Genomic DNA, 56,364 nt, shown 5'->3' on the forward strand with positions numbered 1-56,364 from the left:
AGCCCAGGTCAGTGACCACGGAATCGAGCTTGGCCAGCAAAGTCATGTCGGTGCCAACATAGCTGCCACCCAGACCCAGCTGAGGGATCACGTTGCCCGTGAGCTGCAGCGAGATGAACACGGCAGGCACGGTGTAGGCCAGGATCAGCACGATGTACTGCGCCACCTGGGTGTAGGTGATGCCCTTCATGCCGCCGAACACGGCGTAGGCGAACACGATGGCCATACCGACGTAAATGCCGGTGTCGCTGGACACGCCCAGGAAGCGCGAGAAGGCAATGCCCACACCGGTCATCTGACCAATGATGTAGGTGAGCGACGCCACCAGCAGGCACATCACGGCAATGGTGCTGGCGCTCTTGGAGTAGAAGCGATCACCGATGAACTGCGGCACCGTGAACTTGCCGAACTTGCGCAGGTACGGAGCCAGCAGCATGGCCAGCAGCACGTAGCCGCCGGTCCAGCCCATCAGGAACAGGCCACCGCCATAGCCCATGTTGGCGATCAGACCAGCCATGGAGATGAAGGACGCCGCGCTCATCCAGTCGGCGGCCGTGGCCATGCCGTTGGTGATGGGGTGCACGCTGCCGCCGGCCGCGTAGAACTCGCTGGTGGAACCCGCGCGGGCCCACACCGCGATGCCGATGTAGAGCGCGAAGCTCAGACCGACAAAGATATAGATGGTTGTTTGAAGATCCATGATTTCAGCCCTCAGTCTTCATGCACGTCGAACTGACGATCGATGTCGCCCATCTTCTTCGCGTAATAAAAAATCAGCGCAATGAAGATGTAGATAGAGCCCTGGTGAGCAAACCAGAACCCGAGCGGATAACCGCCCAACTTGATGTTATTGAGCACGTCGACAAACAGGATCCCCGCGCCGAACGACACCACAAACCAGACGATCAGAATCTTGGTTAGCAGGCCGAGCGTGGCTTTCCAGTAGGCGTGACTGCTTTTGTCTTCCTTCATGAATTCCCCTCGTGTATGAGTACAGAACACAGCACCTAGGCACTGCCCCCGCGCATTCCGCAGGCTGGGCCATCGGATTGCGTAAGCGACTGTGTCCACGCTTGCTTACAGCTAACTGATGAAAACGCCCAAACTGCCGTGCGAAGGACGACTCAAGGGAAAACACCGATCAGAGATGTTGCGCGCATCTGAAACGGCCTAGTGAAAGTCCCAATGGCATAAAAAGGGGATGCGGAAACACTCTGTCACCAATTCACTTTTCGCTGAAAGATTGCGCCCCACACCCCATGGCAGATGTTCCCTCCAACCTGACCGCCGCCATTTACGCCAAGACCGCCCAGGGCCAACAAGAAATTCAGTCCCGCTCGCTGGGGCTGACACCTCTTGCACGGCGCATTCTGGTGCTGGTGGACGGCAAGCGCAGCGGCCAGGACCTGAGTACCTTTGCTCCCGGCGGCGAGATCAGCGCCCAGCTCAACGAATTGCTCAGCCGTGACTGCATCGAGGCGGTGGGCGTGGCGCAGCCAGCCGCCAGCCCTGCGGCTGCCCCCGCCAAACCGCACGCCCCCGACGAGATTGACCTTTCGGGCCTGCCCCCCGCCGAATCGCGCAGCGCCAAAGAGCTGGACATGGCGCGCAATTTCATGACCAACACGGTCAACAACATCTTTGGCCACCACAACCGCATTTCGCTGTTGGAAGCCATCCACGGCTGCAAAAGCAGCAGCGAGTTGCGCCACGTTTATGTGGCCTGGGCCCAGGCGCTGGAAACCAACGCCACCGGCAAGAAGCGCCTGCCCGAGTTGCGCGAAAAGCTGTTCGCGGTGCTTTGATTTCTTATCCCAATTGCGCGTATGCCGTGTCGGTCGAAGGTGCGGCGCGTTGGGGAATGTTTGCGCTGTGCCGTCCCACTGCCGCAGCGCAGCCAGCAGGCGCACGCCTGCTGCCATACTGGAGCCGAGGCGGATTTAATTTTTGCACAAATGAGGCGCTAGTGCCCGTGTAGAAAGCGCTTAATGCTATTTATTTAATAGCAATAGCTTCCACGCTTCAGGCGAACGGCAGTTCATGCACGCACCACGCCATCACGCCGTCACTCCAATGCGGGCCCCAAACGGCAACGGCCGCAAGGCCGTGGTGCAAACGTGATGTTCGGCGGTGCGCGCTCTGTAGCCTGCACCGCCCCCGCGTATTGTGAGGGGGCGGCGGGCAGCAGAGCCGCGTTCAGCAGCCCATGGGACGGTTGGGGCGCATGGGCACGATGCCCGTCACACGCAGCGTGGCAGCAGAGCCATCGGTGGCGGTGAGCGTCTTGCCTGTCAGACGCACCTGGTCACTCTCGCGCACCACCGCAGTGTCGGTGTCGTCGCTGCTGGCGTATTCCTTGCCGTCAAAAGTCAGGAACGCCTGGTAGAGCTTGGTGACATCGGGACGGTAGCGAATGTCGCCAAACGCGGTGGCGGAAGAGCCCACCTTGTTGGCACCGTCAAAGCGGAAAGCGCACAGCTCTGGCACCGAGCCAATGGGGTTTTGTTTGCTCACATCGGTGAGGTTGAGCGCACCGTTGCCGTACACGCCATTGAGGCCGCTGACGGTGGCGTTGGTGACCGTCAGCACACCTGGCTCGTTGCTGGGGGTTGGGTCGTCGTCATTGCCGCCACCGCAGGCGACCAGCAGAACAGAGGCGGCCGCAATAGCGGTACAGGTCTTGAGAAGATGGAAAGCGTTCATGGTGATGGGCGTCCGTAGCTGTGGATGGAAAGTGGGGGGCCGATCCCCTGCAACCCATCGTAGGAAGCCCACCCCGCGCGGCGCGTGCGCCATGTTCCGCGCTGTGCGTAGGACAGGGGCCGACAGCTGCGTACGCACACCACCGGGCTGGCACCCCGCCCCTCCCTTCAGGCGCGCGGGCCATCACACTGCAAGGGCACCTCAGCGCGCCAGCACCGCCGCCAGCGCCTTGCCTGTATGGGTGCCTGCCGCCACCACGTCTTCAGGTGTGGCTGCGGCCACGATGCGCCCGCCTGCGTTGCCGCCCTCGGGGCCCAGGTCCAGAATCCAGTCGGCCTCGGCGATCACATCCAGGTCGTGCTCGATCACGATCACGCTGTGACCACCATCGACCAAGCGGTGCAGCACGCGGATGAGCTTGTCCACATCGGCCATGTGCAGGCCCACGGTGGGCTCCATCTACCACGCACAACGGGAGGGATCCATCACGCCGCGCTTCCCGACGCCAAGCCCTCAGCGGGGCGCCTCTCCGCGTGGAGCAATGCCAACAACGACTGGGCAAGCCCTCCACTCGCGGGGAGTTTCTGCCTGACCCATGCCGCTCGCTCCGCACGGGTCAGTCTATCTGGATGCGCTTGCAGCGCACCAAGCGCCATTGGCAATTGTTCAGTCGGACAGGCGTAAAACAATTCCGACCAGGCTTCTGCGGTGAGCGCTTCTGCGTGTTGCAGCAAATCACCGGCACGGGGGGCATTCCACCTCCATATCCAGTTGGCAGCAGCCCCGCGCAGCAACAACTTATGTTCCAAGAGTTGCTCCAATTCATCCGCAATAGTTGGGCCAAAGCGCCGCAAGAATGCGAACTCTTCTCCGAAAGGAATGGTTTTCCATTGCTCGTTCAACGACAGCAACAACGGCCCCCGCCATGACGGAGGCAGGGTCTGCGGGAACGAGGCTAGATACACGCGACCGGCAACGTCCAAGCAATCAATGGCCCAGGGAATGGGCAATGACTCCAGCAGCCAGCGGCGCACACGCCACGAGTGCCTGCTCCAAGACTCAACACCTGTTTTTTCTGCCGCCTCCCACCCCAGGTAGGAGGGCCATAGCCGCTTCGCAGCCTCCTGCGCCATGGCCTTGCCAAACTTATCGACCAAGGCTTCATCAATCCAACCGATATTGTCGAAATGGAGCAACTCATCCCACCATGAAGGTTGCGCCTGCCAGCCGCCGTGCGCGGCCTTGACCAGATACGCCATCTTCAAGACGCGCGGCACGTCAGGAGGCGGGGCATCCAGATCCTTGACCCATTCCTCTGCGATCTGGAAAAACAATTGCCACCATCGAGGCAACTGCTCGACATCTTTGTCAGGCCAGAGCGAAGTCAACCACCCAGGCGGCTGCGGCAAAACAGCGTCCCATCCAGGAAAGAGCCAACTGGCACCAGAGGCCAAACGAGGCGTTGGCATCAAACTCCAGGCCCAGCAGGCAGATATCCACTCCAGTTGGTCCTTTTCAGAATCCATCGATCGCGACCATGGAACGGGCAAACTCCACTCAACCTCATCCATGTCCAACCGGGCCAGCACGCTCCGCGCCAAAGGCACGAACGCATCCACACTGGAGGTGATTTCACCCTTGGCAATACGGCGACCAACCGCATAAAAAACCGCCTCCGATGCACCGATGGCCGCCACGCCAAGAGCTTCAAGTTCCGTATCGCGGCTGGCCAGCACTTGAAGGGCTTTCAACGGGAGAGCATCCAGGGCCGCATCCACCAAGCGACAGCGCTCCGCATCAAAACAAGCCCACGCCCAATTCGACAAGGGCGCATCCACCATATCTGCCAACAATTGGTCGCGAACCAGCAGGTTCGCCAATGAACGATGCTGAAATTCGTACGTACCAGCCACCGGCTTCAACAGCCCACCTTGAAGCAAAAACTGTGGATTTGCCCCCTGTAATCGTTGACTTAGTGCATCTGCAGCCTTCTTCCTTTGCGCGGCAGTTTTACCCTGCACGATCGGAGTCAAGTCGTCGTCACCCAACACGACCGGCCCGAGCGGCATCAGCGCAGCCCACGCATCGAGAGACAGTGCGCCATTCCAAGCAACATGACTACAGCGCCACCTTGCCAGACAAAGCTCTGCAAGTCGAGCACCAATGAACGCAGGTTGACTGTGCTGCAAGGCAGCCACCAACGTGTGTCCCGCCTGTGCGTCGTCCTCATTTGGGAGCTTCTTCTCGCCCTCGAAGCCCAGACAGAGGGAGAGCAGGTCGGACACCGTGTGAAACCATTCCTCCTGGGGATCAAACCGAGCCAGCCAGGCTTGCACGCCAGTTGCCGAATAAAGCGAGTCCTTCCCAGCTTTGTCAAAGTGGCGTTCCAACCATGCCAAAAAGCGTACTCGCCAATCAGGAAAGCGCTTCCACACCCAGCGGTGGACCTTGCTCCACAAGCCACCACCAGCAGTAGACAGATCGAATGCAATGCGTTCGCGCCCCTGAAGGCTAGCCCGCTCCCAACTCAGATATCCATGGCCACCCATTTCTGGGCGCGTGGGTAGCGCATAGGGTGCGATCACCAGCAGACCCACCCCCTCCGGGCGCAGCGCCAGTGCAGTGAAGTCGGCGTCGGCATTAGCGCCCATTCCGCTGACCGCCACGACCAGGGGCTTGGTCGATGCGAGGCGGCCAGAAACATCGTCCAGCGTCTGCGCAAACACTAGCTCGTAATGGCCCGCTGCCTCCAAGGTTTTTGCCAGCAAATGCCGCTCAAGGTCATCCGCCACGCACAGCCAGTTCAACTCGCAGGGCGGGCGGCGCCACCCAGGCGATGGTGCAAACCACTCTTCCAACGAATGGGCCGAAGACGGCCTATCTTCGGTCAGGACGGGCTTTTCCGATCCCAGTTGCCACTTGCCGTCTCGCCGCAAATCCAGGGAAGGCATTCCGGGGAATGCTGGAAATTCGATGACATGGGCAGCAGCCCTGGGGCCAGCCAGGCCCAGATCCAACAGTTCAAGGTCCAACAACTGCACAAGGCACGCTGCGTGCTCGGGCCTCTTCCGCCACCAAACGGCGTCACCGCTGTCGAGCTTGCCCAGCAGCGTCGCGAGTGTGCGCGCCCCCGGCGGCCAATCGACGGACGCATACCTTTCTTGTAGTTGCTTTGCGATCCCTGGCAAACCGCCAAATTCTTTGCATTTTTCGCAGCCGCGTAGGGGGCCGGGCTGGCGTGGTGCTCTGGCCATGTGTTCACTCCTAAACAACGTTTAGCAGGCGCAAACCATAGCTCAAATTTTCTGTAATTGCATCTATTAATGCATCGATGCATAACAAATGCAACTTGAATTGCTATTCCATACCAACCGTGACTCAATCCACTCCATCGAACTACAACCCGTTCGAGATTGCAGGTGCGGCGCTCGTGACCTGCAAGCCCTACCAGAGCCATTAGAGGAGTTTGAACATGCATAACTTTTTGGAAAACGCACCCAGCAAGACAGGCGGCAAGTCGGGCGGCGGCCGTGGGAACAACCCACCACGCAATGGCATGAGCGCCTCCGCAGGCTGGCCCAGCAAAACCGGAGAGCCCTCTGGTGGCGGGCGCGACAACGCCCCCGCACGCAAGTAAGCCCACAAGCCACACGCCCCGCAGCACCTCGCTGCGAGATGCCATCCCCACCATTCTTTGCGTCCATGAAACTCACCATCCGCACCAGCATCGCCGTGCTTGCAGTCGCCCTTCTGGGAGCCTGCGCATCCACCGGCCCCCAATATCGAAACGTTGGCAAATTCAATGAGGGTCTGGCCCCCGTTCAGACGCAATCCGGCAAGTGGGGATTCATCAACCAGCGCCAGCAATGGGTGATACCACCCCGCTTTGACGAGGCCAAGGAATTCCAGGACGGCCGGGCCGCCGCCAGGCAAGGCGGCAAATGGGGCTTCATCAACCGGCAGGGCCATTGGCAATGAGGTACTGCAGCGCCCCGGAAATAAACAACATCGTCGCCCAGCTCGTGCGCGAGGGATGGCGATTCCGCAGGGGGACAAAGCACGGCAAGCTGCAACCCCCTACAGGCCAATGCACGCTCACCGTGCCACGCACGCCCAGCGACCGCCGGGCCTGGATGAACTTCAGGCGCGATGTGCGACACATCGCCGCGAAGGCCCTGGTATGTCAAAACCACCCAAAGGAGTCAACGTGAGAATCAAACCTGCTGACAACGCATCGAATCAAACTAACCCCAATATAGACAGCAAAGGCACCAATTTGCAGTACGACCAAGTTCATGGGAATCGGGGAAAACAACTCAACCCCAACCAGCATGGAACATACGCGGAAGATGAGGACATCGATCAAGGCGATGTTTACTGGTATGACAGTAACGGTGACTGACGCTCTTTAGCAATCAAGCCGAGTCGCAAGCGGCGGGCGCACATCAATGAAGCCACTCAGCGCGCCAGCACCGCCGCCAGCGCCTTGCCTGTATGGGTGCCTGCCGCCACCACGTCTTCGGGTGTGGCTGCGGCCACGATGCGCCCGCCTGCGTTGCCGCCCTCGGGGCCCAGGTCCAGAATCCAGTCGGCCTCAGCGATCACATCCAGGTCGTGCTCGATCACGATCACGCTGTGGCCGCCATCGACCAGGCGGTGCAGCACGCGGATGAGCTTGTCCACGTCGGCCATGTGCAGCCCCACGGTGGGCTCGTCCAGCACATACAGCGTGTGCGGCACCTTCTGGCCCCGGCGGCCGACCTCGTCGCGCACCTTGGTCAGCTCGGTCACGAGCTTGATGCGCTGCGCCTCGCCACCGCTCAATGTGGGCGAGGGCTGGCCCAGCGTGAGATAGCCCAGGCCCACGTCCTGCAAGAGCTGCAGCGGATGCGCAATGCTGGGCATGGTGGCAAAGAAGCCCACTGCCTCATCCACTTCCATCTGCAGCACGTCGCCAATGCTCTTGCCACGCCAGGTGACGGCCAGTGTTTCGGGGTTGAAGCGCGCGCCGTGGCAGGTTTCGCAGGGCACCTTCACGTCGGGCAAGAAGCTCATCTCGATGGTGCGCACGCCTGCACCTTCGCAGCCGGGGCAGCGGCCTTCGCCGGTGTTGAAGCTGAAGCGCCCGGCGGCATAGCCACGGGCCTTGGCCTCCAGCGTTTCAGCGAACAGCTTGCGGATGGTGTCCCAGAAGCCGATGTAGGTGGCAGGGCACGAACGCGGCGTTTTGCCAATCGGCGTCTGGTCCACTTCGAGCACGCGGTCGATGCTCTCAAAGCCCGACAGGCCCGTGCAACCGACCAGTGGCGGCGCCTTGCCCGCGTCCATGGCATCGCGCCCGGCTTTGGTACTGCGCTGCTGCACCCAGGCCTGCACGTTGGCCAGTAACACATCACGCGCCAGGGTGGACTTGCCAGAGCCACTCACGCCCGTCACCGCCACCAGGCGGTGCAGCGGCACAGTGGCCGTCACGTTCTGCAGGTTGTGCAGCTGCGCGCCGTGCACCGTGAGCCAGCGCATGGCGGCACGTTCCTTGGCCTCGGTCAGCGCGTCTGCAGCCAGCGATGCAGCCTGGGCCGCGCGCTTCTTGACGGCAGCGCTCTGCCGGCCGGTGGGTGCGGCCGCCTCGGCCTGGGCAAAGGCCGCCGTGACCTCGGCGCTCACTTCGCCGGGCGCCATGCTGCGGCGCAGCTGCAGCGGGTGCTTCATGGCGTGCAGCAGGTAGCGGCCGGTTTGCGAATCTTCTGCGCCCGTGATGTCGGCCACGCTGCCTTGCGCCACCAGGCGCCCGCCGCGCTTGCCGGCGCTCGGGCCGATGTCGATGATGTGGTCAGCGCGGCGGATGGTGTCTTCGTCATGCTCCACCACCACCAGCGTGTTGCCCTTGTCGCCGAGCTTGTGCAGGGCGTTCAGCAAAATCTGGTTGTCGCGCGCATGCAGGCCAATGGTGGGCTCGTCGAGCACGTAACAAACACCCTGCAGGTTGCTGCCCAGCTGCGCGGCCAGGCGAATGCGCTGCGCCTCGCCACCACTGAGCGTGGGCGCGCCCCGGTCCAGCGTGAGGTAGCCCAGGCCCACTTCTTCCAAAAATTCGAGGCGGCTCTGGATCTCGGGCACGAGGTCGCGGGCGATGTCGCTTTCACGTTGAGTCATGCGCTGGGGCATGCCGTCCGCTCCGCGCAGGGTCTCGATCCAGCGGCGCACGTCCGTCACCGACAGCGCGGCGATATCGGTGATGCCGACGCCGGCAAACTTCACGGCGCGGGCCGTGTCGTTCAGGCGCGTGCCCTGGCACGTGGGGCAAGCAGTGTCGGCCAGGTCTTCCACCTCGGGCTCGGCAAAGGTCTGCTCGCGGCCTTTTTCCCTTCCTTTTTCATTGCTGTCCTGCACCGAGTCGTCAAACACCTTGCGCTGGTCGCGGGTGAGCTTGACGCCGGTGCCCACGCAGTCGGGGCACCAGCCGTGTTTGCTGTTGTAGCTGAACAGACGCGGGTCCAGCTCGGCATAGCTGGTGGCGCACACCGGGCAGGCACGCTTGGTGGAGAAAGCCTGCAGATGCCCAATGCCTGCCGTGGGCAAGCCGCCTTCCATGGCCGCAGCCAGCGTGCCAATGCTGCTGAGCACATGCACCACGCCTTTGCCGTGGGTGAGGGCGTCGGCCAGCGCAGTGCGCAGCGCGGCCTCGTTCTCTGGCGACACATCCAGGCTGGCCACGGGCAGCTCGATGGTGTGCTCCTTGAAGCGGTCGATGCGAGGGAAGTTGGTGGTGGGCAAAAAGTTGCCGTCCACGCGCAGGTGGGTGTGACCACGCGGGCGGGCCCAGTCGGCCAGCTCGGTGTACACGCCCTTGCGGTTCATCACCAGCGGCGCAAGCAGCCCGATGTGCTGGCCCCGAAACTGCGTGAGCAGCTGGGCGGCGATGCTCTCGGGCGTTTGCGGCTGCACCGCCGCACCGTCTTTCACGCAATACTGCGTGCCCAGCTTGACGTACAGCAGACGCAAAAAGTGCCACACCTCGGTGGTCGTACCCACGGTGGACTTGCGCCCGCCGCGCGAGAGGCGCTGCTCGATGGCCACGGTGGGCGGGATGCCGTACACCGCATCCACCTCGGGCCGGCCTGCGGGCTGCACGATGGATCGCGCGTAGGCGTTGAGCGATTCAAGGTAACGGCGCTGGCCTTCGTTGAACAGGATGTCGAACGCCAGCGTGGACTTGCCCGAGCCGCTGACGCCCGTCACCACATTGAACTTGCCACGCGGAATGTCCACGCTCAGGTTTTGGAGGTTGTGTTCCTTCGCGTTGACGATTTGTATAGCGTTTTTGGCCTCTAGCGCTTTACCATCAAGCGCCACTAGCTCTTTTTTTCGTAGCACGGCGGCTTTTTCGTGTGCCGAATGGCCACCGATGCCCAGCGTGAGTTCATAGTCGCGCAGCGCCTTTCCGGTGTGCGAGGTGGCGTGCTGGCGCACATCCTCCGGCGTCCCTTCGGCCACGATGAGGCCGCCCGCATAACCTCCCTCGGGCCCCAGGTCGATGAGCCAGTCGCTCGCGCGGATCACATCAAGGTTGTGCTCGATGACGATGAGCGAGTGCCCTGCGTCGATGAGCTTGCGCAGCGCGCGCATCAACTTGGCAATGTCGTCAAAGTGCAGGCCGGTGGTGGGCTCGTCAAACAAGAACAGCGTGCCTTTGCGGGCGACGGACTGGCGCGATTTGGATGCGCTGCGCGCGGCCTCAGCCAGAAAGCCTGCAAGCTTGAGGCGCTGCGCCTCGCCACCTGACAGCGTGGGCACGGGCTGGCCCAGCGCCACATATTCGAGCCCCACATCCACGATGGGCTGCAGCGCACGGATCACATCGCGGTCATTGGCAAACAGGTCGGCCGCCTCGGCCACCGTGAGGGCCAGCACATCGGCCACGTTCAACACCCGGCCGCCGCGCTCGATGGTGACTTCCAGAATCTCGGGGCGGTAGCGCTTGCCATCGCAATCGGGGCAACGCAGGTACACGTCCGACAAAAACTGCATCTCCACATGCTCGAAGCCCGAGCCGCCGCAGGTGGGGCAGCGCCCGTCGCCGCTGTTGAAGCTGAACTTGCTGGCGGTGTAGCTGCGCTGGCGCGACAGCGGCGCCACGGCATACAGCTCGCGAATGCTGTCCCACGCGCCCACATAGCTCACGGGGTTGGAGCGTGCCGTCTTGCCAATCGGCGACTGGTCTACAAACACCACGTCCGACAAATGGTCGGCACCCAGCATGCGGTCGTGCGCGCCCGGCGCATCGGTGGCCTTGCCAAAGTGGCGCAGCAGTGCGGGGGCCAGCACATCCTGAATCAGGCTGGACTTGCCCGAGCCGCTGACGCCAGTGACGGTGACCAGGCGCTGCAGCGGGAACTCCACCGACACGTTCTGCAGGTTGTGCTCGCGCGCGCCTTCGAGGATGAGGCGTGGCGTCGCTTCCGTCACCATGCGCTTGAAGCCAAAGCCCACATGCTTGCGCCCGCTGAGATAGGCCCCGGTGAGCGTGTCGGCCTTGCGCAGATCGGCCGTTGTGCCATCAAAGACGATCTGCCCGCCGAGGCGGCCGGGGCCGGGGCCCATGTCGATCATGCGGTCGGCCGCCAGCATCACGGCCGGGTCGTGCTCCACCACCACCAGCGTGTTGCCCGCATCGCGCAGGCGCAGCATGGCCTCGGTGATGCGGTGCATGTCGCGCGGGTGCAGGCCGATGCTGGGCTCGTCCAGCACGAACAGCGTGTTGACCAGGCTGGTGCCCAACGCGGTGGTGAGGTTGATGCGCTGCACCTCGCCGCCGCTCAGCGTGCGGCTTTGGCGGTCGAGCGTGAGGTAGCCAATGCCCACGTCACACAGGTACTTGAGGCGAGTGGTGATTTCTTCGTGCAGCAGTCGAAGCGCTTGTGCTTCACCAGTTTTCGCTTGCGCATCACCCTTGGCGTTGTCGCCCACCGGCAGCTGCATGCGCGCAAAGAACTGGCGCAGGCGGTCGATGGGCAGCAGCATCAGGTCGTGCAAGCACAGGCCGGGCAGCGCTTCGAGCTGCTCGCGCGACCATTGCACGCCCTCGGGCATGAAGCGCTTGCCGGGCTCCAGAGCGGCATCGGCATCTTCATTGCGGCCAATGCGCCACAGCAGGCTTTCGGTCTTGAGCCGCGCGCCCGCGCAGGTGGGGCATGGCGTGTAGCTGCGGTACTTGGACAAGAGCACGCGGATGTGCATCTTGTAGGCCTTGCTTTCCAGGTACTCAAAAAAACGCTTGATGCCGTACCACTGCTGGTTCCACTTGCCGTTCCAGTTGGGCGAGCCGTTGATGACCCACTTTTTGTGCTCGTCGGTCAGCTTGTTCCAGGGCGTGTCGCGCGGGATGCCCGCGGCCTCGGCGTGGCGCATGAGGTCGTCCTGCGCCTCTTTCCACGCGGGGGTCTGAATGGTCTTGACGGCGCCTGCGCGCAGCGTGAGCTTGTCGTTGGGGATGACGAGGCCGTAGTCCACCCCGATCACGCGGCCAAAGCCCCGGCAGCTGTCGCACGCGCCCACGGCGGAGTTGAACGAGAAGGCCGACGGAATGGGGTCGCTGTAGCGCAGGTCGCTGTCGGGGCAGTGCAGGCCGGTGGAGAAGCGCCACAGCTCGGGCTCGCCCTCCTCCATCAACCGGTAGACATTCAAACGCCCCGAGCCGCGCTTGAGCGCCACCTCAATGGCCTCGATCGCGCGCGCCTTCTCGGCATTGCCCAAACGGAAGCGGTCGGCCACCACATCGAGCACCTTGCGCGGCCCGGTGGGCGTGCCCACTTCGCGCTCGGCCTGCACCTTGGTAAAGCCGCTGGCTGACAGCCATTGCTCGACCTGCTCTGCGCTGGTGTTGGCAGGCAGCTCGACCGGGAAGGTCAGCACGATGCGCGGGTTGACCTCGGCCCCCACGCTCCCCACTGCGTGTGGTTCGCTGTCCCCCAGGGGGGCGCTCGCCGCCTTGGGGCGGCCCGGCGCCGGCTCGATGCCGCAGCGCTGCTGCAGCTCCGCATAAATGGTCTCCGGCGTGTCGTGCCGCACGGGCTGTGCCGTCTGCCTGTCAAACAACTGGCCCGCTCGGGCGAACAGCAGCTTCAGATGGTCGTTCAGCTCCGTCATCGTGCCCACCGTGGAGCGGCTGGAGCGCACGGGGTTGGTCTGGTCGATGGCAATGGCCGGGGGCACGCCCTCGACCTTGTCCACGGCAGGTTTGTCCATGCGGTCCAGAAACTGGCGCGCATAGGCGCTGAAGGTTTCCACGTAGCGACGCTGGCCTTCGGCATACAGCGTGTCAAAAACCAGGCTCGACTTGCCCGAGCCACTGGGGCCCGTGACCACCGTGAGTTCGCCGGTGCGGATGTCCAGATCCAGGTTCTTGAGGTTGTGCTGGCGTGCGCCGCGGATTCGGATCAGTCCCTGGGTCATGGAAGCAGTCTTTCGGGTGTGAGGCGGAACATTCTAGGGACCAACCGCGGCGGGCGCGCAACACGGCACAGTATCCCCGGCACCGCTGTGGTGCTTATGCTGCATTGCGGCATTCCACAGGGCACGGTGACGGTCAAAAGATGGCCTTAAGGCCGGTTCACCGTATAGACTGAAAATCAACTTAGAGAGGGGACTCCGATAAATCAATGGACCAAGCTCTGCGCCAGTGCTGCACTGGCCACACTGATCTGCACCAGCCACGCACAGATCCTGATCGGACAGACCGCCGGATATTCCGGCCAGGTCGCGGCGGGCGTCAAGGAAACTGCGGACGGTGCAATGCTGTACCTCGACGCGGTCAACGCGAAGGGTGGCGTGAACGGACAGAAAATTGAACTCGTCTCGCTGGACGACAAGTTCGACCCCAAACTCGCCGGTGAAAACGCCCGCAAGCTGATTGAAGAGCAAAACGTGCTCGCAATGTTTCTGACCCGCGGCACCCCTCACACAGAAGCCATGATCCCGCTGCTGGAGAAGAACGGAGTGGCGCTCATCGGCCCATCCACCGGCGCCATGGTGCTGCACCAGCCCGTGCGCAAATACATCTTCAACGTGCGCGCCACCTATCAGCGCGAGGCGGAAAAGGCCATGACCCACCTGGCATCCATGGGTATGACACGCATCGCGGTGGTGTATTCCGACGACAGTTTTGGTGCAGACGGCATCATCGGCGCCCAAAAAGGCCTGACCGCCAGCAAGCTCACCCCGGTTGTGCTGGAGAAGTTCAACCGTACCAAACCCGACTTTGCTCCCATTGCGGTCAAACTGGCCAGCGCCAACGCCCAGGCGGTGCTGATGGTGGCATCGGGCGCGGCGGTGGTGGATGCCGGCAATGCGTTTCGGGCAGCCGGGTCGGCCGCACAGATCGTCACGCTTTCCAACAATGCCTCCACAGGGTTCATCAAGAGCCTGGGCGCCAATGCGCGAGGGATGATCGTGACCCAGGTCTACCCCAACGAACGTGCCATGACCTACGCCATGGTGAAGGAAGCACTCGACCTGGCCAAAGCCAAGGGTCTCAGTGAGGTCAGCCCAGCCATGCTGGAAGGGTTTGCTGCCGCCAAAGTGCTGGTTGAAGGCCTCAAGCGCGCGGGCCCCAAGCCCACCCGGGAAAAAGTCCACGCCGCGCTGGAGAGCCTGCGCAAGTTTGACCTCGGTGGCCTTGAAATCAGCTACGGGCCCGACGACCATTCCGGGCTGGATTTTGCCGATCTCGCCATGATTGGCACAGACGGCAGGTTCCGCCGCTAACCGCACGGGGGGGGCTCATCTGCCCTTCAGGTATGAGTTGCTGAGGAAGCACAAAGGGCGCATGCATGCGGCCTTTGCGTTTCCTCATTACCTGGTTCTGCTCTCCGGCCTAAACTCGGACCACTGGATAGATAGGTACACGCATGAAAAAATGGAAACCCTTGTTGGCAGCTTGTGCACTGGCGGCAGGATTGGCTGGTCACAGCATGGCGCAGATCGTCGTTGGACAAACGGTGGGCGTCACGGGCTCTGCGGCCATCACCGTCAAAGAATCCATGCAGGGTGCGTCGCTGTACCTGGATTTCGTGAACGCCCAAGGAGGCGTGGGTGGCCAGAAAATTGAACTGGTGGTGCTGGACGACAAGTTCGACACCAAGCTGACGCTGGAAAACGCCCGCACCCTCATCGAGAAACACGGCGCCATTGCGCTCTTCATGACACGGGGAACCCCACACACCCAGGGCATCGTGCCGCTGCTCGACGAAGCCGGCGTGGTGCTGGTGGGCCCATCCACCGGCGCAATGGCCTTGCACAAGCCGGTGAGCCGCCACGTTTTCAATGTTCGCGCGCCCTACCAGCTCGAGGTGGAAAAAGCCATTACGCACCTCAACACACTGGGAGTTCAGCGCATCGGCGTCATTCACGTCGATGACAGCTTTGGGGCGGACGCCCTGGATGGTGCCCTGAACGGTTTCAAGGCCCAGGGCACCCAGGCCCTTTTCATTGAAAAATTTGATCGCAGCAAGCCTGATTTCAGCGCCATTGCCCCGCGTGCCGCCAAGCTGCTTCCACAAGCCGTGATCTTCATCGGCACGGGCGCCGCAGTGGTGGACGGAATCAAGGCCTTGCGCACGGCTGGTGTGTCCGGCCAGATCGTGACCCTGTCCAACAACGCCTCTGGCGGCTTCACCAAGGCCCTGGGAGATCAAGCGCGGGGCGTCGTGGTCACCCAGGCGTTTCCATCCGAGCGTTCCCTCAACTACCCCGTTATCAAGGAAGCCATGAATCTGGCCAAGGCAAAGGGCATTGACGAACTGACGCCAGCCATGGTCGAGGGCTTCATCAACGCCAAGGTGCTGGTCGAAGGCCTGCGCCGGGCAAGCCCCAAGCCAGACCGCGCCCGCATGCTGGCGGCAATGGAGGGAATGCGAAAGTTCGACCTGGGCGGCCTGGAGTTGTCTTACAGCGCCACCGACCACAGTGGACTCGCGTTCACCGACCTGTCCATCGTGGGATCGGACGGGCGCTTCAAGCGCTGAAAAGCAACTAACCCAAGCGGCGATCACTGGGCTGGGGGTATCCGAGGTGATCTGGCCCCGGGAATGCGCTCATGACGCGCCGATGGTTGGTTTGACTCCGGCCAGGTTAGCTTTCTGACCACGATGTCTTCAGAAGTCAGACGCAACTGCAGAAATAGCTGCGTTACTTTCGCTTTCGACTGGAGACTGCCCCTCTGCGCTCCGGTGAAAAATGGCCTCTTGAGCCACACAGGAAGCTGCCGTGACCCCCTGACCGCCATATTCCACCAACCAGCGCTCCGCTCGCTGCAGATACCCATCGACAACACAGCTCTGCGAGCAAGCGCACACCAATGAAAAAGGCCTTGCATCCAAAGATGCAAGGCCTTCACAGATTCCGTTTCGTCAGCTGGCAAAGCCAGCTGCCGATCGGGAATTAGAAGTTGTGGCGAACGCCCACAGCCACGGAGCTGAAGTCCACACCGTTAGCGCCAGTCATATAGCCAGCGTTGGAGCTGTTGTTCACCTTGGTGTAGTAACCGTACACCTTGGTGCGCTTGCTCAGGTTGTAGTTGTAGCCCAGGGTGAATTGGGTGGCATCGCTGTCGTTGACGTTCTTGTACTCACCTGCACGGCCAACGTTCACGTGGAACTCGGATGCACCCATGTTGTAGGCACCAACCAAGCGGATATTGTCACGCGAACCACCGTTCAGGACATAGGCGTTCTTGTCACGCTGGTAGTAACCGCCCACGGTGAAAGCACCGACGGTGTACAGGGCACGCAGACCAACCTGGTTGACGTCACCTTGCTTGCTGTAGCCAGCGCCCAGAGCCAAAGCACCCAGGTTGTAGTTAGCAGCCAGGTCGAAGGCATTCTTGCCGCCAACGGCTTGTTCGTGCATGCTCACGGCGGCTTCCAGCGTCAGGTTGCCCAAAGCAGGAGCGCGGTAAGCGATCTTGTTGGCATCGGGCATCACGTAGGCGTAGAACGCGTCCGACGACGAGCCGGTGTTGTGGTTGTGCAGGCTCACGTAGTCAGCCGTTGCATAGTAGGACTCGGCAAAGAAATTGCCCAGACGAACCATACCGAAGTTGCCAGACAGGTTCACTTCGCTTTGACGGCCGAAGAACGTCGAAGCCGCTGCGCCGGTGTCCGAATTGAAACCGCTTTCCAGCTGGAAACCAGCCTTCAGGCCGCCGCCCAGGTCTTCCGTGCCCTTGAAGCCGAAACGGGAAGAGTTGTTGAACAGGCCGGTGGTGGACACGTCGCCCACCTTTTGGCGTTCCACCGTGGTGTTAACGCGGCCGTACAGCGTGACGCTGCTTTGGGCCATTGCTGCGGTGGAGCCGGCAACAGCCAGGACAGCCAGAACAACGCGGGTCATTTTTTGCATGAGAATTCCTTTGAAACTAGTTGCCATCGATAGAAGAGGCGCACAGGTGGCTTCAGATTTTGACTGGGCCACCCAAAATGCTATGGGGCCTCGATCTTATTGCGCGTCACGTTTAAACGCACTATTTGCTGAAAGTTTGATGACACGAGTGATGCACTCCTGCAACACTCGTGCTTGCGGCGGGGTGGCCACTGCCCAACGACGGCTCTTGGGCGCATGAACGGCAAGCCGACAGAAGTGCTCCAGAATGGTGCAAGAAGCCTGTTTTGCGAGCACATCGCGCTCTCACAGGTGGGCGGATGCACCGAACGATGGCAGTTGTTGATCAGTCGTTGCCGTAGATGTCGACATCCTTGGTTTCACGAATGAACAAGGTGCCGATCACCGCCGTGACGCCCGCGATGATGATGGGATACCAGAGGCCGTTGTACATGTTGCCGGTCTGCGCCACGATGGCAAACGCCATGGTGGGGAGCAAGCCACCAAACCAGCCATTGCCAATGTGATACGGCAAGCTCATGGATGTGTAGCGTATGCGCGTGGGGAACATTTCCACCAGCATGGCAGCAATGGGGCCATACACCATGGTCACCAGAATCACCAGGTAGGTCAGGATGACAACCAGCATCACCTTGTTCATCTTGGCGGGGTCGGCATGGGCGGGATAACCTTCGGCCTTCAACGTTTCGGCCACGGCCTTCTTGAACGCTGCGTCCTTGGCCCGGGCCTCGTCGGCCGGGATGCCCCTGGATGCATAGCTGGCGATGGTGGTTTCACCTACCTTGATCACGGCCGGCGTGCCCGCGGGGGCTGCTTCGTTGTCATAGCTCACCGACCTGGCGGCCAGCACCTGCTTGGCGACATCGCAAGAGCTGGTGAACTTCGCCGTGCCCGTGGGGTTGAACTGGAAGGAACACTCGGCGGGGTCGGCCAGCACCACCACCTTGTTCCTGGCCTGTGCGGCGGCCAGATCCGGATTGGCCGCCTCGGTCAGCGCCTTGAACGCGGGGAAATACGTCAAAACAGCCAGCACACAGCCCAGCATGATGATCGGCTTGCGCCCGATCCTGTCTGACAACGTGCCGAAGACCACGAAAAACGGTGTGCCGATCAGCAGTGCCGCGGCGATCAGCAGGTTGGCTGTGACGGCATCTACCTTGAGCTGCTGCGTCAGAAAGAACAGCGCATAGAACTGCCCGGTGTACCAGACCACGGCTTGGCCGGCGGTCAGGCCGATCAGGGCCAGGATCACGATCTTCAGGTTCTTCCACTGGCCAAAAGATTCGGACAGGGGCGCCCTGGATGTCTTGCCTTCGGCCTTCATTTTCTGAAAGGCGGGCGATTCCGACAACGACAGCCGGATCCACACCGAGACGCCCAGCAGCAGGATGGACACCAGAAACGGAATGCGCCAGCCCCAGTCGCCAAATTCGGCTTCGCCCATGAGCGTGCGGGTGCCCAGAATCACCACCAACGACAGAAACAGGCCCAGCGTTGCCGTGGTCTGAATCCAGGAGGTATAGGCACCGCGTGCACCGTGCGGCGCATGTTCGGCCACGTAGGTGGCGGCGCCGCCATATTCACCGCCCAGCGCCAGGCCCTGCAACATGCGCAGCGCAATCAGGATCACCGGCGCAGCCACGCCGATGCTGGCGTAGGTGGGCAGGATGCCCACGATGAAAGTGGACAAACCCATGATCAGGATAGTGACCAGAAAAGTGTATTTGCGCCCGATCATGTCGCCCAGCCGGCCAAACACCAGTGCGCCAAAAGGCCGCACGATGAAGCCGGCGGCAAAGGCCAGCAGCGCAAAGATGAACGCCGACCCCGCATCCAGTCCGCTGAAGAACTGCTTGGCAATGATGGCGGCAAGCGAGCCATAAAGATAAAAGTCGTACCACTCGAACACGGTGCCGAGCGACGAAGCGAAGATCACATTCTTCTCTTGGGCAGACATGGGCCGCGGTGCGGGATGCTGGGTTGCCATGGTTGTCTCCTGTTCTTTTTTTATGTGAACTTGCAGGCACCGCAAGAATATTTTTGGGGCGACTATCCTTTGCGCCACTGACACCGCTCTGACGCATTTTTTTGCAGCAATTGCTGCAGAGCCTGCGCGAGTTTGCGCAGCGTCAACGGCTGTCTGTGCTCCGCATGTTTCAAGTCAATCAACACGCGGTAACAAATCAGCCCCACCGCCCTCTCACGGCCGCTGCGGTGCTCCTATCTCTGCAGCAATATCGCGGCAAAGCCCCGCGGCGTAAGCACTTGGTCAGTGCGCGTTCGCACAATCGAGACATGCGGTGCGGCATGCCGCCCCATACGACGATTGAATACACCACCTAGAGGAGAGACAGCCATGAGCGACCCGATGGTCCAGAAAATACAAAGCCATCCGAAGTACCTGGAGTTGCGCACCAAGCGCAATCGCCTGGGCATTTTCCTGACGGCACTGATGCTGATCGTTTACTACGGCTACATCGCGCTGATTGCCTTCGACAAGAAGTTCCTGGCCCAGCCCATTGGCACGGGTGTGACCACATTGGGCATCCCCATCGGCATGGGCGTGATCATTTTCACGATCGTGATCACCGCCATTTATGTGCGCCGCGCCAACGGCGAATTTGACACCCTGACCAAAGAAATCCTGAAGGACGCAGCGCAATGAACGCCATGGAAAAACGCGGGGTCAGCCTGCTGACGCTGATTGCCCTGCTCGCAGCGGGTGCCGCCCACGCGGCCGGGGCCGACCTGGGCCAATCGGCCAAACAGGCCACCAACTGGACGGCCATCATCATGTTTGGCGTCTTTGTCGCCGGCACGCTGTGGATTACCAAGTGGGCTGCGGCCAAAACCAAGTCCGCCTCCGATTTCTACACCGCTGGCGGCGGCATCACCGGATTTCAGAACGGTCTGGCGATTGCAGGCGACTACATGTCGGCGGCTTCGTTTCTGGGTATTTCAGCGGCCGTGATGGCATCGGGCTACGACGGCCTGATCTACTCCATCGGCTTCCTGGTGGGCTGGCCCATCATCACCTTCCTGATGGCCGAGCGCCTGCGCAACCTGGGCAAGTTCACCTTTGCCGACGTGGCCGGCTACCGCTTTCAGCAAGGCCCCATCCGTGCGTTTGCCGCTTCGGGCACGCTGGTGGTGGTGGCTTTCTACCTGATCGCACAGATGGTTGGTGCAGGCCAGCTCATCAAGCTGCTGTTTGGCCTGGAATACTGGATGGCCGTGGTCATCGTGGGCGCGTTGATGATGGTTTACGTGCTGTTTGGCGGCATGACTGCCACGACCTGGGTGCAGATCATCAAGGCCGTGATGCTTTTGGCGGGCGTGACCTTCATGGCCTTCATGGTGCTGGCGCAGTTCGGCTTCAGCCCCGAGGCGCTTTTTGCCAAGGGCGTTGAAGTGCGCACTGCCATTGCCGCCAACACCGGCAAAACACCCGAACAGGCCGCCCGCGCGGGCCTGGGCATCATGGGCCCTGGTGGCTTCATCAAGGACCCCATCTCGGCCATCTCTTTTGGCATGGCATTGATGTTCGGCACCGCCGGACTGCCGCACATCCTGATGCGCTTTTTCACGGTGCCCGATGCCAAGCAGGCACGCAAATCGGTGTTGTGGGCCACCACCTGGATCGGTTACTTCTATGTGCTGATCTTCATCATTGGCTTTGGCGCCATCACCCTGGTGCTCACCAACCCCGAGTTCGCAGACGTGGTCAAGGGCGTCATCCACGGCGGCGCGGGCACGGCCAACATGGCGGCCGTGCTGGTGGCCAAGTCGGTGGGCGGCAACATCTTCTATGGCTTCATCTCGGCGGTGGCGTTTGCCACCATCCTGGCCGTGGTGGCGGGCCTGACGCTCTCGGGCGCCTCGGCCGTGTCGCACGACCTGTATGCCACGGTGTTCAAAAAGGGCAAGGCCGACAGCGCCTCGGAGCTGAAGGTCTCGCGCATCACCACGCTGGCCCTGGGCCTGATTGCCGTGGTGCTGGGCATTGCCTTTGAAAAGCAGAACATCGCGTTCATGGTGTCGCTGGCATTTGCCATTGCGGCCTCGGCCAACTTCCCGGTGCTGTTCATGTCGGTGCTTTGGAAGGACTGCACCACGCGCGGCGCTGTCATTGGCGGCTTCATGGGTCTGATCTCCTCGGTGGGCCTGACCATCGTGTCGCCCTCGGTGTGGGAAGCCACGCTGGGCAATCCCGTCGGCTCGGCGCTGTTCCCCTACACCTCGCCGGCGCTGTTCTCCATGACCATCGGCTTCGTGGGCATCTGGCTCTTCTCGATCACCGACAAGAGCGCCAACGCCGCACGCGAGCGCGCCGCCTTCCCGGCGCAGCAGGTGCGTTCGGAAACCGGCTTCGGTGCCGCAGGGGCTTCGGGCCACTGACCCGGCGCGGTACAGCGCCCACCTGCAGCGCAGCGGCACCACCGCGGTGCTGCCCCCCTCAAGCCGGGCCCCAGGGTCCGGCTTTTTTCATGCCCGTGTTCAGATAAGCGCTGTAACAATTGCTATTAATAAAATAGCTTGTTGCGCTTTACAGATAAGGGCTAGAGGTCATTTTTGCTTAAACTTTGCCAACATGAAAATGGCAGCCCCGCCATCAGCCTGCGCCGTGCAACTGGCGCAGTTTGACGAAGGCCAGCGCCGCCATGACGGCGTCGTTGAGTGCGTCATGCGCTTCGCGCCGGGGAAGGCCCAGGTCGTCCATCAGGGTGGCAAAGCGCAGGTCGATGTCGGCGTTGGCGTGCTGCTGGTAGGGCGGGAGCTGCCGGAACTTGTGCTCGTAATACATCGCCGAGACTTCAATGGCGGGCTGCGGCAGGCCCATGCCCAGCATGGGCCACAGTGCCCGATTGAGCATGGCCACATCGAATTCGAGGTAGTAGCCCACCAGCGGGCGGCTGCCAATGAAGCGCAGCAGCTGGCCCAGTGCCTCTTCAATCGGCAACCCCTGGGCCACGTCTGTGCTGCGCAGGCGGTGGATGCGCACGCTGTCGGCCGGCACGCTCTTGTCGGGGCGCACCAACAGCTCCAGCCGCTCGCTGGTGAGAATGCGGTTGCCCACGATGCGCACCGCACCAATGGCGATGATTTCGTCGCTGCGCACGTTCAGGCCCGTGGTCTCGCAGTCCAGCGCCACCCATTCATCGGGCGGTGGGGGTTCCAGCACAAAGGCGTAAGCCGGGTCGGTCAGGCGGTGCAGCAGCCATTGGCGCCGCAACTGCGCCAGCCAGCCGCGCGGGCCGGTGACGGTTTTCACAACAGATCCAGCCGCAGGCGCTGGTGCAGCAGCGCCTTGAAACGCTTGACCACCGCGAGTGCATCCTTGAGCAGGTCGCGCTCTAGGCTGCTCAGGCGCTCGGGATCGACGTTGCCGGTGACCTGCCGGCCGGTGTCGAGCTCGGCCAGGCCCGCCTGCAGGCGCAGGCCCATCAGGAAGTGCAGGCTCTGCACGAGTTCATCGCCCAGCGCAGCATCCAGCACGCCGCCCTCCACCAGTGCAGCAATGCGCTCGGCGGTGCCCGTGGCGGCCACGCGCCGGGCCAGGGCCAGGCTGCGCACGCCGTGAACGATGGGAAAGATGCCTGCCTTTTTCAGGCTGATGGCACGGCCTTCGTCGCCCAGGCCAAACAGGCGGCTCCACCAACCGGCAGGGCCGCCAAAGTTGTCCACCGCAGAGGCGAATCGCGCCAGCACAACGTCGTTGTCGATGGCTTGCGCCGCGACACTCTCGCGCACGACGGCCAGCAGCGCGGCATCGCCCGCCACCGCGTGCGCATCCAGAAAAATGGCCAGCTGCATGAGGCTGTCGCCCACGGGCTGCATCAGCCACTGGCGCACGCGCTGGCTCAAGGTGCTGACCGTGCCGCGCCAGTCGGGGTTGCTGACCATGATGCGGCCGGGGCATTCGGGGTAGCCAAAGCTCGCCAGCACCTCCGAAAAGCGCTGGCAAATGGCTTCCAGGTCGGGCGGCGGCACATAACCGTCGCGCAGCACCAGGCCGTTGTCCTGGTCGGTCTTGAGCAACTGCTCGCCGCGCCCTTCGCTGCCCATGACGAACAGGCAGCTGTTGTCCACCAGATCGGCGGGCGCCACCATGTGCCAGGCGCGCTCGAACAGCCGGGCGTTGAGCTGCTGCACCAGCTTGGCCATGAGGCCGATGCGCGTGCCCCCGCGGTGCAGCGCTGAGATCAGCCGCGTGATCTGCGCCGCCGCCTGCGCCAGTGCGGGCAGGTCCTGGGCATGTTCGATCTGCACTGTGATGAGGTGCGAGTGGTTGGCCAGAAAGCTGAACAGGTCGAGCGCTTCGAGGATGCCACGCACCTGGCCGTTGTCCTCTACCACCACCAGCCGGTGCACGCGCTGGCGCAGCAGCAGCGCCATGGCATCGCCCAGTTGGTCGGATGGGCGCACGGTGACCACCGGGCCGCTGGCCAGCTCGCCCACGGCCAGCTGGTCCAGCGGGCGGCCATCGAGGATGGCGCGCTGCAGGCTGGTGTTGGTGAAGATGCCCAGCCCGCCGCCAGGCACGTTGTTCAGCCCCGTGACCAGCACATTGGTGGTGCGCTGCGCCTGGAACAGGCGCACCACCGAAACAATGTCGGTACCTGCATCGACCGTGTGCGCCGGGCGCAGGTACGCCTGGTCTACGCGCGCCAGGGTGAGCGACTGCAGCTCGTGCTGGTCGGCGCGCTGCGCGAGCGCACTGAGTTTTTGGCCCAGGTCAGAAAAAAGCAGTGCGCCAAAGGTGGTGTTGCGCGCGATGAGTTCATTGACCGCCTCGCGGGCGAGCTGGTAGGCCACCACCTCCTCGGCGGCCACAAAGCGGCTGCCCACGCGCCCGGTCATCAGGCCGCAGCCGTCAAAGCAATCGTCCGGCCCGTACGTGGCCAGCACCTCGTCGCCCTCGGTCTGCGTGACATAGCCCTTGATGATGACAAACAGGTGGGTGGGCACCACCCCCACGTCCAGCACCACGGCACCTTCCGGGAAATAGGCAATGTCCACGCTGGCGCGCACCAGACGCTGCTCGTCCGGGGTCAGGCAGTCAAACGGCGAGGCGGCGAAGTTGAAGGCATTGGGCATGGTGGGGCGATGGAAGAGCCGCTAACGGGACTCAGACCCCGCCATTCAACCGGGCAGGCCTTGCGCCACGCTTGCAGCAGCGTCCCAGTCGTGCCCGAACCAGGTGTCGCCTTCCAGACAGGCGCGCAGCATGGGCAGGCTGTCGAAGCCCCAGAAAACCTTGCCATCGACCTCGAAGGCGGGCACACCAAACACGCCGCGCGCGGCGGCCGCATCGGTGTTGCTGCGCAGCAGCGCCTTGGCGCGTGCGCCATCGGCGTCGTCGGGTTGCAGCTGCGCCTCCAGCGCGGCGGCCAGGTCGGTGAGGCGCTGTGCATCCAGGGCATCGTGACCGCCCTGCCACACATGGCGCAGCAGCGTGCCCGCGACAAAGCGGTTGACGCTGCCGTCACGGCTGCAGGCCAGGGCCTGGCGCAACAGCGGCAGCGGGCTGAACGGGTGGCGCGCCGGCATCTGCAGGCCTACGCCCAGCGAATGGCCCAGCCAGGAGACATGGCGATAGGTCCAGTCACGCTTCGGAGCAATGCCCGCCGGCCCCGGGTTGCCATGCTGCTTGAGCAGCGCGCCCAGCAGCACCGGACGGTATTCCACGCTGTAGCTCAGGCCCTCCAGCACCTCGGGCAGGCGCTCGAAGGCGAGCCAGGCGTAGGGCGAAACGACGTCGAGGTAGAACGTGATGTGCTTCATGTCGGATCCTTGGCAACGGCTTCAGGGGGAAATGGCATTCCAGCACGCTGCGCCAGCCGCGCCCAGATGGCCAGGCGCTCGGCGCTGTCGGCCAGCGCCCAGGCGCGAATCTCGGGGATGGTGCGAAAGCACCCTTCGCAGCGGCTGCGGTCTTCGGTCATGCGGCACACCGAGATGCAGGGCGAGGGTATCACCTCGTCAGAATCTGCATCAAAATAGCCCGCAGCGCTTAACAGCTGTGCGCGAGCAGCTATTGCTTCTGTAGCACTCATACCGCCACCGCCTCTTGCACCACATCCACCACGGGGGCCCCGGTCAAGCGCTGCAGGTCGCCCGGGTGCAACGGAAACACGCCACGCGGGTGCCCGGCCGCCGCCCACACCACGTCAAAGCGCAGCAGGTCGCGGTCGATCAGCGTGACCGGTTTCGTGGCATGCGCAATGGGCGCAACACCGCCAATCGAGAAGCCTGTGCGCTCCTTCACAAACCCGGCGTCGGCACGGCCGATCTTGCCCACATGGGCCTCGACCTTCTTTTCGTCCACGCGCCGGTCGCCCGAGGTGATGACGAGCACGGCCACGTCGTCTGCCTTGCGCCGAAAGATGATGCTCTTGGCAATCTGCCCTAGCGCCACGCCCAGCGCATCGGCCGCCTGCTGCGCGGTGCGCGCGGCGTCGTCGAGCATGCGCGGCATGTGCACATGGCCCTGCGCCTGCAGCGCTGCCACCACGCGCTGCACACCTTCGGGCAGGCCCTGAAGTTCGGCTCCACACATATCCGTCACCCCGCGCGCTTGTTGAGCACGGCCACGGCCACACGCGAGTTGGGTTTGCGGCCCAGGTAGTCGCTGATGTAGGCGCCTGCATCCACGAGCTTGTCGAGATCGATGCCGGTTTCAATGCCCATGCCATGCAGCATGAAGACCACGTCTTCGGTGGCCACGTTGCCGGTGGCACCCTTGGCGTAAGGGCAGCCGCCCAGACCTGCCACGGAAGCCTGGAAGTTCCACACCCCCAGTTCCAGCGCGGCCAGCGTGTTGGACAACGCCTGGCCGTAGGTGTCGTGAAAATGGCCCGAGATCGCGTCGATGCCGAAATGCTGCAGCGTGGCCTCGATGGCGCGCTGCACCTTGCGCGGCGTGCCCACGCCAATGGTGTCGGCCACGTCCACGCGCTGCACGCCAATGCCCTTCATCAACCCTGCCAGGTAAGCCACCTGCTGCGGTGCAATCTCGCCCTCGTAGGGGCAGCCCACGGTGCAGCTCATGGCGCCGCGCACGGCAATGCCAGCGGCCAAGGCTGCTTCGACCACGGGTGCAAAGCGTTCGATGCTTTCCGCAATGGAGCAGTTGATGTTTTTCTGGCTGAAGGCCTCGCTGGCCGATCCGAACACCACGATCTCGTCGGGCTTATCGAGCACCGCCGCCTCATAACCTTTGAGATTGGGCGTCAACACCGAATACGCCACGCCCGCCTGGCGCGCGACGCCTTCCATGACCTCGTGGTTATCGGCCATCTGTGGCACCCACTTTGGAGACACGTAGCTGGTGACCTCGATCTCTTTCAGGCCCGCCTGCTGCAAGCGGTGCACCAGCTCGATCTTGACGGCGGCAGGCACGGGGGTCTTTTCGTTTTGCAGGCCATCGCGGGGGCCAACGTCGATGAGGTGAACGCGGGAGGGAATGCTCATGGGGGCTACCAGATGAAGAGGTCAGGAAAATTTCTCATTGTCCAGCGAGTACTGGGCCAGGGCCACCTCATATCGTGCCAGACCATTCTCCGGACGCGCCATCAGCGGCCCACAGTGCCCGAGCTTTGTACTTCCTGCCGCAGCAGGGCCACCATCTCCTGCGCCGCCAGCGACAGGGGTCGCCCGCGCAGAGTGATCAGCCCGATGGGCCGGTGCAGCACAGGCGCCTTGAGTGGACGCGTGACCACCTCGGGCCTGCGCACGACCTGGGCAGCCAGCTCGGGCAACGCACTCACGCCCAACCCCGCCGCCACCATGGCCGCGATGGTGGCCAGGTGTTCCACCTCGTAGCGCGGCGCAAAGCGAATGCGGTGGGTCAGCAAGGCCTCTTCTGCATATTGCCGCACGCTGGTACCTGCGGGCATGGAAATGTGCGGCAGCTCGGCCACATCCGCCCAGGCGATGGCACTGCGCGCCCGTGCCAGCAGGTGCGTGCGTCCCATCAACAGCACAAAGCGGTCGGACACCAGCGGGGTGTAGTCCAGGTCTGCATAGGCGGGGTTGGCGGCCGTGAGGGCAAAGTCGACCCGCCCGGCGCGCACCATGTCAAACGCCGGGCCGGCCAGGCTGTCAAACAGCTCCAGCTGCACGCCCGGATGCTGCGCAGCAAACCGGGCAAACGCGCGCGGTACGGCCCCGGCTGCCAACGACGGCAGCGCCGCCAGCGCAATGCGGCCCACCTGCAGTTGCGCTACCTCCTGCACGCGGCGCACGGTCTCCTCCATCTGGTGGCGCAAAAATCGGGTTTGCTCGGCAAACACCTCGCCCGCCAGCGTGAGCTGCACGGTGCGCGTGGTGCGCTCAAACAGCCGCACGTCCAGCATTTCCTCCAGCCGCGCCACCGTGCCCGACACCGCCGACTGCGACAGGTGCACCTGCAGGGCCGTGCGCCGAAAGCTCAGCGTCTCGGCCAGCGACAAGAACACATCCACCTCGCGGGCGGACCAATTAATCTTCATGGCCGATCAGTCTATCGAAAAAGACGGCTAGACCGCGCAATGCAGGCCACCTAGACTGAATTGAAATGCAAGCACATCGCTTGAGCAGCTTGACAACGACAAGGAGACACGATGGACAACAGTTCGCCGCGTAACGCGCGCACCGTGGTGGTGGGCGGAGGCACCATGGGGGCCGATGTAGCCGTGGTCCTGGCCCGGGGCGGCGCGCAGGTCACGGTGGTGGACCCCCACGCCGCACGCCGCGACCACGTGTTGCCCCACATTGCGCAAGAGCTGGCCGCCGCGGGCCAGGCCACCCATGCCGGCCCGGTGCAGGTGTGCGCCAGCCTGCAGGACGTGGACTGGAGCGGCGTGGTGCTGGTGGTCGAATGCATCACCGAGCGACTGGCCGCCAAGCAAAAGTTGTTTGCCGAGCTGGAAGCTGTGGCGCCCCTCAACGCCGTACTGGCCAGCAACAGCTCAGGCTTTCCCATCAGCGCCATCGCCCACGGCCTGGCCACGGCACAGCGCATGCTGGGCTTGCACTTCTTCATGCCCGCGCACCTGGTGCCGCTGGTGGAGGTGGTGCTGGGCGAGCGCAGCGACCCGGCGCTGGGCACCTGGCTACACGCCTTCATGCGCGGCTGCGGCAGCGTGCCGGTGCTGGTCAAGAAGGACAAGCCGGGCTTTCTGGCCAACCGCATGCAACACGCCTTGTCGCGCGAGGCGTTTGCGCTTATCGACGAAGGCATTGCCTCCCCCGAGGACGTGGACGCCGCCGTGCGCTTTGGTTTTGGCTTCCGCTTTCTGGCGGCCGGGCCGGTGCTGCAGCGCGACCACGCGGGTATCGAGGTGCATACCGCTGCCGCAGCCACCATGTACCCCACGCTGTCGAACACCGACGTACCCGCCCAGGCCCTGCGCGACAAGGTGGCCCAGGGCACCCTGGGCATGAAGACGGGCAAGGGCTTTTTTGACTGGCCCGATGACCGCAAGCAAGCCGAACGCGCGCGCTACGACGCGCTGCTGCGCCAGGGCCTGGCCCTGCTGGCCAGCGAGTTGCCCACCATTGAGCCCCCCACCGATACCTCATCGACAGACACCCCATCGACCACCGGAGCCCGCTCATGAGTGCATCGCCCACCACCCACAACCAATGGACCGACCCGCTGATCGTGACCGTGGCGCCCAACGGTGCCTACAAACAGCCCGCCGACCACCCGGCCGTACCCATCACGCCAGCCACGCTGGCCACCACGGCCAAGTCCTGCCTGGACGCAGGAGCCGCGATGCTGCACATGCACATCCGCGATGCGCAGGGCCGCCATAGCCTCGATGTGGAGGGCTACCGCGAGGCCCAGCGCGTGGTACGCCAGGCCGTAGGCGATGCCATGGTGATCCAGATCACCAGCGAGGCCGCAGGCGTCTACCAGGCACCGGCGCAGATCGCCATGGTCGAAGCCCTGCAACCCGAGGCCGTGTCCATCGGCCTGCGCGAAATCGACAAGCCCGAGATTGGCGAGGCAGGTCTGCAGCGCTTTTTTGCCGACCTGGCGCAGCGCCACACCATGGTGCAGGTCATCCTGTACGACGTGCCCGACCTGCGCCGCTGGCAGGCGCTGCGCGCCAGTGGCGTAGTGCCCGACGCCGCCTGGTTCCTGCTGTTTGTGCTGGGCCGCTACAGCGCGGGGCAGACCTCCAGTCCGCGCGACTTGCTGCCGTTCCTGGCCGCCCACGAAGGCCCAGAGCCCTGGGCCGTGTGCGCCTTTGGTGCTGCAGAAAACACCTGCATCACTGCTGCCACGCTGTTTGGCGGCCACGCGCGCGTCGGCTTTGAAAACAACCTGCTGTGCAAGGACGGCAGCGTGGCCCCCGACAACACCGCGCTGGTACGCCAGGCCGTCGAAGCAGCCGCCGCGCTGGGCCGCCCGCTGGCAACAGCCGCTGACATCCGGCAGCGCTTTGGCGCAGGCTGAGCGGCACCGCCGCGCAACAGACCACATCTATTGACATCAACCCGCAGCAGACGGGCCTTATCCATCCCCACAGGAGACAGACATGCACCACCGCCACCTTCCCTCATCGATGCCTCGCACCACCCGGCGCGCCGTGCTGCACGCGGCACTTGCCGTACCCCTGGCCCTGGGCATCGCAGGTCAGGCCGCTGCACAAACAGCGGCCACCGCCTTCCCCAGCAAAACCATCCGCTTTGTGGTGCCCTACCCACCCGGTGGCCCCACCGACCTGATGGCCCGCATGTTGCAGCCCGAGCTGCAAAGCCGCCTGGGCGTGACCGTGGTGGTGGACAACAAGGGCGGGGCCGGTGGCAATACCGGGAGCGCCGAAGTGGCCAAGCAGGCACCGGCCGACGGCCACACGCTGCTGCTGGCCGCCAGCGGCCCGATGGCAGTCAACCCATCGCTGTACGCCAGCATGCCGTTCAACCCGCTGACCGATCTGGCGCCGGTGATCCAGCTGTCGGCATTCCCGCTGGTACTTGAAGTTCACCCCTCGCTGGGCGTCAAGACACTGGCCGAGTTCCTGGCCATGGCCAAGGCCGGCAAGCCGGTGCTGAGCTACGCGTCCGCCGGCAACGGCACGCCACAGCACCTGGCGGGCGAACTGTTCAACACCACGGCAGGCGTGAAGATGGGGCACATCCCCTACCGGGGAGCGGGCCCCGCGCTCAACGACCTGATCGGCGGGCAGGTGAACGTGATGTTCGACATCGTTGGCAGCTCGCTGCCCCACATCCAGGCGGGCAAACTCATACCGCTGGCCGTCACATCGGGCGAACGCGCCAAGGTGCTGCCCAACGTGCCCACCATGGCCGAGGCCGGCATTGCGGGTTACCAGATCACGGGCTGGCACGGCATTGCGGTGCGCGCTGGCACACCCCAGGCCACCATCGACAAGCTCAACGCCACGGTCAACGCCATCTTCAAGGAGCCCGCATTCCGCGCCAAGTGGGAGGCCATCGGCACCCCCGTGGTGGCGGGCAGCGCAGCCGACTTTGGCGCGCTGATCAAGGCCGATGCACAGCGCCTGGGCAAGCTCGTGCGTGATGCTGGCGTAACAGTGGATTGACCGCCACGCGGCGAGCTGGCGCGGCTCAGTAGCCGCGCGCGGGGTTCACTACACCCGCCACGGCCTCGCCCCGCTGTAGCGCGACCATCTTGCGCGCGATCTGGGCAATACTCTCTTCGCGCAGCGTACGCGCCGAGGTATGGGGCGTGATGGTGATGCGCGGGTGGTTCCAGAACGCGTGGCCCGCGGGCAGCGGCTCGGTACGAAACACATCGAGCGTGGCACCGGCCACATGGCCGCTGTCGATAGCTGCGAGCAGGTCTTCGTCCACCAGATGCGCGCCGCGCGCTACGTTGATCACGTACGCGCCGGTCTGCAGGCGGCTCAGCGCGTCCTTGTTGATCACGTCGGTCGTGTCAGGCGTGAGGGGCAGCAGGTTGACCAGCACACGGCTGGCGCCCAGAAAGTCGTTGAACTGCTCCGCACCCGTGAAGGCGCGCACGCCATCAATGGCCTTGGGGCTGCGACTCCAGCCGTTGACGGGAAAATCAAACTGCGCCAGGGCCTTGGCCACGCGCTCGCCCAGCACGCCCAGCCCCATCACGCCCACGGCAAAGTCCTGGCGCAGGCGCGGCTTGCGGTAGGCCCATTGGCCCGCACGCATGCTGGCCTCGTATTGGTCGAACTCCCGAAAATGGCGGATGACGGCGTGGCACACGTATTCGGCCATCTGCACGGCCATGCCCGCATCGTCCAGGCGCACCACGCGGGCACCCTGCGGCAGGCGGCGCTGCAGCAGCGCATCCACGCCCGCGCCAATGTTGAACAAGGCCTTGATGCCCTGCTGCTCATCCATGAACTGCTGGGGCGGTGCCCAGACGACGGCGTAATCGGCGACCGGGGCGCCGGGCTCCCACACAGAAAGCTCAGCGCCGGGCAGCGCAGCGGACAGCCCCTGGAGCCAGGGCTCGGCCTTGGTATCGGTACAACAAAAGGTGATTTTCATGGCGCCCGAGGTTAACGCCATTGCGACGCGCGCGCAGCAAGGCAAGGCGTGCACCCTTTGCCGCACCCGGTCATGTTCAGGCCTTGTCGGCAACAACCAGTTTGAGCAGCTCGGCCCCTTCGGTGACCTGGTCGCCAGGCGCGTACAGCAGCTCTTGCACCACGCCGTCGGCCGGGGCGGCGATGGTGTGCTCCATCTTCATGGCTTCCATCACCGCCAGGGGCTGGCCCTTGGTCACGGCGTCACCCGCCTTCACGGCAAACGACACCACCTTGCCCGGCATGGGCGCGGTGAGGCGCCCGCCCTCGGCCGCTGCCTCGCCCGAGTGGGCCAGCAGGTCGATGGCGGTGATCTGCGTGGCACCCAGCGGGGTAAACACATGGTCCACCTCGCCCTGTGCATACACAGCGGCGCGCGTGCGCTGGCCGGCAAACTGCAACTCGATGCCCTGCGCCACAGCGTTGAACACCAACGGGCCGGCCACGGCGGCATCGCCCTCGCCTACCGCCAGGTGCAGGCTGCCGCCGCGCTCGTAGGTCAGCAGCGCCTTGGCATGTTCATCGCCAAATTCAAACTCGAAGCGGCGCTGCACCACGCCATGCGTGTGAAAACCGTCGCGGCGGCTGAAGGGGTCCACGCCCTCGCTGGCGCGTTCGTTCAGCAGCGTTTGCGCTACGGCCGCCGCAGCGGCCAGCGGCAGGCCCACGGGTTCCTGGTGGAACAGCACGGCCTGCTCACGCTGAATGAGGGCGGTATCGAGCTCGGCCTGGGCAAACGAATCGGTGCGGGCAACGCGGCGCAGGAACTGCACGTTGGTCGCCAGGCCCACGATGTGGGTCTGCGCCAGGGCTTCATCGAGCCGCGCCAGGGCTTGCTCGCGCGTGTCGCCATGCACGATGAGCTTGGCCACCATGGAGTCGTAGAACGGGCTGATCGCATCGCCCTGGCGCACGCCGGAATCGACGCGGACCGCACCCCGCTCGAAGGTCACGCACTCAGGCAGCACGTACACATTGAGCGCGCCGGTGGCGGGCAGGAAGTTGTTGTCGGGGTTCTCGGCGCAAATGCGTGCCTCGATGGCGTGGCCGTGGATGCGCAGGTCTTCCTGCTTCAGTGGCAGTGGCTCGCCCGAGGCCACACGCAGCTGCCACTCCACCAGGTCGAGGCCCGTGATGGCTTCGGTCACGGGGTGTTCCACCTGCAGGCGGGTGTTCATCTCCATGAAGTAGAACTTCATCTGCTCGGGTGCGTCGTAGCCGCCGGGCTGCTCCACGATGAACTCCACCGTGCCTGCGCCCACGTAGTTCACGGCGCGGGCTGCGGCCACGGCGGCCTCGCCCATGCGGGCGCGCAGCTCGGGCGTCATGCCGGGGGCGGGGGCTTCTTCCAGCACCTTTTGGTGGCGGCGCTGCACCGAGCAGTCGCGCTCGAACAGGTACACGCAGTTGCCGTGCGTGTCGCCAAACACCTGGATCTCGATATGGCGGGGGCGCTGCACATATTTCTCGACCAGCACCGCATCGTCGCCAAAGCTGTTGATGGCCTCGCGCTTGCACGATTCGAGTGCTGCGGCAAAGTCCTCGCTCTTGTCCACCGCGCGCATGCCCTTGCCACCACCACCCGCGCTGGCCTTGATGAGCACCGGGTAGCCAATGCGGTCGGCCTCGCGCTGCAGCAGCGCGGGGTCCTGGTCGGCACCGTGGTAGCCGGGCACCAGGGGCACCTGGGCCTGCTCCATCAGGCGCTTGGACTCGGCTTTGAGCCCCATGGCGTTGATGGCGCTGGCGGGTGGGCCGATGAAGACCAGGCCCGCGTCGGCACAGGCCTGGGCGAAGTCTTCGTTCTCGCTCAGAAAGCCGTAGCCCGGGTGGATGGCCTGCGCGCCCGTGGCTTTGGCGGCGTCGATGATGCGTTCCCAGCGCAGATAGCTGTCCTTGGGTGCACTGCCGCCGATGTGCACAGCCTCGTCGCACACGGCCACATGCTTGGCACTGGCGTCAGCATCGGAATACACGGCGACGGTCTTCACGCCCAAGCACTTGGCCGTGGCTGCTACACGGCAGGCGATCTCCCCGCGATTGGCAATCAGAATCTTTTTGAACATTTAGGCCACCTTGGCAGAACCAGAAAAGAAAGAGGAAAGGCGCCGCACCACGGCGCGCAGAAACTTGAACAGCACCACCAGCAGCAGTACCGACACGATCACCATCACCACCAGGGCGATGCCAAAGGCCACGGGGTACTGCGTGGCCAGCCACACCACTGCCACGACCAGGCCGTCCTCAAAGAACGACAGGCCCCAGTTGGAGAAAGGCTCGGGCGAGGTGTTCACGGCGGCGCGCGTGGTCATCTTGGTTGCCAGCGCCGTGGCCGAGAGCGAGCCACCCAACAGCCCTGCCGCAATTGCCATCGTGGCGTTGTCGGCGCCAAAGACGCCGAAGGCCAGCGCGGCACCTGCGGGCACGCGGATGAAGGCGTGCACTGCATCCCAGGCACTGTCCAGCCAGGGCACCTTGTCGGCAAAAAACTCCACCATCAGCATGAAGCCGCTGACCATCAGCACCACAGGGTGCTGCAGCATGGCCAGGCCGGGCGGCAAGGGCATCCACCCCAGCACACCCATCATGCCGACCAGAAACACCACGGCATACAACCGAAAGCCGCTGGCCCAGCCCAGCGCGGCGGCCAGCGCCAGCAGGCTGGGCATGTCGAGCTGCGCGGTGGCACGCGCCGCACCCTCAGCCACACTGCGCGCCGCGCCCGCGTCCACATGCAGCCCCACGGTGTGAAGCCACTGGACGATGGCGAGCCAGAGTTGGTCCATGGTTGTTCAGGCGTATCGCTGAGGGCTCAGACCAGCAACCACGCGGGTTTGCGCTTTTGCAGGAAAGACTGCACGCCTTCCTTGCCCTCATCGCTCGCGCGGATGTCGGCAATGCCCTGCACCGTGGCGGCAATCAGGCCTGCATTGATCTCGCGCTCGGCCACATCCATGACGAGCTTCTTGCAGGCGCGCACGGCGTTGGGGCTGGCGCTGGTGAGGGCCTTGAGCAGTTCGTCCACCTTGGCGTCGAGTTGGTCGGTCGCCACCACCTCGTGCACAAAACCGATGCGCAGCGCATCAAACGCACCAAAACGCTCGGCCGTGAGGAAATAACGGTGCGCCGCCCGTGCGCCCATGGCGCGGATCACATAGGGGCTGATGGTGGCGGGGATGAGGCCGAGCTTCACCTCGCTGAGGCAAAACCCCGCCGTGTCCACCGCCACCGCCATGTCGCAGGCGGCCACCAGGCCCATACCGCCTGCGTACACATCGCCCTGCACGCGGGCTATTGTTGGTTTGGGGCATTCGTAGATCACGCGCAGCATCTCGGCCAGCTTGGCGGCATCGGCGACGTTTTCATCGCGCGTGTAGTCGGCCATGCGGCGCATCCAGTTGAGGTTCGCGCCTGCGCAGAACGCGGGCCCCTCGGCCGCCAGCACCACGGCGCGCACATCGGCACGGGCACCCACCTCGGTGAAGGCCGCCGTGATTTCGGCAATGACCTCGTCGCTGAAGGCATTGCGCACCTCGGGCTGGGTCAGGGTGATGGTGGCGCGGGGGCCTTCGTAGCGGATGGAAAGGGCTGCCATGGTCTTCCTCACATGCGGAACAGGCCGAACTTAGTGTCTTCAATCGGCGCGTTGCGCGTGGCCGCCAGGCCCAGCGCCAGCACGCGGCGGGTGTCGGCGGGGTCGATCACGCCGTCGTCCCACAGGCGCGCGGTGGCGTAGTAGGGGTGGCCCTGGTCTTCGTACTGGCGGCGGATGGGGGCCTTGAAGGCTTCTTCGTCCTCCATGCTCCACTGGCCACCCTTGGCCTCGATGCCGTCGCGCTTGACGGTGGCCAGCACCTCGGCGGCCTGGTCGCCGCCCATCACGCTGATGCGCGCGTTGGGCCACATCCACAAAAAGCGGGGGCTGTACGCGCGGCCGCACATGCCGTAGTTGCCCGCGCCAAAGCTGCCGCCGATGATGATGGTGAACTTGGGCACGCTGGCCGTGGCCACGGCCGTGACCATCTTGGCGCCGTTGCGCGCGATGCCTTCGTTTTCGTACTTGCGGCCCACCATGAAGCCGGTGATGTTCTGCAGGAACACGAGCGGAATCTTGCGCTGGCAGCACAGCTCGATGAAGTGCGCCCCCTTCAAGGCCGACTCGCTGAACAAAATGCCGTTGTTGGCGATGATGCCGACCATCATGCCCTCGATGCGCGCAAAGCCGGTGACCAGCGTGGTGCCGTAGCGCGCCTTGAACTCGTCGAATTCGCTGCCATCGACGATGCGGGCAATGATCTCGCGCACATCAAAGGGCTTGCGCGTGTCCACAGGGATCACGCCGTACAGTTCTTCTGCTGCAAATTGAGGAGCTACCGGCGCTTGATCTGCGGGCGTTGGAGCCTTGTTTTTATTCAAATTTCGCACTGCATTGCGCGCCAGTTGCAGGGCGTGCATGTCGTTTTGCGCCAGGTGGTCGGCCACGCCCGACAGGCGCGTGTGCACGTCGCCGCCGCCCAGGTCTTCGGCCGTGACGACCTCGCCCGTCGCAGCTTTGACCAGCGGCGGGCCACCCAAAAAGATGGTGCCCTGGTTCTTCACGATGATGGATTCGTCGCTCATCGCCGGCACATAGGCGCCGCCCGCCGTGCAGCTGCCCATGACCACGGCGATCTGCGAGATGCCCAGTGCGCTCATGTTGGCCTGGTTGAAGAAGATGCGGCCAAAGTGGTCGCGATCAGGAAACACCTCGTCCTGGTTGGGCAGGTTGGCGCCGCCCGAGTCCACCAGGTAAATGCACGGCAGGTGGTTTTGCTGCGCCACTTCCTGGGCGCGCAGGTGTTTTTTGACGGTGAGGGGGTAGTAGGTGCCGCCCTTCACGGTGGCGTCGTTGCACACGATCATGCAGTCCACTCCGCTCACGCGCCCGATGCCTGCAATCAGGCCCGCGCCGGGGGCGTCGTTGTTGTACATGTTCAGTGCGGCCAGCGGTGCCAGCTCCAAAAACGGCGTGCCGGGGTCGAGCAGCATTTGCACGCGCTCGCGCGGCAGCAGCTTGCCGCGCGCCACATGCTTGGCGCGTGCGGCCTCGCCGCCGCCCAGGGCGATCTGGTCGAGCTGGGCGCGCAGGTCATTCACCAGCGTGCGCATGGCCGCAGCGTTGGCCAGAAAGTCGGCCGAGCGGGCGTTGAGTTGGGTGTCGAGAATGGTCATGCTGTAGTACTTCTTTGTTTCACGCCGTTTTGGCTTCGACCAGGCCCAGCTGGTCCGTCATCTCGTCGCGGATCTTGAACTTCTGAATCTTGCCGGTCACCGTCATCGGGAAAGCAGCCACAAAGCGGATATAGCGCGGCACCTTGTAGTGCGCAATCTGGCCCTTGCAGAAGGCGCGGATGTCATCTTCCGTCGGCTTGGTGCCGGGCTTGGCGATGATCCAGGCGCAGAGTTCTTCGCCGTATTTGGGGTCGGGCACGCCCACCACCTGCACGTCCTGCACCTGCGGGTGGCGGTACAGAAACTCTTCAATCTCGCGCGGGTAGATGTTTTCGCCGCCACGGATCACCATGTCCTTGATGCGGCCCACGATGTTGACGTAACCCTCGGGGTCCATGGTGGCGAGGTCACCGGTGTGCATCCAGCCATCGGCGTCGATGGCTTCGCGCGTCTTGGTCTCGTCGCCCCAATAGCCGTGCATCACCGAATAACCCTTGGTGCAGAACTCGCCGCGCTGACCCCGGGGCACCACGGCGCCGGTTTCGGGGTCCACAATCTTGATCTCCAGGTGCGGCTGCACCTGGCCCACGGTGGAGACGCGTTTTTCCAGCGGCGTATCGGTGCTGCTCTGGCAGCTCACGGGGCTGGTCTCGGTCATGCCGTAGGCGATGGTGATCTCGCGCAGGTTCATCTGCTCCACCACGCGCTTCATCACCTCGGTGGGGCACGGCGAGCCCGCCATGATGCCGGTGCGCAGGCTACCCAGGTCAAATTCGGCAAAGCGCGGGTGGTCCAGCTCGGCGATGAACATGGTGGGCACGCCGTGCAGTCCAGTGCATTTTTCGTCCTGCACCGTTTGCAGCACGGTGAGCGGGTCGAACCCGTCGTTGGGGTAGACGATGGCCGAGCCGTGCGTGAGGCACGCCAGGTTGCCCAGCACCATGCCAAAGCAGTGGTACAGCGGCACGGGGATGCACAGGCGGTCGTCGGGCGTGAGCTTCATGCACTCGCCAATGAAGAAGCCGTTGTTCAGGATGTTGCGGTGCGTGAGCGTGGCACCCTTGGGAAAGCCCGTGGTGCCGCTGGTGAACTGGATGTTGATGGGGTCGGTGGCGCGCAAGGTGGCAGCCACCTGGGCGATGCGGGGGTCGGCCGCATTGCCGCGCGCCATCAGGTCGGAAAAGCGCAGCAAGCCCGGCTCTTCGCCACCCACGCCGGGCTCGTCGATCCACACCACGGTGTTCAGGTGCGGCAATTGCAGCGCCTCCAGCTGGCCCGGCGTGCCATGCACCCACTCGGGCGCCAGCTCGCGCAGCATGCCCAGGTAGTCGCTGGTCTTGAAGCGCGCCATGGTCACCAGCAGCTTGCAGCCCACCTTGTTGAGTGCATATTCCACCTCCGAGGTGCGGTAGGCGGGGTTGATGTTGACCAGCACCAGGCCCACCTGCGCGGTGGCCAGCTGCATCAGCACCCATTCGGCGTTGTTGTGCGACCAGATGCCCACGCGGTCGCCAGGCACCAGGCCCGTGCCCAGCAGCGCGCTGGCCAGGCGGTGCGCCTCGGTCTGCAGGCTGCGGTAGGTGTAGCGCAGCCCCTGGTGCCGGCTCACCAGCGCCTCGCGCTCGGGCTGGCGGGCCACCATGTCGGCAAAAAAGGCGCCAATGGTCTGCTCGATCAGGGGAACCTCGGTGGCACCGCAGGCGTAGCTGTCTGCGGGCGGTGCATTGTTCTGTGCGGCTGCAATCGTCATGGTCTTGTCTCCTGGGTCGCGCACCGGAGCACACAAAGGGTGGCGCCCCTCAAGCATAGAAGCCTCGTCCCGCTCCGGGTTGCCACAAAGGTTGCAAATCGTGCCACGGCTGGGGCACACTGTGCACCGTGAAATCCCTTGCCCCGTCTCATGATTCCCCTGTGCAACCGCTTGTCGCCGCAGGCGCACCGGCCGCTACGCCCATTGCGTTTGTGCGCGCCATTGCATTGGCTTACGAAAGAAGGGGCCTGAGCCCCCACCGCGCACTGGCCCAGGCACAAATTGCGCCGCAGCTGTTGCAAGACGACAGCGCCCGCATCACCGCCTGGCAGATGGAGCAGATCTCTGATGCCGCCATGCAAGAGCTGGACGACGAAGCCCTGGGCTGGTTCAACCGCCGCCTGCCCTGGGGCAGCTACGGCATGCTGGCGCGCGCGTCCATCAGCTCGCCCACACTGCAGGTCGCCCTGGCCCGCTGGTGCCGCCACCACGGCCTGCTGGCGGACGACATTGCGCTGCACATCACTACCCAGGGCGAGACCGCCACCCTGGCGATCACCGAGGCCCGCGACCTGGGCGCGCTGCGCGAGTTCTGCCTGGTATCCGTGCTGCGCAATGCCCACGGGCTGGCGTGCTGGCTGGTGGACTCGCGCATCCCGCTCATCGCCGCCGAGTTTGCCTTTGATGCGCCACCGCATGCCGATGCCTACGCCGTGCTGTTCCGTGGCCCCGTCACCTTCCACGCGCCGCGCACGGCTCTGCACTTTGACGCCCGCTACCTGAACCTGCCCCTGCGCCGCGACGAACAGGCCCTGCGCCAGATGCTGCAGCACGCCCTGCCGCTGACGGTGCTGCAGTACCGACGCGACCGCCTGCTGGTGCAGCGCGTGCGCCAGCTGCTGGCCGCGCCCCTGCCTGGGCAACCTGCCCACGCCCTGCCCCAGCACAGCGCCGAATCGCTGGCCGCGCTGCTGCATGTTTCACCCCGCACGCTGCACCGGCAACTGAAGGAAGAAGGCGCCACGCTGCAGGGCCTGAAGGACGACGTGCGCCGCACCCGCGCGGTGGAGCTGCTGCACCGCACCCAGCGCCCCATCAAGCAGGTGGCCGAGGCGGCGGGGTTTGTGAACGAGAAGAGTTTTATCCGGGCGTTTCGGGGGTGGACAGGGCAGTCGCCGGCGGAGTTTCGGAGGGTGGTGAGGGTGTAGGGAACGTGAGGGCGAGCGTTTTGATGAACGCCAGTCAGCCAGATCAGTTTCTCCTCGCGACCCTGAGGACTCCTCGGCCTCGTACAAAAGCAGTCTTTGGGACAGGGTCGAGCCACGGACCCGAGCCCTCCCATCCTCAGCTCAGGCCGTCGGCCCTGGTGTGCGGGCCACATTCATCAGCCAGCACACCATGGCGAAGTAGCCGACCAGCGTGAGCACTTCAACCAGCATCGATTCGCCCCATACCCTTCGCCCCTCATTCCAGGTTTCCTCGCTCAGGCGGTGCCGGCTGAGGAGCTCACTGGCAACCGTGCGCGCCAGCACGAGGTCGGCACGCAGGTCGGACGGCGAAGGCTCGCCGGCGTCCAGTGCAGCCAGCGCCGCTGCCGGGACCCCGGCGGCTGCAGCGAGCGGCAGGTGCATGTCCCACTCGAAGGCGTTGGAGAGTTCACGCGCAACGACGCAGATCGTCCATTCGCGCAGCGCGGCGTCGAGCGTGCCTTCGTAGCGCAAAGTTTCACCCACCTTGGCCACTGCACGCAGCAGCGGCGGGCGATGTAGCAGCGGGCGGAAAGGGCCATACACGCCACGGCGGGGTCCGTTGATCAGCTCGTCGGCTGCATCCTGCTGCGCCGCGTCCAGGGTCGCCGGCGGTCCCAGGCGCTCAGGCTGGCCTGCTTCGGGAAAGGCCCGGGGGGATGTCATCGAGGGAACAACTTTCATGGCAAGTGCTTGGTCAGGGTTGAGGGAGGAGGATTGCTGTCTCGCCACAGCCAGGCGGCTGAAACTATCAGCAGCACCGTGGCTGCGGCGTTGGCCCATGCCAGCGCGTCCCAGCCAGCGACGAGGCCAGGGCCGATTGCACGCACCAGAAGCGGCCCCAGGATCTGGCCGGCTGCAAAGGCGACCGTCATGCGGGACAGCAGCGGCGTCGGGTTGTTCGGCAGCCGCTCGCGCGCCAGCTGCAGGCCGGCCATCGTCGCGACCATGAACGTGCCGCCCACGAGCACGGCGCTGGCGGCCAACGCCCACAGCGACGGCGTCGCCAGCGGCAGGGCCGTGCCCAGCGCCATCGTTCCTTGCGCCAGCGCCCAGACGCGCCTGCGCGGCCAAGCCGAGAGGTAGCGCGCTGCCGCCATGACAGACAGGGCCGCCGCGAGCCCGAACAGAGGCCAGGTGAGGCCGAACACCAGCGGGTCGGCAACCTGCTGCCGCGCCATAGCGGGCAGGAAGGTCGCCGGCACGATGTAGCCGAAACCAAAGGTGCCGTAGCACAGCACGAGAGGCAGATTCCCTTGGGTAGCGGTTCTTGGGGACGGTGCTGGCGGGGGCGCCGCAGCTGCAGTCCCAGCCGTGGCTGCGTGCTGCTGCAACTTCCATCCCACAAATAGCGCGCCGCCTGCGGCGAGCAGCCCCATCTCCAGCCACAGCCATTGGGCCGGCTGCGGCCCACCGAGCCAAGCGAGCGTGCCTGCCAGCGCAATGCCAAGGCCCACGCCGACGTAGATCCAGGCGCCGAGTTGCGGTGCCTGTCGCCGGGCCAGCTCCGCCAGGCCCCAACCGCTCGTGCAAACCAGCGCCCAGGCACTGAACACACCCGCGGCGCCGCGCAGCAGCGCGCCCATCCAAGGGGGCGAACCGTGGCCGGTCCCTGCGATGGCCAAGGTTGTCAGCGCGACACCGACCAGTGCCAGCTGCAGACCGCGTCGTGGATTGCGTGAGAACCAGGCTGCGGTCAGCGCCCCGAGCAAGTAGCCGATGTAGTTTGCAGCCGCCCATTCCGCGCCTGCGGCCACCGTGAGGGTGCCGTCGCGCAGCATCAGCGGCATCAGCGGCATCAGCGGCGTGAAGGCGAAACGGCCGATACCCATGGCAACCGCCAGCGCAACGATGCCGCTGCTGACGATGAGCCAGTGCATGCGGTCGGGCTGAACGGTATCGGAAGGTGGAGTGTCCATCGTGGGCCGTATTGGACACCCCCAATAGTGCGTTGAATACTGAATTATTGAGAAGTAAACTTCTCAAAATGAGAATGATGAATCTCGAAGACCTGGACATTTTTCGCTGCGTGGTCAGGGAAGGCGGGGTGACTCGGGCGGCCAGCCAGCTCCACCGCGTTCCTTCCAACGTCACCACCCGGATCAAGCAGTTCGAAGCGCGCCTGGGTGTCACGCTGTTCAAGCGCCAGGGTCGGGGCCTGGTGCTGACCGATGCCGGCCGCACTCTGCTGGGCCACGCCGAGCGGCTGCTGCAGATGGCCGATCTGGCCGAGCAGGAACTGTGCAGCGGCACCGTGCGTGGAGTGCTGAGGTTGGGGTCGTTGGAAAGCGCGGCAGGCGCCCGGCTCCCGCCTGTACTTTCTGCGTTCCACGCGAAGCACCCGGAGGTTTCTGTCGAACTGCAGACCGGTACGACCGGCACTTTGCTGCGCCGGTTGGAGCACTTCGAGGTCGAGGCCGCTTTCGTGTCGGAGCCCTTCGAGAAGGGGAGCCTCTCTTCGCGGCCGGCTTTCGAGGAGGAACTGGTCCTCATCACCGCCAAAGGTTCTCCGGCGTTGCAACGCCCGGCTGACTTGGGCGGCCGCACACTGGTGGTCTTTCCGCACGGCTGCTCCTACCGTCGCCGTCTGCACGAATGGCTGGCCGAGGGAGGCATTTCACCGGGGCGGGTGCTGGATTTGTGCTCCTACCACGCCATTGTGGCCTGCGTCGCTGGCGGCACGGGTGTGGCCATCGTGCCTGCGGAAATGCTCGATCACGCTGTGCTGGGAAGCGCGGTGCAACGCCATCCTCTGCCCTTGCGGCTACGGGTCAACTACACGCACTTGGTGTGGTCAGGTGAGGCCAGCCCGGCCCTGCAAGGGCTTATCGACCTATTGCCTTCGTCGCATGACGCAAGCAAAGGCGAGAACACCTTGCCGTTCACAACAGGCACAGATGCCAAAACGTCCAGACGAGAGAAAGAGCCGCGCTCATCGCGGGGGCGCAGCGTGAGCTGCGGACCATGGTGATTGGAGTGCCGTCAATGCATAGCTTGCTCGACGGGCGGCTTGCAGGGCCTTCGCTCGAACCTCCGCTCTTGACCGAAGCCCGACGCACCCTAAGCTGCGGGAAGTAACAGCCAGCCCGCGAAGCTAGACCGCCCCATGCTCCACCTCCACCACTGCGTCAGCGCCCGCTCCTTCCGCCCCCTGTGGATGCTCGAAGAGCTGCAACTGCCCTACACCCTGCACATGCTGCCCTTCCCGCCCCGGGCGCTGGCGCGCAGTTTTCTGGAGCTGAACCCGCTGGGCACCGTGCCGCTGTTGGTGCAAGGCAAGGCACCCAACGAGGTGCGCATGACCGAATCGGCCGCGATGTGCCAGTACCTGGCCGCCACGCACCCGGAAGCGGGGCTGGACGTGACGCCCACGCACCCCGCGTATGGCGCGTATCTGAACTGGCTGCACATGAGCGATGCCACGCTGACCTTTCCGCAGACGCTGGTGCTGCGCTATGGCCGCTTTGAGCCGGCGCAGCGGCAGCAGCCGCAGGTGGTGCAGGACTACACGCGCTGGTTTCTGGCGCGGCTGCGGGCGGTAGAGGCGGCGGTGGCACACAACGAGTATCTGTGCGCGGGCCGCTTCACGGCGGCGGATGTGGCGGTGGGGTATGCGCTGCTGCTGGCGCAGCACCTGGCGCTGGTGGAGCAGTTTGGCCCTGCCACGCAGGCCTACTGGCAGCGCCTTCAAGATCGCCCGGCCTACCAGCGCGCACTGGCTGCCCAGCACCAGGCAGCGCTGGCCCAGGGGGTTTCGCCGCAGCCTTCGCCCGATATCCGCCCTTGAAAGGCCTGCTGCAGAACCCTTACTTCAGCGCCCCAAACACCTTCTTCAGGATGGCGCTGCCCGCTGCCGCCGGATTCTGGCGCAGTTGCTGCTCTTGCTCGCCGATCACCAGGAACAGCCCGTCCAGCGTCTTGCCAGTGACGTACTGCTCGATGGTCGCGTCTTCCTTCTTCACCAGGCCAAAACCCGCGGCCTTGCCCGCAAAGGCGTTGTATTGCTGTGCCAGGCCCACTTTCTTGGTGGCCTGGGTGACGACGGGCAGAAACTTCTGGCCCAGCGGGGCGCGGGTTTTTTCAGAGAAGAACTGCGTGACCGAGGTGTCGCCGCCGGCCAGGATGTTCTTGGCGTCGGTCACCGTCATGCTGCGCACGGCGCCCACCAGCAGGTCCTTGCCCATGGGCACGGCGGCTTCGGCGGCGCGGTTGATCGAGGTTTCCAGCTCTTCGATGCGCTGGCCCTGGCCAAATCGCTTCATCAGCTTGGCCGCGTCGTTGAGGTAGCCCGGCAGCGGAATGCGCACCTTGGGGTTGTTCAAAAACCCGCCAGATTGGCCCAGCAAGCCCACAGCCGCCAGCGCGCCCTGCTCTAGCGCGGCCTTCACGCCGCTGCTGGCGTCGGCATTGCTGAGCTCACCCAGCGACAGGGCCTGCGCCCGCGTGGTGGCCAGGGCGATCAGTGCGGCAAGACTACAGGCCTGGAATTGGCGTCGTTGCATGGAGTGCTCCTTGAAGAAAAAACGGGAAACTCCCGAGTGTGCCGCGTGCGACCGTGGGGTTGTAACGGGCCGCTGACCGGGCGCCACCCGCAGTGTGGCCGCGCCACCGATGTCCCCTCTTCCTGCCCCACAGCGCGACAAAATTGCTCTGTAATAAATAGCTAAGGGCGCTTGCTACATAAGCGCTTGGGGCAGTTTTCATTGAAATTTCTTTTTTTCCAACGGCCTGCACCGCAAGCACTCTGTTTTTGATAGCTGCTCGCGCTTACTCCATAAGGGCTAGTGCCATTTTTGGCCTCAACTCAGCGGCTATCACCATCCACGTAGTACCAGCGCCCGGCCTCGCGCACGAAGCGGCTGCATTCGTGCAGTCGCACGGCGCGCCCGGCCACACGGTAGCGGGCCACAAACTCGACCTCGGCGTGGTCGGCATCCAGCACGCGGTGGCTGCGCACCGCAAGGCCCAGCCAGTGCGCGCCGGGCTCGAACTCCAGCGTGGCCGGGCGCTGGCTGGCGTGCCAGGTGGCCAGCAAATAGTCGCGCCGTTGCAACACAAAAGCGCTATAGCGCGAGCGCATCAACCGCTCGGCGTCGGGCGCGGGCGTGGCATCGAAATCCTCCACATAACGGCCGCAGCAGTCGGCGTAGACCAGGGCTTTTTGCCGGGGCGACAAAGCGCCGCAGGGACAGGGAGAGGCGGGCAAAAACTGGGGTGGGTGCGGGGTTTGGGGCATGGCAGACGGGCGGTGGAAGCAATCGGCGGGACAACCCTCTGATTATTGAATGCCGTCTGTGCAGCCCGGGGCCCCACGGACGCACCGAGATGAGCACATACAACCGCGCGCAAGTGTTCGCCTTGATCCAGACCATGCCACGCCGGTAGCCAAACCAAGAGAAAACCCCTAAGATGTAAAGTTGAGTAAAAAACTGCACTACTGCAACCTGCGCAGGTGCGGTGTTTTCAATCCTCCAAGGTGAAGTGGCTGACCCGCCTGCGGCGAGCGTCGTCGGATTGCCTTGCAGGTACCTACCCCCTCACCTGGAGTTGCCGTGTTTGATTTTTCTTCCTGGCGCGTGCGCACGCGCCTGACCGTTGGTTTTGGCGTGGTCTGTGTCTTGCTGGTGGCCTCGGTGGTCATGGGCCTGATGGCCATGGGCCGCATGGGTGCAGACCTCAAAGCCGTGGTCGCCGACCATTTCCCCCGCATCGTGGCGGCCACCAATCTCTCGACACAGATCGACGTCATCGCCATTGCGCTGCGCAACATGATGCTCAACGCCGACGCTGCCGACCGCGAGCGCCAGACCCAGGTCATTGCCCAGTCGCACCAAGAGGTCGTTCGGCTGTTTGACACCCTCGACAAAACGCTCCCCGAGCCCAAAGACCGCGCCCTGCTGCAACAAGTGAAGGAGCAGCGCGCGCTTTACCTGGCTGGCCAGGAAGAATTGCTGGGCTTCATCAGGAGCGACCAGACCGATCAAAGCCGCGAATACCTGGCCAGCAAGCTGCGGCCGGTGCTGGCCAGCTACAAGGCTTCCATCGGCGCGCTGGTGGAATCCGAGAAAAACGCCATCGTGACGGCCGGCACGGATGCACGGGATACCGCCGTGAACGCACGCAACACCCTCATTGGACTGGGCGTTACCGCCTTGCTGCTGGCAGCGGCCCTGGGCTGGCTCACCACGCGCAGCCTGGTGCGTGAGCTGGGCGGCGAGCCCCGCACTGCGGCCGATGTGGCCCGTGCCGTGGCCGGAGGCGACTTCACCCAGCCCATTGCCGTCAAAGACGGCGACACCACCAGCCTGATGGCCCAGCTTGCCGCCATGAAAGATGGCCTCGCCCAGGTGGTGTCGCAGGTGCGGCGCGGCTCGGAAAGCGTGGCCATGGCCAGCTCGGAGATCGCACAGGGCAACCAGGACTTGTCGGCCCGCACCGAGAGCCAGGCCAGTGCACTCGAAGAAACCGCCGCCTCCATGGAGCAGCTGGGCGCCACCGTGCGCCAGAACGCCGACAGCGCGGGCCAGGCCAATGCGCTGGCACGCAGCGCCTCGGACGTGGCCGTGCGCGGCGGCGAGGTGGTGGGCCAGGTGGTGCAGACCATGAAGGGCATCAACGAGAGCTCACAGCGCATTGCCGACATCATTGGCGTGATTGATGGCATTGCTTTTCAGACCAACATCCTGGCGCTGAACGCCGCCGTGGAAGCCGCTCGCGCCGGTGAGCAGGGCCGGGGTTTTGCCGTGGTGGCCAGCGAGGTGCGGTCCCTGGCCGGGCGCAGCGCCGAGGCCGCCAAAGAGATCAAGCAGCTCATCAGCGCCAGTGTGGAGCGCGTGGAGCAAGGCAGCGCCATGGCCGACCAGGCGGGCGAGACCATGACCGAGGTGGTGCAGAGCATTCGCCGCGTGACCGACCTGATGGGCGAGATCAACGCGGCCAGCTCCGAGCAGGCCAGCGGCGTGGCCCAGGTGGGCGAAGCCGTGACGCAGATGGACCAGGCCACGCAGCAAAATGCCGCGCTGGTTGAAGAGATGGCTGCCGCCGCAGGCAGCCTGAGCAGCCAGGCGCAAGAACTGGTGCAGGCCGTGGCGGTGTTCAAGCTCGATGCCAGCCAGAGCGGCGCCAGCGCTTACAGCACGCCCACAGCCCGCCCCGCACCCAAGGCTGCCCCGGTGCGCATGCCCGCACCGGCACGCAAGCCCACGGCCTTCAAGGCAGCGCCCGCCAAACCGGCCGCACTGCAAGCCCCCAATCCGCCAAAACCCGTCAAGACCGCCAGTGCAGGCGCAGAGGACGACTGGGAATCGTTTTAAGGCACCGGTTGCAGCCCGGCCCTGCGCGGGCGGGCTGCATTGCATTGCCGCACTGAAAGCCGGGAACCTGCCGCGCCAGCAGCGCCCGCCGCAGACGCGTCAAAGGCCGAGGTTTTTTCGGCCGAGCCCGCACGGTGCATCAAGACACCCCTGATCAAGGCGCAAAGCAAGGCCATGGCCCAACAGGCGATGGCGGGGCATTGACGGCACGGGTCCGGCGCGCTGTGGCGTGCAAGGCGGGCAGGGGCCATAGAGCCTCCGCCTCTCAGCCCAGCAGGGCGGGCAGCTCGCTCATGTGGGCAATGACGCGCACCGCCCCGGCGGCAAGCAGGGCCTCGGGTGCGCCGTGCCCCACCAGCGAGGGGCTGAAGCCCACCACCGTGGCGCCGGCGGCCACCCCGGCGGCAACGCCCGTCACCGTGTCTTCCACCACCAGACAGCGCTGCGGCGGCACGCCCAGTGCGGCGGCAGCGGCCAGGTACACATCGGGCGCGGGCTTGGTGCGCGGCATTTCGTGGCCGCTGAACACGTTGGCACCAAAGTACGGCGCCAAGCCCACTTTCTGCAGCTGCATTTCGACCTTGTAGCGGTCGGCCCCCGAGGCGCAGGCAATGCGCCCGCCCAGGCGCGCATGCACGGCGCGCACGGCCTCAATGGCGCCTTCGATCGGCTGCAGCTCGGCCTCCAGCAGCGCGTTGCGGCGCGCGTAAAACGCGGCCATCCAGGCGTCGGTCAGCGGCTGGCCGGTGTGCGCCTCGATGCGCGCGGCCTCGCTGCGCACCGTCTTGCCAATGAAGATCCGCATGCACTCGTCAGGCGCCAGCGCCCAGCCGGCCTCGTTCAGCATGGCGCACAGCACGCCATTGGTGATGGCCTCGCTGTCCACCAGCACGCCGTCGCAGTCAAACAGAAGGGCTTCGTAGTTCATCAACTTATCAGGTGTTTTTGGCCTCTAGCGCTTATGCATCAAGCGCTATTAGCTATTATATTTATAGCATTCAAGCCAGCGCGCGCTGGATGATGATCTTCTGCACGTCGCTGGTGCCTTCGTAGATCTGGCACACGCGCACGTCGCGGTAGATGCGTTCGACCGGGAAGTCGCTCACCACGCCGTAGCCGCCCAGCGTCTGGATGGCGGCGCTGCACACGCGCTCGGCCATCTCGCTGGCAAACAGCTTGGCCATGGCGGCTTCCTTGAGACAGGGGCGGCCTGCGTCGCGCAGCGCGGCGGCATGCCAGATGAGCTGGCGCGCGGCCTCGATCTGCGTGGCGCAGTCGGCCAGGCGAAAGCCCACGGCCTGGTGGTTGAAGATGGGGGTGCCGAAGCTTTCGCGCTCCTTGGAATACGCCAGGGCCGCGTCGAACGCGCTGCGCGCCATGCCCACGCTTTGCGCGGCGATGCCGATGCGCCCGCCCTCCAAAGCGCCCAGCGCGATCTTGTAGCCCTCGCCCTCGGCACCGATGAGGTTCTCGGCCGGGATGCGGCAGTGGTCAAAGTTGATCTGCGCCGTGTCGCTGCTGTGCTGGCCCAGCTTGTCCTCGAGCCGCGCCACCACGTAGCCTGGGTTGCTGGTGGGCACGAGGAAGGCGCTCATGCCCTTCTTGCCCGCGCCCTTGTCGGTGACGGCGATCACGATGGCCACATGGCCGTTTTGGCCGCTGGTGATGAACTGCTTGACGCCGTTGATGACGTATTCGTCGCCCTCTTTCACGCCCGTGGTGCGCAGCGCAGAGGCGTCCGAGCCCACATGCGGCTCGGTCAGGCAGAACGCGCCCAGCATTTCGCCACGCGCCAGGGGCGTGAGCCAGTCGCGCTTTTGCTGCGCGTTGCCGTAGCGCATGAGGATGGCGTTGACGGGGCAGTTGGTCACGCTGATGGCCGTGCTGGTGCCACCGTCGCCCGCAGCGATTTCTTCGAGTACCAGGGCGAGCGTGACGTAGTCGAGGTGGGCACCGCCCAATTCTTCGGGCACACAGATGCCATAGGCGCCGAGAGCGGCCAGACCCTGATGGGCCTCCTTGGGGAAGTGGTGTTCTTTATCCCAGCGGGCGGCGTGGGGCCACAGCTCGGTTTGCGCAAAGTCGCGCACGGCGTCGCGGATCATTTCCTGGTCTTGGGTCAGCAGCATCGTTGTCTCCGGGTGTATGGGTGTTTTTTGCGTGTCAAGCCCGCAGCCTCACCACGAGGCGAAAGGGGTGCCGTCGCGTTGCAGGAACTGGCCCTTGTGCGCTGGCGTGAGCCGCGCCAGCGTGGCGCGCATGGCGGCCACGCTCTCGGGCGCGGTGAGCGGGGCCTGTTCGCCCCCCATCTCGGTCTGCACCCAGCCGGGGTGAAGCGCCACCAGCGTGGCCCGTGGGTAGTCGTGCTGGGCGCTGGCCACCGCCATGTTGAGGGCCGCCTTGCTGACGCGGTAAAGCCAGGTGTGGCTGCTTGCCACGCCGCCGATGCGGCCCAACTCACTGCTGATGAAGGCAAAGCGCCCTTGCGCGGCCTCGACCAGCGGGGCGACCTGCGGAATGGCCTGCATGGCGCCCAGCACGTTGGTGTGCATAACGCGGTCAAATTGCTCGTGCGTGGGCGGCGAAAGCGCCGTGCCGTGGCCCATGACGCCCGCCACGTAGAGGGCGGTGTCGATTTTTTCGCCGTCCAGCATCCAGGCCAGGCCGCTGATGCTGGCGGGGTTGGCCACGTCCACAGTCAGCACGTTTTCCACACCCAGCGCCTGCAGGCGCTCGCGCCCGGCGGCATCGCGCGCGGTGGCCAGCACGCGGTCACCGTCCGCCACATACTGGCGCGCAAACTCCAGACCCAGACCGCGCGAAGCACCCAAAATCAGGACATTTGACATCAAATAGGCCTCTAACCCTTATGTGATAAGCGCGAACAGCTATCAAATAAATAGTAAACCGGGCACGACCCAACAGGTGCCCCGGTGCGGGAAAGTGCGTGAAGCGTTTCCGGGGCGCGGCCAGACCCGCTGGCGCCCTGCCCCGGTCGCCCTCAGACCAGCTCGACCGCCACGGCCGTGGCCTCGCCGCCGCCGATGCACAGCGTGGCCAGGCCCTTTTTGAGGCCGCGTGCCTGCAGCGCGTAGATCAGCGTGACCATGATGCGCGCGCCCGAGGCACCGATGGGGTGGCCCAGCGCGCAGGCGCCGCCGTTCACGTTGACCTTGTCGTGCGGCAGGTTCAGCTCTTTCATCAGCGCCATGGGCACCACGGCGAAGGCTTCGTTGATTTCCCACAGATCCACATCCCCCACAGCCCAACCCGCCTTGGCCAGCGCCTTCTGCGTGGCGCCCAGGGGGGCGGTGGCAAACCACTCGGGCTCTTGCGCGTGCGTGGCGTGGCCCACGATGCGCGCCAGCGGCTTGCAGCCGAGCTTGGTGGCTGTGGATGCGCGCATCATCACCAGCGCAGCGGCGCCGTCGTTGATGCTGGAGCTGGAGGCCGCCGTGATGGTGCCGTCCTTCTTGAAGGCGGGCTTGAGGCTGGCGATCTTGTCGAGCTTGACCTTGCCCGGGCCTTCGTCCACGGAGACCACGGTTTCACCAGCGCGGCTCTTGACCGTGACGGGGGTGATCTCGGCGGCAAAGGCGCCCGAGGCAGTGGCGGCCTTGGCGCGCTCGACGCTGGCCGTGGCGAAGGCGTCTTGCTCGGCACGGGTGAAGCCGTACTTGGCGGCGCAGTCTTCACCAAAGGTGCCCATGGAGCGGCCGGGTTCGTAGGCGTCTTCCAGCCCGTCGAGCATCATGTGGTCGAAGATGCGGTCGTGGCCCAGGCGGTAGCCGCCGCGACCTTTTTGCAGCAGGTAGGGGGCGTTGGTCATGCTTTCCATACCGCCCGCAACCATCACATCGTGCGTGCCGGCCAGCAGCATGTCGTGCGCAAACATGGCGGCTTTCATGCCCGAGCCGCACATCTTGCTGAGCGTGACCGCGCCCGCCTCCTTGGGCAAACCGCCCTTGAACGCCGCCTGGCGCGCGGGCGCCTGGCCCTGGCCGGCCATCAGGCAGTTGCCAAACAGCACTTCGCCAACGGCATCGGGTTGGACACCCGCGCGCTCTACGGCGGCGCGTATGGCGGCGCCGCCCAGGTCGTGCGCCGCCAGGGCAGAGAAGTCACCCTGGAAGGCGCCCATGGGGGTGCGCGCCGCGCCGACGATGACGATGGGGTCTTGTTGCAATGCGGACATGAGAAGGCTCCTTGAGATTGAGGGAATGCGCGGTGATCAATGGGCGGCGTGGTGGAAACGCCGCTCGGGGTCGTAGGGGAAAACGTCGTACACATGGCCCGCCTGGATGCGCTCTTTGTGCTGCTGCCAGAAAGCCACGTCCAGCAGATCGCCGTGGTGCTGCATGAACACGGCGCGCACGGCGTCGTTGCCCAGCAAAAAGGGGCCAAAGGTTTCGGGAAACACGTCGTGCGGGCCCACGGTGTACCAGACCTCGCCGCTCATTTCTTCTTCTTCGTTGCGCGGCGTGGGCACGCGGCGGAAGTTGCAGTCGGTGAGGTATTCGATCTCGTCATAGTCGTAGAACACCACCTTGCCGTTGCGCGTGATGCCGAAGTTCTTCCAGAGCATGTCGCCGGGGAAGATGTTGGCGGCCACCAGGTCTTTGATGGCATTGCCATATTCGATGACGCTGCGCTCCATCTGCTGGTGCGCGCGCGGGTCGGAAAGGCCGGTATCAAACGCTTCCTGCAGGTAAATGTTGAGCGGAATCATGCGCCGCTCGATGTACAGGTGCTTGATGATGACTTCCTGGTGCCCGTCGCCGTCGCGGTCGCTGATTTCGAGCTGGCTGGGCGCGAATTTCTCGATCTCGGTGATCAGCGCATCGTCAAAACGCTCGCGCGGAAACGCGACTTCGCTGTATTCAAGCGTGTCGGCCATGCGCCCCACACGGTCGTGCTGCTTGACCAGCAGGTACTTGCCCTTGATCTGCTCGCGCGTGGTTTCCTTGGGCGGCGGAAAGTAGTCCTTGATGAGCTTGAACACGAACGGAAAGCTTGGCAAATCGAACACCAGCATCACCATGCCCTTGATGCCGGGCGCAATGCGGAACTTGTCGGTGGAGTGCTTGAGGTGGTAGAGGAAGTCGCGGTAAAAAAGCGTCTTGCCCTGCTTGGCCAGGCCAAGGGCGTTGTAGATTTCGGCGCGGGGCTTCCTGGGCATGAGGCTGCGCAGAAACTGCACGTAGGCGCTGGGCACCTCCATGTCAACCATGAAGTACGCGCGCGCAAAGCTGAAGAGCATTTGCAGGTCGTCTTCACCAAACAGTGCGGCATCAATGAAAAGCCTGCCATCGTCGTCATGCAGGATGGGCAGGGCAAACGGCACTTCGTTGAAGCCGTTGATGATCTTGCCCACCACATACGCGCCCTTGTTGCGGAAAAAAAGGCTGCTGAGCACCTGGATCTGGAAGTTGGCGCGCAGCCTGACCTTGTCGAGTCTGCCGCGCATGGCGCTCACCACGCAACCGGCATCGCGCGGCAGGTCCACAAACTCCCGCTGGAGCTGAAAGGTTTCGACGATGTGGCACAGCGTTTCGTGCAGGTTTTCGCGCGTGGGATAAAAGGCCCGGTAAGTGGGCCGCGCGGCGGGCTCGTCGTTTTCGATGTATTCGGTGCTGACGGCGGGCCGTACAAAGATGAAGTCGTTGTGAAAATGCGTGCGGTGCAGGATCTTGGTGGTGACCGAGTTGAAGAAGGTTTCGGCCAGCTCGGGCTGGTGGTGGTTGACCAGCAACCCGATGTAGTGCAGCTTGACCTGGTGCCACACATCCATGGGTTGCGCGCCCGCGCTGAATTCCTTTTCGAGCCGTCGCACGCACTCCTTGACGCGCAGGTCATAAAACTCGATGCGCTCGCGCTGCGCCCGCTGCTGGCCGTGCCAGTCGGCGGTTTCAAAACGGTGCTTGGCCCGCGACGACTCGGTGCGAAACAGCCGGTAATGGCGGTTGAAACCGTCCATCATGGCCTTGGCAATGCCGTAGGCCTGGGGGGAATCGAGCCGCTGCGGAAACATGCACCGACCTGCGCAATTACTGCCGGCGGGCCGCCGCGACCCCTGCGATGGCGGCCTTGTAGAGCGACTCCAGACCCTCGGTGCTGTCCACGCTCATGTGCAGGTTGTTGATGAGCCCATCTTTAAGGCCATAGCACCAGCCGTGCAATGTCACCTTTTGACCACGGCCCCAGGCGTCCAGCATCACCGTGGTCTGCGCAATGTTGACCACCTGTTCAATGGCGTTGAGCTCGCAAAGCACGTCATGGCGCAACTCGGGGGCCGTCGCGGCAATCAGGTCACGGTGGCGGTCGCGCACGTCCTGCACATGACGAATCCAGTTGTCGGCCAGGCCTACGCGCGTGCCTTCCAGCGCTGCGAGCACACCGCCGCAACCATAGTGACCGACAACCATGAGGTGTTCGATGTGCAGCTGGTCCACTGCGTACTGGATGGTGGACAGGCAGTTCAGATCAGTGGGCACGACCACGTTGGCCACGTTGCGGTGCACAAATATCTCACCAGGCTCCAGGCCCGTGATCTGGTTGGCTGGCACGCGGCTGTCCGAGCACCCGATCCACATGTACTTGGGCTTTTGCTGGGCCAGCAGACCTGTGAAAAAGCCGGGGCGCTCGCGCTCCATCTGGGCTGCCCAGGCGCGGTTGTGAACAAACAGGTCGTCGATCGTTGAAGGCATGTTGTCCTTGATTCGTCAGGGGAGAGCGGAAACTCAGCAGGTCTCGGCAAACAGCTCGCGGCCAATCAGCATGCGGCGGATTTCGCTGGTGCCCGCTCCAATCTCATACAGCTTGGCATCCCGCCACAGGCGGCCCAGCGGGTATTCGTTGATGTAGCCGTTGCCGCCAAAAATCTGGATGCCGTCACCCGCCATTTTGGTGGCTTGTTCAGCGCACCACAGGATGACGCTGGCGCAGTCCTTGCGCACTTGGCGAACATGCTCGCTGCCCAGCATGTCGAGGTTTTTGGCCACAGTGTAGGCAAACGAGCGACCGGCCTGCAGCAGGGTGTACATGTCTGCCACCTTGCCCTGAATGAGCTGGAACTCGCCAATGCTCTGGCCAAACTGCTTGCGGTCGTGGATGTAGGGGACCACGTTGTCCATCACGGACTGCATGATGCCCAGCGGGCCACCGGTGAGCACCGCGCGCTCATAGTCCAGGCCGCTCATCAGCACCTTGGCGCCCATGTTCAAGCCGCCCAGCACGTTGGCCGCAGGCACTTCGACGTTGTTGAACACCAGTTCGCCGGTATGGCTGCCGCGCATTCCGAGCTTGTCGAGTTTTTGCGCAATGCTGAAACCTGGCATGCCCTTTTCGATCAGAAACGCCGTGACGCCACGTGCTCCCAGTTCAGGCTCGGTCTTGGCATACACCACCAGGGTGTCGGCATCCGGGCCGTTGGTGATCCACATCTTGTTGCCGTTGAGCAGGTAGTAGCCGCCCTTGTCCTCAGCCTTGAGCTTCATGCTGATCACGTCCGAGCCCGCACCGGGCTCGCTCATGGCCAGGGCACCCACATGTTCACCGCTGATCAACTTAGGCAAGTATTTTTCTTTTTGCTCCTCGCTGCCGTTGCGGTTGATCTGGTTCACGCAAAGATTGCTGTGTGCACCATACGACAGACCCACCGATGCGCTGGCACGCGAGATTTCCTCCATGGCCACCATGTGCGCCAGGTAGCCCATGGCAGCACCACCATATTGCTCGGGCACCGTGATGCCCAGGACGCCGAGATCGCCCATCTTGCGCCACAGATCCATGGGGAACTGATCGGACTGGTCAATTTCTGCCGCACGCGGAGCGATTTCTGCCTGGGCAAAATCGCGCACCGCGTCGCGCAATGCGTCAATATCGTCTCCCAGCTGAAAGTTGAGGCCTGGAATGTTGGCGGGAACGCTCATGAATGTCTCCTCGGATGGATGGAACGGTATGGTTTTTCAATGACGGATGTTTTCGCGGCCAGTGACTGCCATCAGCGTGCAGCCCATGGTGGCCACCAGCTTTTCGTGGGTGCCATCGAGCGCGTAGGCGCGCCCTTCGCAAACAGTGATGGTGCGGCCAGGCTTGAGCACCCGGCCCTCCATGCGAAAGCGCTCGCCACGGGCAGGCGCCAGAAGATTGATCTTGAACTCGATGGTGAGGACAGCAGCTTCTTCTGGCATCAAGGTCAGACCGGCGTAGCCACAGGCTGAATCGAGGGCGGTGGCCACCACGCCCGCGTGCAAAAAGCCGTGCTGCTGGGTCAGACCTGCGGCCCAATCCAGTTCAATATTCACAGCACCGGGAGCAACAAGACCGAGGCGTGCACCAAGGGTCTGCATGGCCCCTTGCAGCGCAAAACTGTCGTGAACCCGAGCGACGTAGCCTGGCGCCTTGACCTCGAAAGGGGTTGTGCTCACACTCACTCCTGATTTACGTTTACGTAAACGTCAATTATCAACTATTTTTTCCATGGCTCGCAGCAATGCCCGCGCTTCCTTTTCATGCTCTTGAACTTCTTCCAGATTCGCCTGAAGGTCAGCCAGCTGGTCTTCGAGTTGCCGCCGGTGAACGACGAGAACATCCAGAAATTTCTGCAATTGCACACCGGTATCTCGCGGGCTGTCGTAGAGGTCAATGATCTCCTTCGCCTCGCTCAATGACAGGCCAAGACGCTTGGCACGCAACGTTAGACGCAGGCGCGTGCGGTCCCGCGCGCTGTAAACCCGGCTGCGACCCGCAGGTCCATTGCGCTCGGGCTGCAATAGACCCATATCTTCATAAAAACGAATGGCGCGCGTGGTGAGATCAAACTCTTTGGCAAGATCACTGATGGTGTAGGTGTGAGCCATGGTGGCGCAGCATTGCAGTGCCGCTTTGGGCAGGAAACTTCCTGCTGCAAACGATGGCCACTGTGCAACGCTGTCTGACGTTTACGTTAACGTCAATAGTACCGCAACTTGCACCATAGGCGATCTGACTACCACTGCCGCCTCTTTCAAATACACGCTGGCGTAAACGGCGCCAGCATGAACACCACCGCTTGGTCGATCTAGCGGCCAGCGACCTGAGCTCCCACGGCGATACGGGGTAAAGCAGACTCACCGGATACGACGTTTGCCGGGTAACTTGGCAGGTATTGAGTTTGGTGCGCGGTGTTTTGGCAATTCCAAAGCAGAAACGCCCCCTTC

The 56,364-nt window shown here is 64.1% G+C and carries 49 protein-coding genes (1 of these 49 running past the window's edge); 15 read left to right on the forward strand and 34 right to left on the reverse strand.

Features of this window, described 5'->3' with window-relative positions; all coding sequences use genetic code 11:
* Positions 1–700, reverse strand: the beginning of a protein-coding gene (locus tag B7Y64_RS08255) for a sodium:solute symporter family protein (protein ID WP_024814040.1). It extends 1,106 nt beyond the left edge of the window; only the first 700 of its 1,806 coding nucleotides appear in the window; the start codon lies at positions 698–700; the stop codon falls past the left edge of the window.
* 11 nt (positions 701–711) lie between these two features.
* Positions 712–972, reverse strand: a complete 261-nt coding sequence (locus B7Y64_RS08260; RefSeq protein ID WP_024814039.1) for a DUF4212 domain-containing protein — start codon at positions 970–972, stop codon at positions 712–714.
* Positions 973–1,259: 287 nt separating this feature from the next.
* On the opposite strand from B7Y64_RS08260, the gene B7Y64_RS08265 reads away from it, so the two are divergent.
* Positions 1,260–1,805, forward strand: coding sequence for a hypothetical protein (locus tag B7Y64_RS08265; protein WP_291323930.1), 546 nt, complete (start codon positions 1,260–1,262; stop codon positions 1,803–1,805).
* A gap of 391 nt (positions 1,806–2,196) precedes the next feature.
* On the opposite strand, the gene B7Y64_RS08270 is transcribed toward B7Y64_RS08265, so the two are convergent.
* From B7Y64_RS08270 to B7Y64_RS08280, 3 genes are all read right to left on the reverse strand, one after another.
* Complete coding sequence (locus B7Y64_RS08270) at positions 2,197–2,703, reverse strand: hypothetical protein (RefSeq protein WP_024814037.1); 507 nt, start codon at positions 2,701–2,703, stop codon at positions 2,197–2,199.
* Positions 2,704–2,904: 201 nt separating this feature from the next.
* On the reverse strand, positions 2,905–3,162 hold the full coding sequence (locus B7Y64_RS08275) for a hypothetical protein (protein ID WP_291328647.1): 258 nt from the start codon (positions 3,160–3,162) through the stop codon (positions 2,905–2,907).
* A gap of 26 nt (positions 3,163–3,188) precedes the next feature.
* Entirely contained in the window at positions 3,189–5,744 is a 2,556-nt protein-coding gene (locus tag B7Y64_RS08280; RefSeq protein WP_291323932.1) for a hypothetical protein, read from the reverse strand.
* A gap of 431 nt (positions 5,745–6,175) precedes the next feature.
* Between B7Y64_RS08280 and B7Y64_RS08285 the strand changes: the two genes are divergently transcribed.
* From B7Y64_RS08285 to B7Y64_RS08295, 3 genes are all read left to right on the forward strand, one after another.
* A complete protein-coding gene (locus B7Y64_RS08285; RefSeq protein WP_291323933.1) occupies positions 6,176–6,340 on the forward strand; it encodes a hypothetical protein in 165 nt (54 codons plus the stop codon).
* A 65-nt stretch (positions 6,341–6,405) separates the two neighbouring features.
* Positions 6,406–6,681, forward strand: a complete 276-nt coding sequence (locus B7Y64_RS08290) for a WG repeat-containing protein (protein ID WP_291323934.1) — start codon at positions 6,406–6,408, stop codon at positions 6,679–6,681.
* A gap of 229 nt (positions 6,682–6,910) precedes the next feature.
* Positions 6,911–7,105 carry a hypothetical protein gene (locus B7Y64_RS08295; protein WP_291323935.1) on the forward strand — a complete coding sequence of 65 codons (195 nt, stop codon included), beginning with the start codon at positions 6,911–6,913 and terminating at the stop codon, positions 7,103–7,105.
* Positions 7,106–7,161: 56 nt separating this feature from the next.
* On the opposite strand, the gene B7Y64_RS08300 is transcribed toward B7Y64_RS08295, so the two are convergent.
* Positions 7,162–13,155 carry an excinuclease ABC subunit UvrA gene (locus B7Y64_RS08300; protein ID WP_291323936.1) on the reverse strand — a complete coding sequence of 1,998 codons (5,994 nt, stop codon included), beginning with the start codon at positions 13,153–13,155 and terminating at the stop codon, positions 7,162–7,164.
* 198 nt (positions 13,156–13,353) lie between these two features.
* Between B7Y64_RS08300 and B7Y64_RS08305 the strand changes: the two genes are divergently transcribed.
* Together B7Y64_RS08305 and B7Y64_RS08310 are read left to right on the forward strand one after the other, a co-directional pair.
* Entirely contained in the window at positions 13,354–14,466 is a 1,113-nt protein-coding gene (locus tag B7Y64_RS08305) for an ABC transporter substrate-binding protein (protein ID WP_291323948.1), read from the forward strand.
* Positions 14,467–14,609: 143 nt separating this feature from the next.
* Positions 14,610–15,725, forward strand: coding sequence for an ABC transporter substrate-binding protein (locus B7Y64_RS08310; protein ID WP_291323937.1), 1,116 nt, complete (start codon positions 14,610–14,612; stop codon positions 15,723–15,725).
* Between the two features lie 415 nt (positions 15,726–16,140).
* Here B7Y64_RS08310 and B7Y64_RS08315 read toward each other — a convergent pair whose 3' ends face one another.
* Together B7Y64_RS08315 and B7Y64_RS08320 are read right to left on the reverse strand one after the other, a co-directional pair.
* A complete protein-coding gene (locus B7Y64_RS08315) occupies positions 16,141–17,100 on the reverse strand; it encodes a porin (protein WP_291323938.1) in 960 nt (319 codons plus the stop codon).
* A gap of 325 nt (positions 17,101–17,425) precedes the next feature.
* Entirely contained in the window at positions 17,426–19,087 is a 1,662-nt protein-coding gene (locus B7Y64_RS08320; RefSeq protein ID WP_291323939.1) for an MFS transporter, read from the reverse strand.
* A gap of 369 nt (positions 19,088–19,456) precedes the next feature.
* On the opposite strand from B7Y64_RS08320, the gene B7Y64_RS08325 reads away from it, so the two are divergent.
* Both B7Y64_RS08325 and B7Y64_RS08330 read left to right on the forward strand, forming a co-directional pair.
* Entirely contained in the window at positions 19,457–19,765 is a 309-nt protein-coding gene (locus tag B7Y64_RS08325; protein WP_024814031.1) for a DUF485 domain-containing protein, read from the forward strand.
* On the forward strand, positions 19,762–21,498 hold the full coding sequence (locus tag B7Y64_RS08330; RefSeq protein ID WP_291323940.1) for a cation acetate symporter: 1,737 nt from the start codon (positions 19,762–19,764) through the stop codon (positions 21,496–21,498). The genes B7Y64_RS08325 and B7Y64_RS08330 overlap by 4 nt, the downstream gene beginning before the upstream one ends.
* A gap of 214 nt (positions 21,499–21,712) precedes the next feature.
* Here the strand turns inward: B7Y64_RS08330 and B7Y64_RS08335 are convergent, their stop codons facing one another.
* The 7 genes from B7Y64_RS08335 to B7Y64_RS08365 all read right to left on the reverse strand — a co-directional run bounded on the left by B7Y64_RS08335 (position 21,713) and on the right by B7Y64_RS08365 (position 27,593).
* The gene (locus B7Y64_RS08335; protein ID WP_024814029.1) at positions 21,713–22,372 is read right to left on the reverse strand and encodes a 3'-5' exonuclease; all 660 of its coding nucleotides are present in this window, start codon (positions 22,370–22,372) and stop codon (positions 21,713–21,715) included.
* Positions 22,369–24,198 (reverse strand): putative nucleotidyltransferase substrate binding domain-containing protein, encoded by a 1,830-nt coding sequence (locus tag B7Y64_RS08340; protein WP_024814028.1) that lies wholly within the window; start codon positions 24,196–24,198, stop codon positions 22,369–22,371. The genes B7Y64_RS08335 and B7Y64_RS08340 overlap by 4 nt, the downstream gene beginning before the upstream one ends.
* Positions 24,199–24,243: 45 nt before the next feature.
* Positions 24,244–24,885, reverse strand: coding sequence for a 2-hydroxychromene-2-carboxylate isomerase (locus B7Y64_RS08345; protein ID WP_291323941.1), 642 nt, complete (start codon positions 24,883–24,885; stop codon positions 24,244–24,246).
* Positions 24,882–25,157 carry a DUF1289 domain-containing protein gene (locus B7Y64_RS08350; protein ID WP_111864762.1) on the reverse strand — a complete coding sequence of 92 codons (276 nt, stop codon included), beginning with the start codon at positions 25,155–25,157 and terminating at the stop codon, positions 24,882–24,884. Before B7Y64_RS08350 ends, B7Y64_RS08345 begins: the two co-directional genes overlap by 4 nt.
* Positions 25,154–25,660 (reverse strand): YbaK/EbsC family protein, encoded by a 507-nt coding sequence (locus tag B7Y64_RS08355; protein ID WP_291323942.1) that lies wholly within the window; start codon positions 25,658–25,660, stop codon positions 25,154–25,156. The genes B7Y64_RS08350 and B7Y64_RS08355 overlap by 4 nt, the downstream gene beginning before the upstream one ends.
* A gap of 5 nt (positions 25,661–25,665) precedes the next feature.
* Positions 25,666–26,574 carry a hydroxymethylglutaryl-CoA lyase gene (locus B7Y64_RS08360; RefSeq protein WP_291323943.1) on the reverse strand — a complete coding sequence of 303 codons (909 nt, stop codon included), beginning with the start codon at positions 26,572–26,574 and terminating at the stop codon, positions 25,666–25,668.
* A 101-nt stretch (positions 26,575–26,675) separates the two neighbouring features.
* Positions 26,676–27,593, reverse strand: a complete 918-nt coding sequence (locus B7Y64_RS08365; protein ID WP_024814023.1) for a LysR family transcriptional regulator — start codon at positions 27,591–27,593, stop codon at positions 26,676–26,678.
* A gap of 111 nt (positions 27,594–27,704) precedes the next feature.
* Between B7Y64_RS08365 and B7Y64_RS08370 the strand changes: the two genes are divergently transcribed.
* The 3 genes from B7Y64_RS08370 to B7Y64_RS08380 all read left to right on the forward strand — a co-directional run bounded on the left by B7Y64_RS08370 (position 27,705) and on the right by B7Y64_RS08380 (position 30,659).
* Positions 27,705–28,703 (forward strand): 3-hydroxyacyl-CoA dehydrogenase NAD-binding domain-containing protein, encoded by a 999-nt coding sequence (locus B7Y64_RS08370; protein WP_291323944.1) that lies wholly within the window; start codon positions 27,705–27,707, stop codon positions 28,701–28,703.
* Positions 28,700–29,548, forward strand: a complete 849-nt coding sequence (locus B7Y64_RS08375) for a 3-keto-5-aminohexanoate cleavage protein (RefSeq protein WP_291323945.1) — start codon at positions 28,700–28,702, stop codon at positions 29,546–29,548. Before B7Y64_RS08370 ends, B7Y64_RS08375 begins: the two co-directional genes overlap by 4 nt.
* Positions 29,549–29,630: 82 nt before the next feature.
* Positions 29,631–30,659: a tripartite tricarboxylate transporter substrate binding protein gene (locus B7Y64_RS08380; protein WP_024814020.1), complete on the forward strand. Its 1,029-nt coding sequence runs from the start codon at positions 29,631–29,633 to the stop codon at positions 30,657–30,659.
* A gap of 25 nt (positions 30,660–30,684) precedes the next feature.
* Here the strand turns inward: B7Y64_RS08380 and B7Y64_RS08385 are convergent, their stop codons facing one another.
* The 6 genes from B7Y64_RS08385 to B7Y64_RS08410 all read right to left on the reverse strand — a co-directional run bounded on the left by B7Y64_RS08385 (position 30,685) and on the right by B7Y64_RS08410 (position 38,604).
* Positions 30,685–31,605, reverse strand: coding sequence for a glyoxylate/hydroxypyruvate reductase A (locus B7Y64_RS08385; protein WP_291323946.1), 921 nt, complete (start codon positions 31,603–31,605; stop codon positions 30,685–30,687).
* Positions 31,606–31,681: 76 nt separating this feature from the next.
* Entirely contained in the window at positions 31,682–33,709 is a 2,028-nt protein-coding gene (locus B7Y64_RS08390) for an acetyl/propionyl/methylcrotonyl-CoA carboxylase subunit alpha (protein ID WP_291328649.1), read from the reverse strand.
* The gene (locus tag B7Y64_RS08395; protein ID WP_111864774.1) at positions 33,710–34,429 is read right to left on the reverse strand and encodes a DUF4126 domain-containing protein; all 720 of its coding nucleotides are present in this window, start codon (positions 34,427–34,429) and stop codon (positions 33,710–33,712) included.
* Between the two features lie 26 nt (positions 34,430–34,455).
* A complete protein-coding gene (locus tag B7Y64_RS08400) occupies positions 34,456–35,238 on the reverse strand; it encodes an enoyl-CoA hydratase/isomerase family protein (protein WP_291326279.1) in 783 nt (260 codons plus the stop codon).
* Positions 35,239–35,246: 8 nt separating this feature from the next.
* Positions 35,247–36,854: a carboxyl transferase domain-containing protein gene (locus tag B7Y64_RS08405; RefSeq protein ID WP_291326277.1), complete on the reverse strand. Its 1,608-nt coding sequence runs from the start codon at positions 36,852–36,854 to the stop codon at positions 35,247–35,249.
* Positions 36,855–36,873: 19 nt separating this feature from the next.
* Entirely contained in the window at positions 36,874–38,604 is a 1,731-nt protein-coding gene (locus tag B7Y64_RS08410) for an AMP-binding protein (protein ID WP_291326275.1), read from the reverse strand.
* Positions 38,605–38,765: 161 nt separating this feature from the next.
* On the opposite strand from B7Y64_RS08410, the gene B7Y64_RS08415 reads away from it, so the two are divergent.
* Entirely contained in the window at positions 38,766–39,812 is a 1,047-nt protein-coding gene (locus tag B7Y64_RS08415; RefSeq protein WP_291328650.1) for an AraC family transcriptional regulator, read from the forward strand.
* Between the two features lie 141 nt (positions 39,813–39,953).
* Here the strand turns inward: B7Y64_RS08415 and B7Y64_RS08420 are convergent, their stop codons facing one another.
* Together B7Y64_RS08420 and B7Y64_RS08425 are read right to left on the reverse strand one after the other, a co-directional pair.
* Complete coding sequence (locus B7Y64_RS08420) at positions 39,954–40,535, reverse strand: carboxymuconolactone decarboxylase family protein (RefSeq protein ID WP_291328651.1); 582 nt, start codon at positions 40,533–40,535, stop codon at positions 39,954–39,956.
* Positions 40,532–41,731 (reverse strand): YbfB/YjiJ family MFS transporter, encoded by a 1,200-nt coding sequence (locus B7Y64_RS08425; RefSeq protein WP_291326272.1) that lies wholly within the window; start codon positions 41,729–41,731, stop codon positions 40,532–40,534. Before B7Y64_RS08425 ends, B7Y64_RS08420 begins: the two co-directional genes overlap by 4 nt.
* Before the next feature lie 116 nt (positions 41,732–41,847).
* Between B7Y64_RS08425 and B7Y64_RS08430 the strand changes: the two genes are divergently transcribed.
* Both B7Y64_RS08430 and B7Y64_RS08435 read left to right on the forward strand, forming a co-directional pair.
* Entirely contained in the window at positions 41,848–42,822 is a 975-nt protein-coding gene (locus B7Y64_RS08430; RefSeq protein WP_291326270.1) for a LysR family transcriptional regulator, read from the forward strand.
* Positions 42,823–42,957: 135 nt separating this feature from the next.
* Complete coding sequence (locus B7Y64_RS08435) at positions 42,958–43,638, forward strand: glutathione S-transferase family protein (protein ID WP_291326268.1); 681 nt, start codon at positions 42,958–42,960, stop codon at positions 43,636–43,638.
* 19 nt (positions 43,639–43,657) lie between these two features.
* Here the strand turns inward: B7Y64_RS08435 and B7Y64_RS08440 are convergent, their stop codons facing one another.
* The gene (locus tag B7Y64_RS08440; protein WP_291326266.1) at positions 43,658–44,353 is read right to left on the reverse strand and encodes a DUF4197 domain-containing protein; all 696 of its coding nucleotides are present in this window, start codon (positions 44,351–44,353) and stop codon (positions 43,658–43,660) included.
* 302 nt (positions 44,354–44,655) lie between these two features.
* Positions 44,656–45,087, reverse strand: coding sequence for a YchJ family metal-binding protein (locus B7Y64_RS08445; protein ID WP_024814007.1), 432 nt, complete (start codon positions 45,085–45,087; stop codon positions 44,656–44,658).
* Between the two features lie 316 nt (positions 45,088–45,403).
* Between B7Y64_RS08445 and B7Y64_RS08450 the strand changes: the two genes are divergently transcribed.
* Positions 45,404–47,164, forward strand: coding sequence for a methyl-accepting chemotaxis protein (locus B7Y64_RS08450; protein WP_291328652.1), 1,761 nt, complete (start codon positions 45,404–45,406; stop codon positions 47,162–47,164).
* A 265-nt stretch (positions 47,165–47,429) separates the two neighbouring features.
* On the opposite strand, the gene B7Y64_RS08455 is transcribed toward B7Y64_RS08450, so the two are convergent.
* From B7Y64_RS08455 to B7Y64_RS08495, 9 genes are all read right to left on the reverse strand, one after another.
* Positions 47,430–48,092 (reverse strand): HAD family phosphatase, encoded by a 663-nt coding sequence (locus tag B7Y64_RS08455; RefSeq protein WP_011806863.1) that lies wholly within the window; start codon positions 48,090–48,092, stop codon positions 47,430–47,432.
* Between the two features lie 70 nt (positions 48,093–48,162).
* Positions 48,163–49,293: an acyl-CoA dehydrogenase family protein gene (locus tag B7Y64_RS08460; protein WP_291326262.1), complete on the reverse strand. Its 1,131-nt coding sequence runs from the start codon at positions 49,291–49,293 to the stop codon at positions 48,163–48,165.
* 48 nt (positions 49,294–49,341) lie between these two features.
* Positions 49,342–50,013, reverse strand: coding sequence for an SDR family oxidoreductase (locus B7Y64_RS08465; protein ID WP_024814004.1), 672 nt, complete (start codon positions 50,011–50,013; stop codon positions 49,342–49,344).
* Positions 50,014–50,165: 152 nt separating this feature from the next.
* Positions 50,166–51,359: an acetyl-CoA C-acyltransferase gene (locus tag B7Y64_RS08470; RefSeq protein ID WP_024814003.1), complete on the reverse strand. Its 1,194-nt coding sequence runs from the start codon at positions 51,357–51,359 to the stop codon at positions 50,166–50,168.
* Between the two features lie 36 nt (positions 51,360–51,395).
* Positions 51,396–53,195 carry a bifunctional isocitrate dehydrogenase kinase/phosphatase gene (gene aceK / locus B7Y64_RS08475; protein ID WP_291328653.1) on the reverse strand — a complete coding sequence of 600 codons (1,800 nt, stop codon included), beginning with the start codon at positions 53,193–53,195 and terminating at the stop codon, positions 51,396–51,398.
* 16 nt (positions 53,196–53,211) lie between these two features.
* Positions 53,212–53,871, reverse strand: a complete 660-nt coding sequence (gene can, locus B7Y64_RS08480; RefSeq protein WP_291328654.1) for a carbonate dehydratase — start codon at positions 53,869–53,871, stop codon at positions 53,212–53,214.
* Between the two features lie 33 nt (positions 53,872–53,904).
* Positions 53,905–55,095, reverse strand: coding sequence for an isovaleryl-CoA dehydrogenase (locus B7Y64_RS08485; RefSeq protein WP_291328655.1), 1,191 nt, complete (start codon positions 55,093–55,095; stop codon positions 53,905–53,907).
* 36 nt (positions 55,096–55,131) lie between these two features.
* Positions 55,132–55,515, reverse strand: coding sequence for a PaaI family thioesterase (locus tag B7Y64_RS08490; RefSeq protein ID WP_291328660.1), 384 nt, complete (start codon positions 55,513–55,515; stop codon positions 55,132–55,134).
* A 108-nt stretch (positions 55,516–55,623) separates the two neighbouring features.
* Complete coding sequence (locus B7Y64_RS08495; protein ID WP_291328656.1) at positions 55,624–56,025, reverse strand: MerR family DNA-binding transcriptional regulator; 402 nt, start codon at positions 56,023–56,025, stop codon at positions 55,624–55,626.
* Positions 56,026–56,364: the final 339 nt, after the last annotated feature.

It is taken from the genome of Acidovorax sp. 35-64-16 (genome assembly GCF_002281195.1).
In the GTDB taxonomy this organism is placed as follows: Bacteria; Pseudomonadota; Gammaproteobacteria; order Burkholderiales; family Burkholderiaceae_C; genus Acidovorax; species Acidovorax defluvii.

What these genes read in the sequence shown, in the direction of transcription:
- B7Y64_RS08260 (WP_024814039.1), bottom strand. Translation starts at nt 972, where the DNA reads ATGAAGGAAGACAAAAGCAGTCACGCCTACTGGAAAGCCACGCTCGGC.
- B7Y64_RS08265 (WP_291323930.1), top strand. Translation starts at nt 1,260, where the DNA reads ATGGCAGATGTTCCCTCCAACCTGACCGCCGCCATTTACGCCAAGACC.
- B7Y64_RS08270 (WP_024814037.1), bottom strand. Translation starts at nt 2,703, where the DNA reads ATGAACGCTTTCCATCTTCTCAAGACCTGTACCGCTATTGCGGCCGCC.
- B7Y64_RS08275 (WP_291328647.1), bottom strand. Translation starts at nt 3,162, where the DNA reads ATGGAGCCCACCGTGGGCCTGCACATGGCCGATGTGGACAAGCTCATC.
- B7Y64_RS08285 (WP_291323933.1), top strand. Translation starts at nt 6,176, where the DNA reads ATGCATAACTTTTTGGAAAACGCACCCAGCAAGACAGGCGGCAAGTCG.
- B7Y64_RS08290 (WP_291323934.1), top strand. Translation starts at nt 6,406, where the DNA reads ATGAAACTCACCATCCGCACCAGCATCGCCGTGCTTGCAGTCGCCCTT.
- B7Y64_RS08300 (WP_291323936.1), bottom strand. Translation starts at nt 13,155, where the DNA reads ATGACCCAGGGACTGATCCGAATCCGCGGCGCACGCCAGCACAACCTC.
- B7Y64_RS08310 (WP_291323937.1), top strand. Translation starts at nt 14,610, where the DNA reads ATGAAAAAATGGAAACCCTTGTTGGCAGCTTGTGCACTGGCGGCAGGA.
- B7Y64_RS08315 (WP_291323938.1), bottom strand. Translation starts at nt 17,100, where the DNA reads ATGCAAAAAATGACCCGCGTTGTTCTGGCTGTCCTGGCTGTTGCCGGC.
- B7Y64_RS08320 (WP_291323939.1), bottom strand. Translation starts at nt 19,087, where the DNA reads ATGGCAACCCAGCATCCCGCACCGCGGCCCATGTCTGCCCAAGAGAAG.
- B7Y64_RS08325 (WP_024814031.1), top strand. Translation starts at nt 19,457, where the DNA reads ATGAGCGACCCGATGGTCCAGAAAATACAAAGCCATCCGAAGTACCTG.
- B7Y64_RS08330 (WP_291323940.1), top strand. Translation starts at nt 19,762, where the DNA reads ATGAACGCCATGGAAAAACGCGGGGTCAGCCTGCTGACGCTGATTGCC.
- B7Y64_RS08340 (WP_024814028.1), bottom strand. Translation starts at nt 24,198, where the DNA reads ATGCCCAATGCCTTCAACTTCGCCGCCTCGCCGTTTGACTGCCTGACC.
- B7Y64_RS08345 (WP_291323941.1), bottom strand. Translation starts at nt 24,885, where the DNA reads ATGAAGCACATCACGTTCTACCTCGACGTCGTTTCGCCCTACGCCTGG.
- B7Y64_RS08350 (WP_111864762.1), bottom strand. Translation starts at nt 25,157, where the DNA reads ATGAGTGCTACAGAAGCAATAGCTGCTCGCGCACAGCTGTTAAGCGCT.
- B7Y64_RS08355 (WP_291323942.1), bottom strand. Translation starts at nt 25,660, where the DNA reads ATGTGTGGAGCCGAACTTCAGGGCCTGCCCGAAGGTGTGCAGCGCGTG.
- B7Y64_RS08360 (WP_291323943.1), bottom strand. Translation starts at nt 26,574, where the DNA reads ATGAGCATTCCCTCCCGCGTTCACCTCATCGACGTTGGCCCCCGCGAT.
- B7Y64_RS08365 (WP_024814023.1), bottom strand. Translation starts at nt 27,593, where the DNA reads ATGAAGATTAATTGGTCCGCCCGCGAGGTGGATGTGTTCTTGTCGCTG.
- B7Y64_RS08370 (WP_291323944.1), top strand. Translation starts at nt 27,705, where the DNA reads ATGGACAACAGTTCGCCGCGTAACGCGCGCACCGTGGTGGTGGGCGGA.
- B7Y64_RS08375 (WP_291323945.1), top strand. Translation starts at nt 28,700, where the DNA reads ATGAGTGCATCGCCCACCACCCACAACCAATGGACCGACCCGCTGATC.
- B7Y64_RS08380 (WP_024814020.1), top strand. Translation starts at nt 29,631, where the DNA reads ATGCACCACCGCCACCTTCCCTCATCGATGCCTCGCACCACCCGGCGC.
- B7Y64_RS08385 (WP_291323946.1), bottom strand. Translation starts at nt 31,605, where the DNA reads ATGAAAATCACCTTTTGTTGTACCGATACCAAGGCCGAGCCCTGGCTC.
- B7Y64_RS08390 (WP_291328649.1), bottom strand. Translation starts at nt 33,709, where the DNA reads ATGTTCAAAAAGATTCTGATTGCCAATCGCGGGGAGATCGCCTGCCGT.
- B7Y64_RS08395 (WP_111864774.1), bottom strand. Translation starts at nt 34,429, where the DNA reads ATGGACCAACTCTGGCTCGCCATCGTCCAGTGGCTTCACACCGTGGGG.
- B7Y64_RS08400 (WP_291326279.1), bottom strand. Translation starts at nt 35,238, where the DNA reads ATGGCAGCCCTTTCCATCCGCTACGAAGGCCCCCGCGCCACCATCACC.
- B7Y64_RS08405 (WP_291326277.1), bottom strand. Translation starts at nt 36,854, where the DNA reads ATGACCATTCTCGACACCCAACTCAACGCCCGCTCGGCCGACTTTCTG.
- B7Y64_RS08410 (WP_291326275.1), bottom strand. Translation starts at nt 38,604, where the DNA reads ATGACGATTGCAGCCGCACAGAACAATGCACCGCCCGCAGACAGCTAC.
- B7Y64_RS08420 (WP_291328651.1), bottom strand. Translation starts at nt 40,535, where the DNA reads ATGAAAGTTGTTCCCTCGATGACATCCCCCCGGGCCTTTCCCGAAGCA.
- B7Y64_RS08425 (WP_291326272.1), bottom strand. Translation starts at nt 41,731, where the DNA reads ATGCACTGGCTCATCGTCAGCAGCGGCATCGTTGCGCTGGCGGTTGCC.
- B7Y64_RS08430 (WP_291326270.1), top strand. Translation starts at nt 41,848, where the DNA reads ATGAATCTCGAAGACCTGGACATTTTTCGCTGCGTGGTCAGGGAAGGC.
- B7Y64_RS08435 (WP_291326268.1), top strand. Translation starts at nt 42,958, where the DNA reads ATGCTCCACCTCCACCACTGCGTCAGCGCCCGCTCCTTCCGCCCCCTG.
- B7Y64_RS08440 (WP_291326266.1), bottom strand. Translation starts at nt 44,353, where the DNA reads ATGCAACGACGCCAATTCCAGGCCTGTAGTCTTGCCGCACTGATCGCC.
- B7Y64_RS08445 (WP_024814007.1), bottom strand. Translation starts at nt 45,087, where the DNA reads ATGCCCCAAACCCCGCACCCACCCCAGTTTTTGCCCGCCTCTCCCTGT.
- B7Y64_RS08455 (WP_011806863.1), bottom strand. Translation starts at nt 48,092, where the DNA reads ATGAACTACGAAGCCCTTCTGTTTGACTGCGACGGCGTGCTGGTGGAC.
- B7Y64_RS08460 (WP_291326262.1), bottom strand. Translation starts at nt 49,293, where the DNA reads ATGCTGCTGACCCAAGACCAGGAAATGATCCGCGACGCCGTGCGCGAC.
- B7Y64_RS08465 (WP_024814004.1), bottom strand. Translation starts at nt 50,013, where the DNA reads ATGTCAAATGTCCTGATTTTGGGTGCTTCGCGCGGTCTGGGTCTGGAG.
- B7Y64_RS08470 (WP_024814003.1), bottom strand. Translation starts at nt 51,359, where the DNA reads ATGTCCGCATTGCAACAAGACCCCATCGTCATCGTCGGCGCGGCGCGC.
- aceK (WP_291328653.1), bottom strand. Translation starts at nt 53,195, where the DNA reads ATGTTTCCGCAGCGGCTCGATTCCCCCCAGGCCTACGGCATTGCCAAG.
- can (WP_291328654.1), bottom strand. Translation starts at nt 53,871, where the DNA reads ATGCCTTCAACGATCGACGACCTGTTTGTTCACAACCGCGCCTGGGCA.
- B7Y64_RS08485 (WP_291328655.1), bottom strand. Translation starts at nt 55,095, where the DNA reads ATGAGCGTTCCCGCCAACATTCCAGGCCTCAACTTTCAGCTGGGAGAC.
- B7Y64_RS08490 (WP_291328660.1), bottom strand. Translation starts at nt 55,515, where the DNA reads ATGCAGACCCTTGGTGCACGCCTCGGTCTTGTTGCTCCCGGTGCTGTG.
- B7Y64_RS08495 (WP_291328656.1), bottom strand. Translation starts at nt 56,025, where the DNA reads ATGGCTCACACCTACACCATCAGTGATCTTGCCAAAGAGTTTGATCTC.